This window comes from Klebsiella sp. 141203 (assembly GCF_032601985.1).
In the GTDB taxonomy this organism is placed as follows: Bacteria; Pseudomonadota; Gammaproteobacteria; order Enterobacterales; family Enterobacteriaceae; genus Klebsiella; species Klebsiella aerogenes.
Map to the genome: position 1 here is coordinate 230,004 of NZ_JAQIRL010000004.1, position 57,671 is coordinate 287,674.

Sequence of the window (57,671 nt, forward strand, 5' to 3'; positions counted from 1 at the left end):
AGCGACGGATAACCGCACATCTGCGAAATTTCGTTTATCGATAGCGTGGTGGAGACCAGCAGGCTGCGCGCTTTTTCCAGCTTTTCGCTGTGGATCACCGTGTGGATGGTTTCCCCGACCTCTTCTTTAAAGCGTTTCTCCAGATTCGATCGGGAAATACCGACGGCGTCGAGCACCTGCTCAACCTTAATGCCTTTGCAGGCGTGATTGCGGATGTAATGCATCGCCTGAATCACCGCAGGGTCGGTGAGCGAGCGATAATCGGTGGAGCGCCGCTCAATGACGCGCATCGGCGGCACCAGCAGCCGCTGCAGCGGTAGCGCTTCGTTTTCCAGTAATCGATGCAGGAGTTTCGCCGCCTGGTAGCCCATCTGCCGGGTACCCTGCGCCACGGAAGAGAGCGCGACGCGGGAGAGATAGCGGGTCAATTCTTCGTTATCGATACCGATGACGCACAGTTTTTCCGGCACCGGAATATGCAGCAGCTCGCAGGCCTGCAGGACGTGACGGGCGCGGGCATCGGTCACGGCGATAATGCCGGTTTGCGGCGGCAGCGTTTGCAGCCAATCGGCGAGCCGATTTTGCGCATGCTGCCAGTTTTCCGGCGCGGTCTCCAGCCCCTGATAGACGACGCCACGGTATTTCTCTTTGGCGACTAGCTGGCAGAAGGCATGTTCGCGCTCCCTCGCCCAGCGCTTGCCGCTGGAGGTCGGCAGCCCGTAAAAAGCGAAACGGTTCACCCCTTTTTCTTTCAGATGCAGGAACGCGCTTTCGACCAGCGCGGCATTATCGGTGGCGATATAGTGGACTGGCGGGTAGCACTCTGGTTGATGATAGGAGCCGCCGACGCCGACAATCGGTACTTTGACATCTGCCAGCAGTTTTTCTATCTCCGGGTCGTCGTAATCGGCGATAACGCCATCACCCAGCCACTCTTTGATGTTTTCAATACGCGCGCGAAAATCCTCTTCGATAAAAATATCCCATTCCAGCTGCGATGCCTGCAGATATTCGCCAACGCCTTCAACCACCTGACGGTCATAGGCTTTGTTGGCGTTGAATAACAGCGTAATGCGGTGACGCTTTTCAAACATAGATGATATTCCTGCTCTTACCCCGGTCATACAATACCGGCTAATGCCCGAATTATTTCAAGCGCCTTATGGCGAAGTTTGGCGGTGGCGCAAGTTATTCGGGCATTTTTCATCGTGATACCGTTATGTTCTCCGTTTGGTAGCCGAATCCATCCAGACCGCCAATAGTAAAATGGCGCCCTTAACGATGTATTGCCAGAAGGTGGCGACGTCCATCATGCTCATGCCATTATCCAGCGCCGACATAATAAACGCCCCCATTACCGCCCCTGCCACGCTGCCGATGCCGCCGGCCAGACTGGTGCCGCCGATCACGCAGGCGGCGATGGCGTCGAGTTCGGCGATATTACCGGCAGAAGGCGATCCCGCTCCCAGTCGCGAGCTGAGAATCAACCCGGCGATGGCGACCATCAGGCCGTTAATGGCGAAGACCGCAAGCTTGGTGCGCTCGACGTTAATCCCGGAGAGGCGGGCCGCTTCCAGATTACCGCCAATGGCATAGATGCGGCGGCCAAAAGCGGTACGGGTCGCCATAAACATGCCCGCCAGCAGCAGGGCGGCGAGTATGAGTACCGGCGTCGGCACGCCGCGATAATCATTGAGCAGCCAGATAGCGCCCAGCACGATAACCGCGGTGATGGTCTGACGGCCAACCGCGCCGGTAGAACTGGTGGTCGCCAGCCCTAACGCCTGTCGGCGCATCCGACCGCGCCATTGCCAGATGATAAAAGCCGCCATGCCAATAACGCCGATTCCAAAGCCGATGCCGTCCGGTAAATAACTTTGACCGATTTGCGACATCGCCGGCGTGGTGGGCGAGACGGTGGTACCGTTGGTAATGCCGATTAAAATTCCGCGAAACGCCAGCATGCCGGCAAGGGTCACAATGAAAGAGGGCACCTTGCGATAGGCGACCCACCATCCGTTCCACGCGCCGAGCAGCAGCCCCATGACCAACGTAACGAGGATGGTGAGCGGCAGCGGCCAGCCGAGCCAAACGTCGAAAATCGCCGCCGCCCCGCCGAGCAAACCCATCATTGAGCCGACGGAGAGGTCGATTTCCGCCGAAATGATCACGAACACCATGCCGACGGCGAGGATGCCGGTGATGGCGGTTTGCCGCAGGAGGTTGGAAATATTACGCGCGCTCAAATAGGCGCCGTCGGTAACCCAGGTAAAGAACAGCATAATGGCGATAATCGCGGCGATCATCACGAAAACCTGGAGGTTAAGCCCTTTCAGCGCCGGGAAAGCGGCAGGGGCGGATGGGGTAAGTTTGATTTCAGACGACGTGTTTTTCGACATGGCGTTCGCTCCTCAGCGCGGCTTCCATCACCTGTTCCTGGGTCAGACCTTGATTATGCAAATTGGCCTTAAGCTTGCCTTCGTGCATCACCAGTACCCTATCGCTTAGCCCGAGCACTTCAGGCAATTCGGATGAGATCACGATGACGGCGATGCCTTGCTGCACCAGTTGATTGATAAGCTTGTAGATTTCGTATTTCGCGCCGATATCGATGCCGCGGGTTGGTTCATCGAGGATCAAAATGCGCGGGTTGAGCAGCAGGCAGCGGGCCAGAATCGCCTTTTGTTGATTGCCGCCGCTCAGGCGGCCAATCGCCAGATCCGGCGATGACGTTTTGATTTTCAGCCGCTGAATCGATTGCTGAATGCAGTGCTGCTCCGCGGCGTCGTCGAGGCTGCTCGCCGGGCCGGTGAACTGATTTAACGCCGCGAGAGTGATGTTCTTGCCGACTGCCATCACCGGCACGATGCCGTCTTTTTTGCGGTCTTCCGGCACCATGGCGATACCATGGGCAATCGCCTGTTGGCAGTTTTTAATCGTCACCGGCTGTCCGTCGATAAAGATGCTTCCTTGCCAGCGCCCCGGCCAGACGCCAAACAGACACTGTACCGCCTCGGTGCGCCCGGCGCCGACTAACCCGGCGATGCCGAGGATTTCGCCGCGGCGGAGGGAAAACGACACGTCGTTGACGCGCTTGATATGGCGGTTAACCGGGTGCCAGGCGGTGAGATGCTCGACCCGCAATATCTCATCGCCATGATTATGTGGTTCGTTTGGATACAAGGCCGTGAGCTCGCGTCCGACCATCATGGTGATGATGTCATCTTCGTTCATCCCGCTGGCGTCGCGGGTGCCAATATGCTGGCCGTCACGTATCACGCAGATAGTGTCGGAGATGGCTTTAACTTCATTGAGCTTGTGCGAAATATAAATACAGGCGATGCCGTGGTTTTGCAGATCGCGAATAATCGCCAGCAGCGTCGCGGTTTCTTGTTCGGTTAACGATGCCGTGGGTTCATCGAGGATCAGCAGCCGTACCTGTTTATTCAGCGCCTTGGCGATCTCGACCAACTGCTGCTGGCCGAGGCCTAAATCGCCAACGCGGGTATCGGGCGAGATCGATAAATTCACCTGCGCTAATAGTTTCTGGCAGCGCAGGGTCATGGTTTCGTAATCCAGCAGGCCATGGCGTGAGATCTCGGCACCGAGAAAGATATTTTCCAACACCGTGAGATGTTTCACCAACGCCAGCTCCTGGTGAATAATGGCGATACCTTTGCGCTCGGTATCGCGAATATGATTCGCCTGCAGCGACTCGCCGGCGAAAATGATTTCACCATCGTAACTGCCGTGTGGGTAGATGCCGCACAGCACTTTCATTAGCGTCGATTTTCCCGAACCATTTTCACCGCATAACGACACCACTTCCCCGGCATTCAGCCGCAGGCTGACGTTATCCACGGCCTTAACCGCGCCGAAGGCTTTGGTGATGTTCTTCATTTCGAGTAACCAGGACATAGAGACTCCGCAAAAGCGATATCCGGCAGGACGAAAACGACGCCCCGAGGCGGGGCGTCAGCCATTACAGTTCACTCTTTTTGTGGAAACCGTCTTTAATCACCGTGGCGTCAATATTCTCTTTATTGACTTCAATTGGCGTTAACAGGCGCGAAGGGACATCTTTTAAGCCGTTATTCAATGTGGCGTCGGCCTTGGGTTGCTGGTCATTACCTAATTCAACGGCGATTTCGGCAGCGTTAGTGGCAAGCGTGGTAATCGGTTTATAAACGGTCATCGTCTGGGTGCCGGAAATAATACGTTTCACGCCAGCCAGATCGGCATCCTGCCCGGAAATGGCGACTTTACCCGCCAGCCCCTGGGCGCTAAGCGCCTGGATAGCGCCGCCGGCGGTCGCATCATTGGAAGCCACTACCGCATCAATTTTGTTGTTATTCGCCGTCAGCGCGTTTTCCATGATTTTTAACGCGTTTTCCGGCAGCCAGCCGTCGACCCACTGATCGCCGACGATCTTAATTTTGCCGTCATCAACATAAGGTTTGAGCACCTTCATCTGACCGGCGCGGAACAATTTGGCGTTATTATCCACCGGCGAGCCACCCATCAGGAAATAATTTCCCTGCGGCACTTTGTCGACCAGGCTTTTGGCCTGCATTTCACCGACTTTTTCATTATCGAAAGAAATATAAAAGTCGATGTCAGCATTATTAATCATGCGATCGTAGGCGAGAACTTTAATTCCTTCTTGTTTCGCTTCTTTAATAACGTTACTGAGCACCTGGCCGTTGTAAGGAATAATCACTAAAACATCGACGCCGCGGTTGATCATATTTTCAATTTGCGACATTTGCGTTTCTTCGTTGCCATTGGCGGACTGCACAAATACTTTGGCGCCTAAGGATTCCGCTTTATTAACGAAAATATCGCGATCTTTTTGCCAACGTTCCAGACGAAGATCGTCGATGGCCATCCCAATCTTAACTTCTTTAGCCATACCCGCCATGCTGGCGAGAAGGAGCGATGAGGCGCAGAGCGTAAGGCAAAGGTTCTTTATCTTCATAATAACGATACCTTTTCAAAGGGTAGGTAAGGCGAACAGGAATAAACTTCAGGTTGCAGATACGTTGCAGATTCTTAACGGGGAAGCGAGGGCTGGCAATTACCTGTTCTTATTTTCGCATTATGAAATTTAGTTTGTTTCGTAATTTATGACCGCGATCGTATTTTATTCAAGAGTATGCAGGTTATTTCATTCTTCTTCCATCATAGGGTTCCAGAAATGATGCAAAGAGGAATTGTTTTTGCGAGCTGGCGCACGTTTGTGGATTCTCTCAATGGCGGTGTGAAATAACGTAATTGAGGAAGATGAAAATGGAATTCTATATTGGCGTATCACTTGTTACTCGCCGCACCCCTGAATATGGAGTTCTCTATGCAAACCTATTTCGATCAACTCGATCGCGTTCGTTATGAAGGCCCGAAATCGACTAACCCGCTGGCTTTTCGTCACTACAATCCGGATGAATTAGTACTGGGTAAGCGCATGGAAGACCACCTGCGTTTCGCCGCCTGCTACTGGCACACTTTCTGCTGGAATGGCGCGGATATGTTTGGCGTGGGATCCTTCGATCGTCCATGGCAGCAGCCGGGCGAAGCGCTGGAAATGGCGAAACGTAAAGCCGAAGTGGCATTTGAGTTTTTCCATAAGTTGAATGTGCCGTATTACTGCTTCCATGATGTCGACGTTTCCCCGGAAGGCGCTTCGCTGAAAGAGTACAGCAACAACTTTGCTCAGATGGTGGATGTGCTGGCGGAAAAACAGCAGCAGAGCGGCGTGAAACTGCTGTGGGGGACGGCAAACTGCTTTACCAACCCACGTTATGGCGCAGGCGCGGCGACGAACCCCGATCCGGAAGTCTTTAGTTGGGCGGCGACTCAGGTAGTTACCGCAATGAATGCGACCCACAAGTTGGGCGGTGAAAACTACGTGCTGTGGGGCGGTCGCGAAGGCTACGAAACCCTGCTTAATACCGATCTGCGTCAGGAGCGCGAGCAGATTGGCCGCTTTATGCAACTGGTGGTTGAACACAAACACAAAATTGGTTTCCAGGGCACCCTGCTGATCGAGCCGAAGCCGCAGGAGCCGACCAAGCACCAATATGATTATGATGCCTCCACGGTTTACGGGTTCCTGAAACAGTTTGGTCTGGAAAAAGAGATTAAACTGAATATTGAAGCTAACCACGCCACCCTTGCCGGCCACTCTTTCCACCACGAGATCGCCACGGCTATTGCGCTGGGCCTGTTCGGTTCGGTTGATGCTAACCGCGGCGATGCGCAGCTGGGCTGGGATACCGACCAGTTCCCGAACAGCGTAGAAGAGAACGCCCTGGTGATGTATGAGATCCTCAAAGCGGGCGGCTTCACCACCGGCGGCCTGAACTTTGATGCTAAAGTTCGTCGCCAGAGCACCGACAAATACGACCTGTTCTACGGTCATATCGGCGCGATGGACACTATGGCGCTGTCGCTGAAAGTTGCGGCGCGCATGATTGAAGACGGCGAGCTGGATAAACGCGTGGCGAAACGATACGCCGGCTGGAACGGTGAATTGGGCCAGCAGATCCTCACAGGCCAGATGACCCTGACCGACATCGCGCACTATGCGACTCAGCACAACCTGGCGCCGCAGCACCACAGCGGGCACCAGGAACTGCTGGAAAACCTGGTGAATCATTACCTGTTCGATAAGTAATGCCGACAAAAGCGCCCGGTAAATCCGGGCGCTGGCTATAACCATTTTTGCTGCGCCACGCTTTGCCGTGGCGTTCGTGTTAAGGAGACGCTGCATGTATATCGGGATTGATTTAGGGACCTCGGGCGTAAAAGCCATTCTGCTCAACGAACAGGGCGACGTACTGGCGACGCATACCGAAAAACTGACCGTCTCGCGCCCGCATCCGCTCTGGTCCGAACAAGATCCCGAACAGTGGTGGCAGGCGACGAATACCGCGATGCAAGCGCTGGGCGCGCAACACTCTCTGCGCGAGGTAAAAGCTTTAGGGATTGCCGGACAGATGCATGGCGCCACGCTGCTCGACAAACAGCAGCGGGTCCTGCGTCCGGCGATTTTGTGGAATGATGGCCGCTGCGGCGAAGAGTGCATGCTGCTGGAAGAAAAAGTCGGCGCTTCGCGGCAAATCACCGGCAACCTGATGATGCCGGGTTTTACGGCGCCGAAGCTGCTGTGGGTACAGCGTCACGAAACCGAAATTTTTAAACAGGTCGATAAGGTCCTGTTGCCGAAAGATTACCTGCGGCTACGCATGAGCGGCGAATTCGCCAGCGATATGTCCGACGCCGCCGGCACGATGTGGATGAACGTCGCGCGACGCGACTGGAGCGATGAGATGCTCGCCGCCTGCGGGCTCGGCCGCGACAATATGCCGGCCCTTTTTGAAGGCTGCGAAGTGACCGGCCAACTGCGTGCTGAGGTAGCCCAGGCGTGGAATATGCCGCGGGCGCTGGTGGTAGCGGGCGGCGGTGATAACGCGGCAGGCGCTGTCGGTGTTGGCATGGCCGATGCCGGTCAGGCGATGTTATCGCTGGGGACCTCAGGCGTCTATTTCGCCGTCAGCGATGGTTTTCTGAGTAAACCGGAAAGCGCGGTGCATAGTTTCTGCCACGCCCTGCCGGGCCGCTGGCACCTGATGTCGGTGATGCTCAGCGCCGCGTCTTGTCTGGATTGGGCGGCAAAGCTGACCGGCCTCGGCAGCGTACCGGCGCTGATCGCCGCGGCGCAGTCGGCGGATGACAATGCCGACCCGGTGTGGTTCTTGCCTTATCTTTCCGGCGAGCGTACGCCGCACAACAATCCGCAGGCTAAAGGCGTGTTCTTCGGCCTTACCCATCAACATGGTCCCGCCGAACTGGCGCGGGCGGTGCTTGAGGGGGTGGGCTACGCGCTGGCCGACGGCATGGATGTTGTGCACTCCTGCGGCGTGAAACCAGACAGCGTCACCCTTATCGGCGGCGGCGCGCGTAGCGCATACTGGCGACAAATGCTCGCCGATATTAGCGGCCAGCAGCTGGATTTCCGCACCGGCGGCGATGTCGGCCCGGCGTTAGGCGCGGCAAGATTGGCGCAGTTGGGCGTTCATCACGATGCGGCTTTCTCTGACCTCCTGCCGCAGCTGCCGCTGGAGCAGGCGCACCTGCCTGATGCTCAACGGTTTGCCCGTTATGCGCCGCGTCGTGAAACGTTCCGCCAGATCTATCAGCAGCTTAAGCCACTGATGTCATAAGTTGTTCTCGCCCCATTTATTGGGGCGAATTTCCTTTCTGAATGATTCGCTTTGCATTGATTTAATTCACATATTTATTTATTCCGAATTGTGGGTTTCAATTTGCGGAAACTGCCGCAACCGGCAATTCCCCGGTCATAATGAGCGCTACCATGGCCAGGGAGGCGCAATGAAATTAAAACGTACGACGGCAAGATTAGTCATGCTGCTGGGCTCGCTGGTTTACTTAATCGGTATCTGGCGAACGTGCCCGCTATTCAGCGGCAAAGGTTACTTTCTTGGTGTACTGGTGATGGGAATGTTTGCCGTACTTACGCATCAGCGAACGGAGCTGGAAGCGCAGCGAGACGATGATTTTATCTCTCTGTGCCGGCTGGTGCTGTTGCTATCGGTGGGATTGCTGCTGGTCGGCGCCTGGTTTGTCCCGGCGCCGTGGCGTGAAAAAAGCATCTACGTGGTGGCATGGTTTGTCTGTATGTATGGCGCTTCAGCGATATCTTATCCCGCCAGAGTCGCGGATAAAGCTCGCAATAGCTCAGTGGAATAAGCTGTCAGTCGACAGCGAAGAGAGGTAGTCAGCAATGGAAATGAAAGCGACGACATATTCACCCGCGTTTCACCTGATCTCATGGATTGCGCTGGTGGGCGGTATCCTCGTGTATTTGATTGGCCTGTGGAATGCGCCAATGGAGCTCAATGAAAAGGGCTACTATTTTGCCGTATTGGTGCTGGGTCTTTTTTCCGCCGCTTCTTATCAGAAAACGGTTCGTGATAAATACGACAAAATTCCAACCACCGCTATGTATTACATGTCCTGCTTGATCGCTTTCGTGATTGCGGTGGGTCTGCTGGTGGTGGGATTGTGGAACGCAACGCTGATGCTAAGCGAGAAAGGCTTTTATGGCCTGGCATTCTTTTTGAGCCTGTTCGGCGCGGTAGCAGTACAGAAGAATATTCGCGATGCCTGGGATCGCTCGCCGCTAAGCGAGGGGAGCGCAGTAACAGAAGAGACCGCGGAGTAATCGACGGCGCCCGCGTTAAACGGCGGGCGCTTTTTTTAGCTCACTAACCGGCGACGGTCAATTCGTTGAACCAGTATAGAGAGCGCCAGGCTACCCAACAGCGCGGCGGCGAAAATCCATGCAATATCCAGTAATGGCCAGCGGTTAAGTTCCAGGCCACTTGCGCGTAGCGCGTGTATAAACAGCGCGTGAAAACCATAAATGCCTAATGAATGTCTGGAAATTAACGCAATACCCGGAAGCTCACGGCTATTGAGGACGTTTTTGCCCAGCGTCAGCAACGAGGTCGCGCAGACAAACACTGCCGGCCCGCAGTACAGATACCAGGTATCGCCGAAATCACCGCGCCATTGCAGTTCATGCAGCGTGCCGCGTGAAATGACCCACACCGCGGCGGTAAACAGCAGCGCGCACAGCAGGGTTAACCCTCTTCGGTCGGTATTCATGGCGCCGATCGCCCGGCCCAGTATTCCGTACAGTACGTAGTAAAAGGTATCGCCGTTGATGTAGAGGTTTACCGGTAGCCATTCAATGCCGCCGGCTTTAATGCTTACCGTATTGGGGTTGGCGATGAGGCCAATCACCAGCATCAGCGCCAGCAGCATTTTGCCGCTGACCTGCTTCACCTGAATCAGCGGTGAGAGCAGATAAATCACCACAATGGCAAAGAAAAACCACAGGTGATAAAACACCGGCTTTTGCAGTAAATTTTTTAATGACAGCTCAACGTTGATATGGGTAAACAGGGTGATATAGAGCAGCGCCAGCGCGCTGTAGAACAGAATGCACAGTCCGATGCGCAGATAATGGCGCGGCTGGGCGCTGCGCTCGCCAAAAAACAGATAACCTGAAATCATGAAAAAAAGCGGGACGCTGACGCGCGATGCCGAGTTAAGCAGGTTAGCGATATTCCATTCAAACAAGCTGATGCTATGAGGATGGGTAATGTACCAGGTGGTGCTGTGAATCATCACGACCATCAGACATGCTATGCCGCGCAAGTTGGTAATCCAGCTTATTTTTTCCTGCATCTGTACCTCATTGGCTCCTGCGTAAAAAGAGTCTGACTCCCGTAGTTTGTCGTCATCACAATGGAATATTCTGAGTTTATCGCCACACTCTTGTAGAGCATCCGCGAGATTCGCAAAATGTTTGTCTGGTTTTACATGGTCTGCACGATAACAATTGGCTAACAAGGCGGTTGAGAAAAATGGTGATGAAATATTTCGTATCTGCCCTGGTGGCGCTGCTGCTGGTTGGCTGCAGCCAGACACCTGCTCAACCTGTCCAAAAAGCGCAAAAGGCACGTATCACGCCGCAAACGACGCTGAACATGGAGAAACTATGCAAGGATCAGGCGGCGTTACGTTATAGCACAGACACCCGTCGCGTCGACGTTAATCATTTCGAGCAGTTCCAGGCAAGCTATGAGCTTTCCGGCCTGACTTCGCGGAATGAGCGTTTTATCTGTTCTTTTGATCCGGACGGCCAGTTTTTGCATCTTTCTATGCGCTAAATGCGGCTTAAACGCCGCATGATGGCGCCGCTTTGCTCAAATTTCGCTAAACAAAGGCGTTTCATACTGTATATCTCGCAGCCAGCGGGTATACTGATCCCTTCCTTTAAATCCACACGTATCCAGCACGAAATAATATGCAAAAGTTTGATACCAGGACCTTCCAGGGCCTGATCCTGACCTTACAGGATTACTGGGCTCGTCAGGGCTGCACCATTGTTCAACCACTGGACATGGAAGTCGGCGCCGGCACATCTCACCCGATGACCTGCTTACGCGCGTTGGGGCCAGAGCCGATGGCGACCGCTTACGTGCAGCCATCTCGTCGCCCGACCGACGGTCGCTATGGCGAAAACCCGAACCGCTTACAGCACTATTACCAGTTCCAGGTGGTGATTAAGCCGTCTCCGGACAACATTCAGGAGCTGTACCTCGGATCTCTGAAAGAGCTGGGTATGGACCCGACTATCCACGATATCCGCTTCGTTGAAGATAACTGGGAAAACCCGACGCTGGGCGCCTGGGGGCTGGGTTGGGAAGTGTGGCTGAACGGTATGGAAGTGACGCAGTTCACTTACTTCCAGCAGGTTGGCGGCCTGGAATGTAAACCGGTGACCGGTGAAATCACTTACGGCCTGGAGCGTCTGGCGATGTACATCCAGGGCGTGGACAGCGTCTACGATCTGGTCTGGAGCGATGGTCCGCTGGGCAAAACCACCTACGGCGACGTGTTCCACCAGAACGAAGTGGAACAATCCACCTATAACTTTGAATATGCGGACGTAGACTTCTTGTTCACCTGCTTCGAGCAGTATGAGAAAGAAGCGCAGCAACTGCTGGCGCTGGAAAACCCGCTGCCGCTGCCAGCCTACGAACGTATTCTGAAAGCCGCCCATAGCTTTAACCTGCTGGATGCGCGTAAAGCCATCTCCGTCACCGAGCGTCAGCGCTATATTCTGCGCATTCGCACCCTGACTAAAGCAGTGGCAGAAGCTTACTATGCTTCCCGTGAGGCCCTTGGCTTCCCGATGTGCAACAAAGATAAATAAGAGGCGGCCATGTCTGAGAAAACTTTCCTGGTGGAGATCGGCACCGAAGAGCTGCCACCAAAAGCACTGCGCAGCCTGGCTGAATCCTTCGCTGCCAACTTTACTGCGGAACTGGACAACGCTGGCCTTGCGCACGGCGCCGTCGAATGGTTTGCCGCGCCGCGCCGCCTGGCGCTGAAAGTGGCGAATCTGGCCGCCTCGCAGCCGGATCGTGAAGTCGAAAAACGCGGCCCGGCCATTGCCCAGGCGTTTGACGCGGAAGGTAAACCAAGCAAAGCGGCCGAAGGCTGGGCGCGTGGCTGTGGTATTACCGTCGATCAGGCTGAACGTCTGACCACCGATAAAGGCGAATGGCTGTTGTATCGCGCCCACGTTAAAGGTGAAAGCGCGCAAACGCTGCTGCCGAACATGGTTGCGACCTCGCTGGCGAAGCTGCCAATCCCGAAACTGATGCGTTGGGGCGCTTCCGACGTTCACTTCGTGCGTCCGGTACACACCGTAACCCTGCTGTTGGGCGATCAGGTTATCCCGGCGACCATTCTGGGTATCGCTTCCGACCGTATCATTCGCGGACACCGTTTTATGGGCGAGCCGGAATTCACCATCGACAATGCCGACCAGTATCCGCAGATTCTGCTGGAGCGAGGTAAAGTGATGGCGGACTACGCCGAGCGTAAAGCCAAAATCAAAGCGGATGCTGAAGCGGCGGCGCGTAAGATTGGCGGTAACGCTGATCTGAGCGAAAGCCTGCTGGAAGAAGTGACCTCTCTGGTCGAGTGGCCGGTAGTGCTGACGGCGAAGTTTGAAGAGAAATTCCTCGCGGTGCCATCCGAAGCGCTGGTTTACACCATGAAGGGCGACCAGAAGTACTTCCCGGTCTACGCTAATGACGGCAAACTGCTGCCGAACTTCATCTTCGTGGCGAATATCGAGTCCAAAGATCCGCAGCAGATCATCTCTGGTAATGAGAAGGTCGTTCGTCCGCGTCTGGCCGATGCCGAGTTCTTCTTCAATACCGACCGTAAAAAACGTCTGGAAGATAACCTGCCGCGTCTGGAAACCGTGCTGTTCCAACAGCAGCTGGGAACCCTGCGCGACAAGACCGATCGCATTCAGGCGCTGGCGGGCTGGATTGCCGAACAAATTGGCGCTGACGTTAACCATGCGACCCGCGCGGGTCTGCTCTCCAAGTGTGACCTGATGACCAACATGGTCTTCGAGTTTACTGACACGCAGGGCGTGATGGGTATGCACTACGCGCGTCATGACGGCGAAGCGGAAGATGTCGCAGTGGCGCTGAACGAGCAGTATCAGCCGCGTTTTGCCGGCGATGCGCTGCCGTCTAACCCGGTTGCCTGCGCGGTGGCTATTGCCGACAAGATGGACACTCTGGCGGGTATCTTCGGTATCGGCCAGCATCCGAAAGGCGATAAAGACCCGTTTGCGCTGCGCCGCGCCGCGCTGGGCGTGCTGCGTATCATCGTTGAGAAGAACTTGAATCTCGATCTGCAAACGCTGACCGAAGAAGCCGTGCGTCTGTACGGCGAGAAGCTGACTAACGCCAACGTCGTTGATGACGTTATCGACTTCATGCTGGGCCGCTTCCGTGCCTGGTATCAGGACGAAGGCTACGGTGTTGACACTATCCAGGCGGTACTGGCGCGTCGTCCGACCCGCCCGGCGGATTTCGATGCGCGCATGAAGGCCGTGTCACACTTCCGTACGCTGGAAGAGTCCTCCGCCCTGGCGGCGGCAAACAAACGCGTATCCAACATCCTGGCGAAATCCGACGAGACCCTGAACGATATCGTTCATGCCTCGGTGCTGAAAGAAGCGGCGGAAATCAAGTTGGCCGGTAATCTGGTGGTGCTGCGCGATAAGCTGCAGCCGTACTTCGCCGAAGGCCGTTATCAGGATGCGCTGATTGAGCTGGCTGCGCTGCGCGAGCCGGTTGATGAGTTCTTCGAAAATGTGATGGTTAACGCTGAAGACAAAGATGTTCGCATCAACCGTCTGACGCTGCTGTCCAAACTGCGCGAGCTGTTCCTGCAGGTTGCGGATATTTCACTGCTGCAGTAACTATCTCGTGAGAGGTCAAAAGCCTGCCATCCGGCAGGCTTTTTTTTGCCTTATTGCCATGGTGAAAAAATAATCTTGAAATCCAGGCTCAGGTCTGGCTATCCTATGCCCCGACGAATCCCTCGTCTCACTGGAGCGCACACGACAAATGAACAAACACGACTGATGAATTTCACGCCTTACCTCGCAGAGGCTGCGGGTAGGGGAGTATTGATTTCATTCAGGAGTGCTTATGGCTCATTGCGCCCACACCCCCTCTTTTGTTTTACATCAGGTCACCTGTCAGTTCGCGACGGGACAGACGCTTTTTGGCCCGCTGAATTTATCGCTGGAACCGTTGCTTTGCGGCCTTGTTGGACGCAACGGCGTTGGCAAGACACGCCTGTTGCGTCTGCTGGCGGGCCTAGATTCCCCTTCCGGCGGGCATATCGAACGGTCGGCTACGGTTGCCTGGGTGGCGCAGCAGCCGACCCTCACGGCCGGGACCACCATTGCCTCGCTATTGGGTTATGCACCGCTATTTGACGCCTTGTCCCGTCTTGAACAGGGGAAAGGGCTGGCGGATGACTTCGAACTGTTAGATGGTCGTTGGGATCTGCCCGATCGCCTGAGTTCAGCCTTTCGCGATGCCGATCTCCCGGCATTCTCCGCCGATCGTCCCGCTTTTTCGCTCAGCGGCGGCGAACGGATGAAGGCGCTGCTGTGCGGCGCGTTGGTTTCCGGCGCGGACTATCTGCTGCTGGATGAACCTACTAATCATCTCGATCGTCAGGGCCGGGAGTGGCTGTATCAGCAACTGGAAATCTGGCGGGGCGGGGCATTAATCGCCAGCCACGACCGTGAATTACTGGCTCGAATGTCGAAGATTATTGAGCTGACGCCGGCGGCGCTGCGCAGCTACGGTGGTAATTATGCCGAATATCAGCAGCAGCATGAAGCGGAGCAACAGGCCGCCCGCTCGGCGCTGGAGCATGCCGCAATCGAACGGCGGCGCACCCGGGCGCGGATGCAAAAGGAGCATGATGCGGCCCAGCGGCGATCGGCGCAGACGCTGCGTACCGTCGATGCGCTGAATATCGCTTCTTTCGAACGCGTGAAGTACAAAGGGGCGGCAAAAGAGCGTCCGGGAACGCTGCGCCGTCAGCATCGAGAGCAGAACAGTAGCCTGAATGCCGCCGTGCAGCAGGCGCGGGAGCGGGTAGAAGAAGATAATCCGGTGATGTTTACGCTGCCGGGCAGTGAAGTGGCCGCCGGCAAGCAGGTACTGGTGCTGGAATCACTGCAGTTAGCTCACTCATCCCCCGCCCCGCTCGACTGGCGGGTGGATGGCCCGATGCGCATTGCGCTAAGGGGGCCAAACGGCTGCGGCAAAACAACATTGTTGAAAACCCTGATGGGGCTGGAGCAGGCAACTGCTGGCGACGTTCGGCTGTCGGTGAGCGCGGCGTATCTCGATCAGCATCTGACGCAGCTGGATTTATCACTATCGGTAATGGAGCACTTGAACTTAGGAAACACTCCGCTGGATGAAGGAATGCTGCGTAGCCGTCTGGCGCAGCTCCAGTTGGGGGCTGACAAGGTGAGTCTTCCGCTAGCGGCGCTAAGCGGCGGCGAACGACTGAAAGCGGCGCTTGCCTGCGTGCTCTGGCGGCGGGACTCAACCCAACTGCTGCTACTGGATGAGCCAACCAATCATCTCGATCTGGCTTCAACGCAGGCGATTGAAAGCGCGCTGGCGGCGTTTCCCGGCGCTATGCTGGTGGTATCGCATGACGAGGCATTTTTACAAGGCCTGAAATTGACCCATAGCCTGGAGTGGCGGGATACGGGCTGGCATTTTGCCGCCCTCTGAATGACAACAGGCGCCATCTGCTGATGGCGCCTGTTGATGACAGATAAAAAAAATCCCCGCCATAAGGCAGGGATTTATTATTCTTAGCGGCTTGAACTTACAGAGAAGTTACGTTGCCAGCTGCCGGGCCTTTAGCGCCGCTTTCGATGGTGAAGGAAACTTTCTGACCTTCGTCCAGGGATTTGTAGCCATCGTTCTGGATAGCGGAGAAGTGTACGAACACGTCTTTAGAGCCATCGTCAGGAGTGATGAAGCCGAAGCCTTTGTCAGCGTTGAACCATTTTACGATACCAGTCATTTTACCGGACATAGTGAATTACCTTTAAAAAAATTAGTGAGCCTTGCGGCGTAGTGGTCTGGACTACAGATTTAAAGCGATAAAGGGAAAGTTCACTACGGGGATATCTAATGGATAACCTTTGAAGGACTGCTCTATTCGACTGCTCTGTGGTCTGTAAATCAAACCTGCGAGCATTAACGCATGTTCTCAGTCGGATAGCAAACTTTTTTTCATCAGGATATAAAACGGCCCTGCATCAGGACCGTTACCAAAAGAAGATAGTAAACCAGTTTTTCAATCTATTAGCTGCCTTGAGAGCTGGGGATTGGCCATCATCAGGCGCATCAGTTTGAGCTCAGTGGATGACGGTTTAACCCGTCGCGACTCCCACTCTTCAACCATCGCAACGCTGACGCCCATGGCATTGGCGAAATCATCGGTCTTAAGTCCTGTGCCCTTACGCAGCTGTTCAAATTCATTAAAAACGCTTGGGGTACGGGCAAGCGTGGCCGTTTGCGGCTGATCTTTAAAAACAATTTGTTCCAGGTTACTCAACAAATCAAATACGGGATCTTTATATTCCATTGAGAGCTCCTATTCTGTCTCACTGCGGAGAGGAAAATACATCGAGCCATTTAAGAATAGTCGCAAAAACAAGGAAAATAATAACCGAAGTGATTATTTGTCGGCGTGGTTTCGTTAATCACCTGGAAAAGCGGCGTGCGTAAAAGCTAAGGGGATGATTACTAAGAGTGTCAGCAGCTTTGGAAAATTTATGTAAATGATGGTTAGCGGCAAGAAAAAGCCAGCGCAGAGCGCTGGCTGGATTGATTAGGCTTTCTGTAAATTCTTGCTGTCATTTTCGCTGACGCCTGGCTGGCGCTGACTCATTTTGTATTTCACCAGTAGAGCGATAGCAGATAAAAACGCCGGGATCGCCAGCATGGTGAAGATGGTCTCAAACGACAATTGCGCCTGCATCAGGAAAGCGCCGCTGAAGGCACCGAGGATCCCGCCGAAGCGGCCGATACCGAGCATCCAGGCAACGCCGGTGGCACGGCCCTGGGTTGGATAGAAACCAGCAGCCAGCGCCGGCATTGATGATTGCGCGCCGTTCATAATGCTGCCGGCGATAAACACCATTACTCCCATCAACAGCAGGTTGCTGGTTGAGAATCCGACCAGGCAAACAAAGACGCCGGTGAGCAGCCAGCCGACGGCAACCACCTTGTTAGGGTTGATCTTGTCCATTAGCGCGCCGAGGATCAGCACGCCAATCCCGCCGCCGAGTGGGAACAGGGCGGTGATGATAGAAGCCTGGCTCATCGAGGCTCCGGTTTCACGGATCAGCAGCGGTAGCCAACTGGTCAGCAGATAGAAAATCAGCAATCCCATAAAATAGGTCAGGCACAGCATCACGGTGCCCACGGCGTAGCGCGGGGAGAAAATCACGCCAATGGCTGACTTTTCCTTCACCTGGCCTGCTTCACGTAGCTCAAATTCAACCGCATCCGGCAGCGGCGCGATACGCTTCAGGATAGCGGCGATCCGCTGTGCCGGCTGTCGTTTCACGACCATATAGCGGGCGGATTCCGGCAGCAGGAATATTAACGCTACCGCCAGCAGCAGCGGCATCACGCCGCCAAGCACCAGCACGCTTTGCCAGCCATAATGCGGGATCATCCAGGCTGACAGAAACCCTCCCAGCGACGACCCCATCGGAAAGCCGACGAACATCAGGTTTACCATCAGCGCGCGGCGGCGTTCCGGAGCATATTCGCTCATTAGCGTCGCGGCATTCGGCATTGCCGCGCCTAAGCCCAACCCGGTGAGGAAGCGTAATAATGTCAGCTGGTTAAGGCTGCTGGCAAACGCGGTTAACAAACTAAAGCCGCCGAATACCAGGATCGACATAATCAACACTTTCTTGCGGCCAATACGGTCGGCGAGCGGCCCGGCCGTCAGCGCGCCGACGGCGAGCCCGACCAGAGCGGCGCTCATTACCGGGCCCAGCGCGGATTTCTCAACGCCCCATTCCTGTACCAGGTCTGAGGCGATAAAACCAATAATCGCGGTATCAAATCCGTCCATCGCGACGGTAATAAAACATAAGGCGAGAATCATCCATTGGTACTTCGTGAATGGATGTTCGTTGATAAAAGCCTGAATATCGATGGTTGTTTTCTTCATACGGCATTCCTGGCAGGCTGAGCGGGGGACAGAGGTATTGTTATAGTCTCCCTCGCTGTCATTGATGTTGTTTGTGCGATAATCGAACATAACGCCGTTAATCGCTCATTAATCAAACCATTGAACCTGCCTGTAGACAATGCGCCGCCTTCAGGAAGCGTGCGATTATCGTCCGCTTTGCCCATTTATTTGGCTGGTGATTTCATTAATTTTAATTAAATCAAAAAGATATTTACTATTTTTGCGGGTTACGTTATCGCGTTAAATGTGATGAACTTAACAGCGGGCCTGGCTTACGCGGGGAGGCGAAAAAGGGCGTTTTCCGCGGTAAGATTATCAGGAAAGGGTATCCTGCAAGCCCGTCCTGGACTATCCTTGTCAGCGTCTGGCACGCGTGTGCCTGTTTGCGCTTTTTTTGGCTGAAGGAGTAAAAAAATGGCGACAGGAAAGTCCTGCTCTCGCTGGTTTGCGGCCGTTGCGGCCATATTAATGGTGGTTAGCCTGAGTGGGTGTTTTGATAAAGAAGGCGATCAGCGCAAAGCGTTCATCGACTTCCTGCAGAATACGGCGATGCGTAGCGGCGAACGTCTGCCAACGCTTACCGCCGATCAGAAAAAACAGTTCGGCCCCTTCGTTTCCGATTATGCGGTGATTTACGCTTATTCACAGCAGGTCAGCCAGGCGATGGATGCGGGTTTGCGCCCGGTGGTTGATAGCGTTAACGCCATTCGCGTGGCGCAGGATTATACCACTCAGCGTGAACCGCTGCGTCAGGCTAACGGCGCGCTGGGCGTGCTGAGCCAGCAGCTGGAAAACGCCAAAATGCAGGCCGATGCTGCGCATGGCGCGCTGAAGCAGGCTGAAGACCTTAAGCCGGTTTATGACCAGGTGTTTAATAAAGTCGTGACGGCGCCGGCGAATGCGCTGCAGCCGCTGATCCCGGCCGCGCAGGTCTTTACTCAGCAGCTGGTCCAGGTGGGTGATTTTGTCGCTCAGCAGGGGACGCAGGTGAGCTTCGTGGCTAACGGTATTCAGTTCCCGACGTCTCAACAGGCGAGTCAGTATAATGCGCTGATTGCTCCGCTGGCCGCTCAGCATCAGGCCTTTAATCAGGCCTGGACGGCGGCGGTTAACGCCACGCGTTAATCGGTATATCGCTGTTCTCCCGGCTGACTGCGCAAACGCCGTCAGCCGGGCTTTTCCTTTCCTCGCTTACTTCACCTGCGGGTTCACGCAGTTCTTCTCTACCTTGCCGTTCAACGCGTCAATCAGATTGTCTACCGCGCAGGCCGCCATGTTATAGCGGGTCTCGTGGGTAGCTGAACCAATATGCGGCAGCGCGACCACATTCGGCAGTTTCAGTAATGGCGAATCTTTTGCCAGTGGTTCATGTTCAAAGACATCAAGACCGGCGGCGTGAATCTCACCGGCCTGCAGCGCCGCAATCAGCGCCTGCTCGTCAACTACCGGACCGCGCCCGGCGTTAATGAAGATGGCGGAAGATTTCATTTTGGCAAACTGCGCTTCGCCGAACAGGTGGTGGGTCTCTTCGCTCAGCGGCAGGATCAGGCAGACGAAATCCGCTTCCTGTAACAGGGTATCGAGATCGCAGTAGCGGGCGTTAAAGCGCTCTTCCGCCTGCGGATGCTGACGACGCGCGTTATACAGAATCGGCATGCCGAAACCGAAATGCGCGCGCTGCGCCAGCGCCATGCCAATGCGGCCCATGCCGACGATGCCTAAGGTTTTATGGTGCACATCGCAGCCGAACCAGTCCGGCCCGATGCTTTTGGTCCATTCGCCCGCTTTCACGCGTTCAGCGACCTCAACCACCCGACGCGCGGTGCTCAGCACCAGCGCCATCACCGTATCGGCGACGGTTTCGGTCAGCACGGTCGGCGTATGCATCAGCAAAATCTTGCGCGCGTTCAACGCATCGACATCAAAATTGTCGTAGCCGACGGAAACGGTAGAGGTCGCACGCAGCTTCGGCATTTTCTCCAGTAACGCGGCGTCAACCTTTTCACTCGAACCCAGTAAACCTTCCGCCTGGGCGAAGGCCTCCGCGTGTTGCGAAACGGTTTCCGGACGCAGGTTTTTCACCTGGGTGACGGAAAAATGTTCCTCCAGACGATGTAACAGGTCGTCGGGAAGCGTTTTATAGAGAATGACAGACGGCTTCATGCGAATCTCCGTAGCGTAAGTAGTTCAGGCGTGATGAGCGCCAAGCGGAAGTTTTTGATTCTTAGCAGGCTTAACAATTAAAGTAAGCCATACCGAGGCGAAAAGCGCCACACCCATGAAAATGTACGAGGCGGACGGACTGCCGGTTGCGCCGTTGAGATAGCCGACGAACCACGAGCCAAAGAAGGAACCCAGCGCTCCCATACTGTTGATCAGCGCCATCGCGCCGCCGGCGACGTTGCGCGGCAGCATCTCCGGGATAATCGCAAAGAACGGGCCATACGGGGCGTACATGGCCGCGCCGGCGATCACCAGCAGGGTATAAGAGACCCAGAAATGGTTGGCGCCGACGGCCCACGAGCCGATGAACGCCAGCCCGCCAATGAGCAGCAGCGGCCAGACAAACAGCTTACGGTTCTGCATCTTATCGGAAGCCCAGGAGACGGCGATCATCGCAATCGTTGCCGCCAGATAGGGTACTGAAGAGAGCCAGCCTACCTCGACCATCCCCATGTTTTCGCCGCCGCTGCGGATGATTGACGGCAGCCACAGTACGAAACCGTACACGCCAATGCTCCAGGCGAAATATTGCATACACAGCAGTACCACGTTGCGTGAACGGAAGGCTTCGCCATAGTTACGCACCGCTTTGATACCCTGCTGTTCGCGCTCCAGCTGTTCCTGCAGCGCCGCTTTTTCACTTTCCGCCAGCCAGTTCACCTGCGACGGTTTGTCTTTCACCAGTACCCACCAGCAGAAGGCCCAAATCACCGCAGGGATCCCTTCAAGGATAAACATTTCACGCCAGCCGAAGGCCTGGATCAGATAACCCGATACGACCGACATCCACAGTACGGTGACCGGGTTGCCGAGGATCAGGAAGGTGTTGGCGCGCGAGCGCTCTGATTTTGTGAACCAGTTACTGATGTAAATCAGCATCGCCGGCATGACCGCCGCTTCCACCACGCCAAGGATAAAGCGGATGGCCGCCAGCGCCGGAATGTTATGCACTACGCCGGTCAGCGAGGCGCAGCCGCCCCAAAGGATCAGACAGATAAAGATAAGTTTACGCACGCTGCGGCGTTCGGCGTAAATTGCCCCAGGGATTTGGAAGAAGAAATATCCAAGGAAGAAAAGAGCGCCAAGCAGCGATGAGATGCCTTTAGTGATGCCAAGGTCTTCGGTAATGCCCGCGGCCGATGCAAAGCTGAAGTTGGCGCGGTCAAGGTACGCCAGGCTATACGTGATAAACACGATAGGCATGATGTACCACCAACGTTTTGCTGCATTTGTTGAACTGTTCATAGGCTTGCCTCTGTCAATGAGGTGACATACGCCCGCCGGGACGGGCGCTGCTGTGCCGCGCTGCATGTAGGGTACAGGACGGCTGTTTTAGGTGAAAAGTTTATTCGCCCAGCGTTTCGCGGGTGGGCAGCCCTTCGCTATCGCCCTGTACCTGAATGGCCAGCGAGCCAATTTTGTTACCGCGGTTCACGGCTTGCGTCAGCGTTTTGCCTTCCAGCAGCGCGCTGATCACCCCGACGGCAAAGCCATCGCCCGCGCCGACGGTGTCCACCACGTTATCGACTTTAATCGCGGCGATGGCACCCTGTTCGCCGTCGGCGGTCTTGAACCATGCGCCGTCGCAGCCGGTTTTAATCACCACCGCCTTAACGCCGCGCGACAGATAGAAATCAGCGATACCTTCCGGCGTCTGTTGGCCGGTGAGAATGACGCCCTCTTTTAAGCCTGGCAAAACCCAATCAGCCTGGAAGGCGAGGCGGTTCAGTTTCTCCACCATCTCGGCTTCGCTTTTCCACAGTACCGGGCGCAGGTTTGGATCAAATGAGAGGGTTTTCCCTTCGGCTTTCATCACCCTGGCCGCATGTTCCAGCAATGCATACGAGCTGTCGGACAGCGCGGCGGCGACGCCGCTTAAGTGCAAATGGCGGGCGCTGGTGAAGTAATCAGCGCGGAAATCTTCCGTCGACAGATGGCTGGCAGCCGATCCTTTACGGAAATATTCCACGATGGGATCGGTTCCATTTTCGACTTTAGATTTCATCTGGAAGCCGGTAGCGTAGCGCTCGTCAATGACTACGCCGCGCGCGTCGATGCCTTCTTTGGCCAGCGAATTCAGCACGAAGCGGCCAAAGCTATCGTTGCCGACGCGGCTCACCCAGCCCACCTTCAGCCCCAGGCGCGCCAGGCCGGTCGCCACGTTCAGTTCAGCGCCGGCGACGCGTTTGATAAAGCGTTCAACCTCCGCCAGTTCGCCGGTTTCGGTGGCGACAAACATCGCCATGGCTTCGCCAATGGTAATGACATCTAAGTTTTCCATGGCTTAATCCTCGCGTAACAGATCAACGTAATGGCGGGTGACGGCGGTCAGGTCGTCGCCGACCAGCGGGAATTCAATACCGCGCGGCGCGTCGGCGGGCAGGTTATCGAGCAGCGCCAGCCAGCGAGCGTCCGCCTGGTCCGGTGGGACGGCGCGATACTTCTCATGATGAGGCTCCGCCGCCTTCACATGAATATAGCTGACTGCAGGGGCGAGGTAGCGCGCGGCTTCTTCCGGCGAATCGCCGGCCCACAGCCAGTTCCCCATGTCGAAAGTCAGCGTCACCGGCATCTGATGGACCCGGCAGGCGGCTTTGAAACGCTGCATCGGCGCCAGTTGGCCGCAATCGGTCTGGTCATTTTCCACCACCAGCGCCATGCCGCTGGCGCTCAGAATGTCGCGCAGCGTCTCCAGCTGTTGGTTATGGATGAAATGACCGAGGGAGAGCTTCAGCCACAGAGCGTTGAGGGTTTGCGCTTCCTCAAGTAACGAGGGGAGATGGGGATTGAGCTCGCCGTGGTCGGTGAACAGCGCTTGTGGCGCGGAGTAGCAGGCCAGCAGCCCCTGTTTTTCAATGTCGGCCGCCAGCGTTGGCAACTGCTTCAGTTCCGCCGCGCTGAACAGCTCGCGGCGAATTTCCACGCCATCGGCGCCGGAACCGGCGATAAAGGGTAATACGGCGGACTGCCCGCCAAGCGCTTTAACGTGGTCGTTGCCATAAGCGGCGGTGACGACAATGATTTTTCTGGCCATTGAACAAACTCCTGGCGTGGTGGGGCTTAACTCCCTATTACGCTAGATGGTACCGGTTCCAAAGAAAAGGCCAGGATGTTTAATTTATGATCGTCATCACGATGAATCGTTAACGAGACGTTGATCCCCGGACGATAAGTTCGCCGGAGAAGACCCGCTCGCAGATGGGGTCGCTGCCGCCTTCGATACGTCTGACGACCTGTTCGACCGCGGCATAGCCAATCTGCCAGGTTGGCTGTTTGAGGGTGGTGATACCGACGCCCGCCAGCTCCGCCCATTCCAGCTCATCGAAGCCCAGCAGGCCGATATCGCTGCCCCAGATGAGATCAACGCGCTTCAGTGAACGGGCGACCTGTAACGTCAGGGCGCCATTGGCGGAAATCACCGCTTTGCGCATTCCGCGGTGGCGGGCGTGGAACTGACGCAGGACGTTATCCATCATGGCGCCGTCGTTGAGCGGGACCTCGGCGTTTTCCGCCACTATTCCGGTATGGCGCTGCAGAGTCGCGCGAAAGGCGTCCAGGCGCTCGCGGCGGGTGTTTACGGAGCCTATCGGCTCGCTTAAAAACAACAGCGCTTCAAAACCCTTTTCCACCAGATGCTCGGTGGCGGTGGTGGCGGCCTGAGTGTTATCCAACCCCACGACATCACAGGCGAAATCGGGGATTTTACGGTCGATAAGCACCATCGGCAGCGAGGATTGCTGCAGGCGGTTGAGGCCTTCTTCGCGCATGCCGACCGCATTAACCACAATCCCTTCAACCTGATAGCTGCGTAGGAGGTCGAGATAGTGAAGCTCCTGATCGATTTCGTTGTTGGTATTACACACCAGCAAGGTGAAGCCTTTTTCGCGGCAGGCGGCTTCAATCCCGCTTAACACGTTCACGGAGTAAGGGTTGGTGATATCGGCGATGATCAGGCCAATCAGGCGGGTACGACCATGTTTTAGGCCACGGGCCATCAGGCTGGGACGGTAGTTGAGCTCGGCAATCGCTTTCTCAATCCGCGCCAGCAGATCGTCGGAAAGCAGATGCTTTTCGCCGTTGAGATAGCGTGAAATGCTGGTTTTACCGGTTTTCGCGGCTTTCGCCACGTCGCTGATGGTTGCTCGCGCCGCTTTCGCCATGATGGCTTCCTTTGCTGAAAATCTGCCAACACCTTAGCGCGAAAAATAGCGATATCAAGCATTTTGCCCGGCAGGAAGGCTGCCGGGCCGGAAACAAGAGGATTACTGCAGCGGGCTGAGGGTAATTTCCACGCGACGGTTCTGCGCTTTGCCTTCCGCCGTGCTGTTGCTGGCGATCGGGTTCGCCGGGCCCATGCCGGTGGTGCGAATACGGTTGGCCGCCACGCCCTGAGTGATGAGCGCGCTGGCGACGCTATCGGCACGCTGTTGCGACAGACGCATGTTCAGATCGTTGCTGCCGGTGCTATCGGTGTAGCCGACGACGTTAACGGCGGTTTTCTCGTACTCTTTCAACACCATCGCGACGCCGGTCAGGGTGTTGGCGCCTGCAGGTTTCAGGTTGGCGCTGCTGCTGTCAAAAGTGACGTTATTCGGCATGTTAAGCACGATGTTGTCGCCATTTCGCGTCACGCTGACGCCGGTTCCCTGCATTTTTTCGCGCAGTTTCGCTTCCTGCACGTCCATGTAGTAACCGATGCCGCCGCCGAGCGCCGCGCCTGCTGCTGCGCCAATCAGCGCGCCTTTGCCGCGGTCATGCTTGGAAGAGGAGAGCGCGCCGACGCCTGCGCCCACTAAGGAGCCGATACCCGCGCCGATGCCGGATTTTCCCGCTTCGCGTTCGCCGGTATAAGGGTTGGTAGTACAACCAGAAATAGCCAGTGTGCCGCTAACGATAGCAGCAATCATGAGTACGCGTTTTTTCATCTTATTTCCTTAATCCTTTTTATTCTTTGCCACCGCAAGCGTGACGGTTGATTATGACGTCCGAATACGGAGAAAATTCCCCGCAGGGTATCTCTTTTTGTAAGTAACATTGAACGGTTGACTAACAAACCGTCACAACACCTGCATTCGCTGACCCAGGAGCCTGCTTTGCCAACCTCATCTGCAACTAAAACCATCTTAACCGCGGCCCACTGGGGGCCAATGCTGGTGGAGACGGATGGTGAAAATGTGATTTCGTCCCGCGGCGCGCTGGACACCCCCTTCGCCAACTCGCTGCAAACGGCGGTGCGCGAACAGGTGCACAGTAAAACTCGCGTTCGCTATCCGATGGTGCGAAAGGGCTTTCTTGCTTCGCCACAACAGCCGCAGGGCGTACGCGGCCAGGATGAATTCGTGCGGGTAAGCTGGGAGCAGGCGCTTGACCTGATTGATGCTCAGCATCGACGGATCCGCGAAAGCTTCGGCCCGCAGTCGATTTTCGCCGGTTCCTATGGCTGGCGTTCTAACGGCGTGTTGCATAAGGCGGCAACCCTGCTGCAGCGCTATATGAGTCTTGCCGGGGGCTATACCGGACACCTCGGCGATTATTCAACCGGCGCGGCGCAGGCGATCATGCCTTATGTGGTAGGCGGTAATGAAGTTTATCAACAGCAAACCAGCTGGCCGCTTATTCTGGAGCACAGCGAGGTGGTGGTACTGTGGAGCGCCAATCCGCTGAATACGCTGAAAATTGCCTGGAACGCCTCGGATGAACAAGGGGTCCCCTGGTTTGACCGCCTGCGCCAGAGCGGCAAACGGCTGATCTGCATCGATCCTATGCGATCGGAAAGCGTTGATTTCTTTGGCGAATCAATGGAGTGGATCGCGCCGCATATGGGCACTGACGTCGCGTTGATGCTGGGGATCGCCCATACCCTGGTAGAGCATGGCTGGCAGGACGATGAATTCCTCGCCCGCTGTACCAGCGGTTATGACATTTTCGCCCGCTATTTGAGTGGTGAAAGCGATGGCATCGCCAAAACCGCCGAATGGGCGGCGGCAATCTGCGGCGTACCGGCGGATAAAATCCGTGAACTGGCGAAACTTTTCCACGAAAACACCACCATGCTGATGTCCGGCTGGGGCATGCAGCGCCAGCAATTCGGCGAGCAAAAACACTGGATGCTGGTGACGCTGGCGGCGATGCTGGGGCAGATTGGCACGCCAGGCGGCGGTTTTGGGCTTTCTTACCACTTTGCCAACGGCGGCAACCCGACGCGCCGCGCCGCGGTGCTGGCTTCCATGCAGGGCAGCGTAGCGGGCGGCGTAGACGCGGTGGAAAAAATCCCGGTCGCCCGTATCGTTGAGGCGCTGGAAAACCCAGGGGCAAGCTATCAGCACAACGGGATGACGCGGCGCTTTCCCGACATCCGCTTTATCTGGTGGGCGGGCGGCGCCAACTTTACCCATCATCAAGATACCAACCGCCTGATTCAGGCCTGGCAGAAGCCGGAGCTGATTGTGATTTCCGAATGTTTCTGGACCGCCGCCGCGCGCCATGCCGATATCGTCTTACCGGCGACCACTTCGTTTGAGCGCAACGATCTGACCATGACCGGGGACTACAGCAATCAGCATCTGGTGCCGATGAAGCGGGTGGTCGCGCCACGCGATGAAGCGCGCGACGATTTTGATGTCTTTGCGGATCTGAGCGAACGCTGGGAGGCGGGCGGCCGCGAACGCTTCACCGAAGGAAAAAACGATTTGCAATGGCTGGAGAGCTTCTACCAGATTGCCGCCCAGCGCGGGGCGCAGCAGCAGGTGACGCTGCCGCCGTTTGCCGAATTCTGGCAGGCTAACCAGCTAATTGAAATGCCGGAAAACCCGGATAACGCCCGTTTCTCTCGTTTCGCGGCATTCCGCGCAGACCCGCAGGCTAACCCGTTAAAAACCGCGAGCGGGAAAATTGAAATTCACTCGCCGACCATTGCCGGCTTTGGCTATGCCGATTGTCCGCCGCACCCGATGTGGCTCGAACCTGATGAGTGGCACGGCAACGCCGAGGAAGGTCAGCTACAGGTGCTTTCCGCCCATCCGGCGCACCGCCTGCATAGCCAGTTGAACCAGACCTCGCTGCGCGAAAGGTATGCGGTGGCCGGGCGTGAGCCGCTGACTATCCATCCGCTGGACGCGCAGGCGCGCAATATCACCGACGGCGATCTGGTGCGGGTGTGGAATTCACGTGGTCAGGTACTGGCCGGCGCGGTGGTCACGGAAGGTATTCGTCCGGGGGTGATTTGCCTGCATGAAGGCGCATGGCCGGATATCGACCCCGATGCCGGAATATGCAAAAACGGTGCGGTGAACGTGCTGACGAAAGATATTCCGACCTCGCGTCTGGGCAACGGTTGCGCCGGGAATACGGCGCTGGCATGGCTGGAAAAATATGATGGGCCCGCGCTGGCGCTCAGCGCATTTGATCCGCCGGCCAATGCATAATCCAGGTTGGGTGCTGGGTGTCGTCCTGCCATGCGCAGTCTTCTATTCGGAAGCCCTGCGCGTGGTAGAAATTCACCGCCCGCACGTTTTTCTGATAAACCTCCAGGCTTAGCCAGTCGTAGTGCTGCTTGACCTCATCAAGCAGCGCGCGGCCGATACCGTGGCGGATCGCTTGCGGGGCGACGAAAAGCGCCCCGACGAAGCGCGAATCCATCACGCTGACAAACCCTTTCAGCGCGTCATTCTCCTGCCACACCCAAGTGGCGGCGGCGGGGAGATAGACATCACGCACGACTTCCAGACTCTCCCGCCAGTAGCTTTCGGCAATAAACGGATGCGCATAAATGGTGCTTTCCAGCCACAACTCGAGCAGCGGGCCGGTCTCTGTGGCATCCCATTTTTGGATCATGCTGGTCTCCCTGGGTGGCAAAAGCAGCCTGTCACGTGATCGTTGACTAACCCGCAGGCCTGCATAAACGAATAACAGATGGTGGAGCCGACAAACTTAAAGCCGCGCTTTTTCAGCGCCTTAGATAGGGCATCAGAGGCTGGTGTGGTGGTGGGGATTTCGGCGAGCGTCGCGGCATGGGTAATTTGCGGCTGGTTCTCGACAAATGACCAGACGAAATCGCTGAATGCTTCGCCGTTGGCTTCCATGGCGAGAAACGCCCGCGCATTGCCGATGATGGCCTGGATCTTTCCCCGATGGCGGATGATGCCCGCATCCTGTAGCAGGCGCTCGACGTCTGCTTCATCCATGGCCGCTACGCGAACTGGGTCGAACTGGTGAAAGGCCTGACGATAGTTTTCCCGTTTTTTCAGTACGGTTATCCACGAAAGCCCCGCCTGCTGGCCTTCGAGGCAGATCATTTCAAACAGCTTTTGCGGCGTTCTCTCGGCGACTCCCCATTCGTTATCGTGATACTGGATATAAAGAGGATCCTGGCTTACCCATCCGCAACGTTGCATGTTTCTCTCCCTTTCGTCAGAAAACTTTTTCATCCGCCTTGACGGCTGAAAGATAAAGATAATAGTTAATACAGGGAAACCACTTCCCATCAACTCCTTATACTTCAAGTTGCGTAGAAGTGGGCGGCAGCTCGAATTATTTTGAGTATAAAAACACAGCAACATTGCCGATTCGGCTCTTTTGGAGTCGCATTAATGATAATAAAGAAATGCAATGGCCTCCGGGGTGGGTTGATCCCGGCGTGCATCACTATCTGGGTGTCGTGTGTTTCAGGCGCTAATGCCTGGCAACAGGAATATATCGCTAACGATACAAAAAGTAATACGTCCGAACGCTATACATGGGATAGCGATCACCAACCGCGTTATGAAGACATTCTTGCCGAGCGTATGAGAGCGTCAGAAGCGCCCGCCGGACTGGCATTGAATCAGGCGCTGGCGCCGCCGGATTTGGGGCACGGCATGAGCGTGGGATGGAACTATTCACTGGCCAGCGGCGTGACCTCCGGGCCGGTCGCCAGCTTGCGTAGCGATCTCAACCCGCCGCCAGCGACGCGTCGCGCGGGCGAAAGTATTTACGTCAACACGCTCGGCTGGCGTATGGATTATCAGCAGCTGTGGGGCGTGCATCCATGGGCGCAGGTGAGCTATAACCAGTCTATCTCTATCGATAACAATGCGTCGATTAGCCGCGGCAAAGACGGTAGCTGGGGCGATGTGACGCTGGGCGCCGATATGCCGCTTGGTTCTCATCTGGCGGCATGGGCCACACTTTCGCAGGCGGATAATGTGCCGTCGGGTGAAAATACGCTATATCTGATGGGCGTCAGCGCCAATTTCTAACCTGTTTTGTTACGCATTTGAAACGCAGTCGTTACTGTTAAATCTCAGTAACGGCGCGTTTCTGTGAGATAGCGCACACTAACTTTTTAGGTAAAATTTAGGGAATGAATGTTTTGCAATGTCATTCATTCCGCCATAAATGCATTTCATTCCTCGTTGATGGCAGTTCATGCCGTTTTCCCCCACCGGATTTGGGGATTTGGTTATTGTGGCGGCAGTTAATCCTTCAGGACATCTGCTATGAACGCTGCAAACACTCAATATACCCGTTGGCTCACGCTGATTGGCACGATCATTACGCAATTCGCACTGGGATCGGTTTATACATGGAGTTTGTTTAATAGTTCTCTGGCCAGCAAACTGGACGAGCCAGTAAGCCAGGTGGCATTTTCCTTCGGCCTGTTAAGTCTTGGGCTGGCGTTATCCTCTTCCGTTGCCGGTAAATTGCAGGAACGCTTTGGCGTGAAGCGCGTCACCATGGCATCCGGTATCCTGCTTGGCGTCGGTTTTTTCCTCACGGCCCATGCCAACAGCCTGATGATGCTGTGGCTGAGCGCCGGCCTGCTGGTCGGTCTGGCGGACGGCGCGGGCTATCTGCTGACGTTGTCGAACTGCGTGAAGTGGTTCCCGGAGCGTAAAGGTCTGATTTCCGCCTTCTCGATTGGCGCTTATGGCCTTGGCAGCCTCGGTTTTAAATTTATCGATAGCCACCTGTTGGCGACGGTCGGGCTGGAAAAAACCTTTGTTATCTGGGGCGCTATCGTACTGGTGATGATCGTCTTTGGCGCCACCCTGATGAAAGATGCGCCGAATCATCCCGCGACGACCACCGCTAACGGCGTCGTCGAAAATGATTTCACCCTCGCTGAATCCATGCGTAAACCGCAGTACTGGATGCTGGCGGTGATGTTCCTGACGGCCTGCATGAGCGGACTGTATGTGATTGGCGTAGCAAAAGATATCGCCCAGGGTATGGTGCACCTCGATGTGGCGACGGCGGCGAATGCGGTTACCGTGATTTCTATCGCCAACCTGAGCGGCCGCCTGGTGCTGGGCATCCTGTCTGATAAGATCTCCCGTATCCGCGTGATTACCATCGGTCAGGTGGTCTCCCTGGTCGGTATGGCGGCCCTGCTGTTCGCGCCGCTAAATGCGATGACCTTCTTTGCGGCGATTGCCTGTGTGGCCTTTAACTTCGGCGGCACCATTACCGTCTTCCCTTCGCTGGTAAGCGAGTTCTTTGGCCTCAATAACCTGGCGAAAAACTACGGTGTGATTTATCTCGGCTTCGGTATCGGTAGTATTTGCGGTTCGCTGATTGCCTCCGTGTTCGGCGGCTTCTATGTCACCTTCTGTGTCATCTTCGCTCTGCTGATTTTGTCACTGGCGCTTTCCACCACAATTCGCCAGCCGAAAAGCGAAATTTACCACCAGGCGCACGCCTGATAGCGTCACCTTTCCTAAGCTAATAATGCCTTGCCAGCCAGATATTTTGTAAATATCTGGCTGAATCACATTCCTCGCGGATACTTTTGCCATTTGCTGTGGTCTACTTAGCGCGCTTTGTAGAGGTTTCCGATAACCAACCCAGACGCACTTAATTAATCTTCCTGTTTATATCGTTTTAATCAGGGCGGTTTTATCTCTTCGTTTCCCAGGTTTGCTTGCATGAAATACATTAAAACGATGTCACAGCAGAAGCTGAGTTTTTGGCTTGCGCTGTACATCGGCTGGTTTATGAACGCCGCGGTGTTTTTCCGTCGTTTCGATGGTTACGCTCAAGAGTTTACCGTCTGGAAAGGGTTGTCCGGAGTGGTGGAACTGGTGGCGACGGTGCTGGTCACCTTCTTCCTGCTGCGTCTGCTCTCGTTATTTGGTCGCCGGGTCTGGCGCATCTTAGCTACGCTGGTGGTGTTGTTTTCCGCTGGGGCAAGTTATTACATGACTTTCCTTAATGTGGTCATTGGCTACGGCATAATCGCTTCGGTGATGACCACCGATATTGACCTGTCGAAAGAGGTTATCGGCTGGCATCTGATCCTGTGGCTGGCCGCGGTTAGCGTTTTGCCGCTCCTTCTTATCTGGAGCAACCGCTGCCGTAAGACGCTGCTGCAACAGGTCAAAACGCCGGGTCAGCGGGTGAAAAATATCCTGATAGTCGTGCTGGCCGGGCTGATGGTCTGGGGGCCGATTCGCCTGCTTGAGCTACGTCAGCATGATATCGAGCGTAACTCTGAAGTCGATATGCCAAGCTACGGCGGCGTCATTGCCAACTCGTATCTGCCTTCGAACTGGCTGTCGGCGCTTGGGCTGTACGCCTGGGCGCAGGTGGATGAATCGTCTGATAATAAGTCGCTGATTAACCCAGCGAAAAAATTTACCTATGTGGCGCCGCAGGATCTTGATGATACTTACGTGGTGTTTATTATCGGCGAGACCACCCGCTGGGATCATATGGGTATTCTGGGCTATAACCGTAATACCACGCCGAAGCTGGCGCAGGAGAAGAATCTTGTCGCCTTCCGCGGCACCTCTTGCGATACCGCCACCAAGTTATCGTTGCGCTGTATGTTCGTACGCGAGGGCGGGGCGGATGATAATCCGCAACGGACGCTGAAAGAGCAGAATGTGTTTGCCGTACTGCATCAGCTGGGCTTTGCAGGCGACCTGTACGCCATGCAGAGTGAGATGTGGTTCTACAGCAATACGATGGCCAACAATATCGCCTATCGCGAGCAGATCGGCGCCGAGCCGCGCAATCGCGGCAAGAACGTGGATGATATGCTGCTGGTCGATGAAATGAAGCGCGGCATGGAGCAAAATCCTGATGGCAAGCGCTTGATTATCCTGCATACCAAGGGATCGCACTTTAACTACACCCAGCGTTATCCGCGCAGCTTCGCGCAATGGAAACCGGAGTGTATCGGCGTGGACAGCAAATGCTCGAAGGCCGAGTTGATTAACTCCTACGATAACAGCGTCACCTACGTGGATCACTTTATCGTCAGCGTGCTGGACCAACTGCGGGATAAAAAGGCTATCGTGTTCTACGCCGCCGATCACGGCGAGTCGATTAATGAACACGAACATCTGCACGGTACGCCGCGCATGATGGCGCCGCCGGAGCAGTTCCGCGTGCCGATGATGGTCTGGATGTCGGATAAATATCTGGCGAACCCGGACCATGCCGCCTCCTTTGCGCGTCTCAAGCAGCAGGCGGCGACGAAGGCTCCGCACCGTCACGTTGAGCTGTATGACACCATTATGGGTTGTCTTGGTTATACCTCGCCGGATGGCGGGATTAATGAAAACAACAATTGGTGTCGCGTACCGGCTTCGAAGAAAGCGGCGAAGGAATAGCAGTAGTGGCGAGATTCTCGCCGCTTGATTGATTTTTTGCTAATAAGGCATTGACGGGGGTGCATCCCAGCAGTAAGATGCGCCCCGCATTCGGTGATTGGCGCAGCCTGGTAGCGCACTTCGTTCGGGACGAAGGGGTCGGAGGTTCGAATCCTCTATCACCGACCAAATTCGAAAAGCCTGCTCAATGAGCAGGCTTTTTTGCATCTGCGGCCCGAAGAGGATGAGAACCTCCGGGGGCAGAGGTTCGACTCGAGCGTAGCGAGAGAACGTTGCGTCAGCAACGGCCCGTAGGGCGAGCCACGAAGTGGCGAGTCATCCTCTATCACCGACCAAATTCGAAAAGCCTGCTCAACGAGCAGGCTTTTTTGCATCTGCGGCCCGAAGAGGATGAGAACCTCCGGGGGCAAAGGTTCGACTCGATCGCAGCCCGGTAGCCCGGCTCAGCGCAGCGCAAGCCGGGGCGAAAACCCCGCCAGAGTCACAAAAATCGCATCTCCCCAGGTATCTCGCCAGCTATTCGCTATTTTGTGACATCTTCCATTGCATTTTTTTATCGATGAACAGATCTTTTTTCGCGAAGCTTATGGCTAACTACAGCATTTTCCGCTGTGCGTTTTAACGTTCGCGCTATTAATCGCTCACATAATGGTCACACGGGAAGAAATTTTCACCATTTTTAAGAATTGTTTATCACCAGATGTTGCAAACTATTAAGGGCTTTATTCTGGTTTATTGCCGGTAGCATAAATTTCTCTGCTGAAAATAGCGCCATCAAGTTTTTTTAATCTTTGCCCACCGATTCTCACCCCTGACGCAAAACCCGGTTAGCTGTATTGACGTTTCTCCATTCTGTTGACAGATTGTACGGCATGAGGGGCATTTCATGGAGAATCCGTACTGCAACTCAGTCGTTTTAGCGAACGGAATCCCCATCTCTCTCAACGCCTTCGGGCACCACCGACCAGACCGGGTAAAAAATAAATAAAGGTCTGGCGGCTATATGCAAACAACATCACAGTTTTGGAGCAGAATAATGAGTATTTCCTTGAAAAAGTCAGGGATGCTGAAGCTTGGTCTGAGCCTGGTCGCCATGACCGTCGCCGCAAGCGTACAAGCTAAAACCCTGGTTTATTGTTCTGAAGGTTCGCCGGAAGGCTTTAACCCACAGCTATTCACCTCTGGTACCACCTATGACGCCAGCTCGGTGCCTATTTACAACCGCCTGGTTGAATTCAAAACCGGTACGACAGAAGTTATTCCTGGCCTGGCTGAGAAGTGGGATGTCAGCGAGGACGGTAAAACCTATACCTTCCACCTGCGTAAAGGCGTGAAGTGGCAGGATAATAAAGACTTTAAACCAACGCGCGAGCTGAATGCCGACGACGTGGTGTTCTCCTTCGACCGCCAGAAAAATGACAAAAACCCGTACCATAAAGTCTCAGGCGGCAGCTATGAGTACTTCGAAGGGATGGGCCTGCAGGACCTGATTAGCGAAGTGAAGAAAGTGGACGATAATACCGTCCAGTTCGTGCTGACTCGCCCGGAAGCGCCGTTCCTTGCTGACCTGGCGATGGACTTTGCTTCTATCCTGTCGAAAGAGTATGCCGACAATATGCTGAAAGCCGGCACGCCGGAAAAAGTAGACCTTAACCCAATCGGTACCGGTCCATTCCAACTGCTGCAGTACCAAAAAGACTCGCGCATTCTGTATAAAGCCTTCCCGGGCTACTGGGGCACCAAGCCGCAGATCGATCGCCTGGTCTTCTCCATCACTCCCGACGCTTCCGTACGCTACGCCAAGCTGCAGAAAAACGAATGCCAGGTGATGCCGTATCCGAACCCGGCTGACATCGCGCGCATGAAGGAAGATAAAAACATCAACCTGCTGGAACAGCCGGGTCTGAACGTGGGTTATCTCTCCTTCAACACGGAGAAAAAACCGCTGGATAACGTCAAAGTTCGCCAGGCGCTGACCTATGCGGTGAACAAAGAAGCGATCATCAAAGCCGTTTACCAGGGCGCAGGCCAGTCGGCGAAGAACCTGATCCCGCCGACCATGTGGGGCTATAACGATGACGTTAAAGACTATACCTACGATCCTGAGAAGGCGAAGCAACTGCTGAAAGAAGCAGGCATGGAAAAAGGCTTCACCATTGACCTGTGGGCAATGCCGGTACAGCGTCCGTATAACCCGAACGCGCGCCGTATGGCTGAAATGATCCAGGCCGACTGGGCGAAAGTCGGCGTACAGGCCAAGATCGTCACCTACGAGTGGGGCGAGTACCTGAAACGCGCGAAAGCGGGCGAGCATCAGACCGTGATGATGGGCTGGACCGGCGACAACGGGGATCCGGATAACTTCTTCGCGACCCTGTTCAGCTGCGCCGCGGCGAAAGACGGCTCTAACTACTCTCGCTGGTGCTATAAGCCGTTTGAAGACCTCATTCAACCGGCGCGCGCCACCGACGACCACAACAAGCGTATTGAACTGTACAAACAGGCTCAGGTAGTGATGCATGACCAGGCTCCGGCGCTGATCATCGCCCACTCCACCGTTTACGAGCCAGTGCGTAAAGAAGTCAAAGGCTATGTGGTTGATCCGCTTGGCAAACACCACTTCGATAACGTCTCTGTCGAATAATAAGCACGATGCCTGACCCCCTCTCCCCGCGCGGGAGAGGCGGGGGGCGTATTCCCGCTATTCGGGGAATACTTTTGTGAGCAATACAGACGCCTTGTCACCAGGCCTGGCGTCACTATAGAGAAACCGGGTTATGTTGCAGTTTATTCTCCGACGTTTGGGACTCGTCATCCCGACATTTATCGGTATTACCCTTCTCACCTTTGCTTTCGTTCATATGATCCCCGGCGATCCGGTGATGATTATGGCGGGCGAACGTGGTATTTCCCCCGAACGTCACGCGCAGCTGCTGGCCGAAATGGGCCTTGATAAGCCGCTGTGGCAGCAATATGCCCATTATATTTGGGGCGTACTGCACGGTGATTTAGGGATCTCGCTGAAAAGCCGAATTCCCGTGTGGCAAGAGTTTGTGCCGCGCTTCAAGGCCACCCTCGAACTGGGCGTCTGCGCGATGATTTTCGCCGTCGCGGTCGGTATTCCGGTGGGCGTGCTGGCTGCGGTAAAACGCGGCTCCATCTTTGACCACACCGCCGTGGGCCTGGCGCTGACTGGCTACTCGATGCCTATCTTCTGGTGGGGCATGATGCTGATTATGCTGGTTTCGGTACAGCTGAACCTGACGCCGGTCTCCGGGCGTATCAGTGATACGGTATTCCTTGACGATACCCTGCCGCTGACCGGTTTTATGCTGATTGACACCGCTATCTGGGGCGAGCAGGGCGACTTTATCGATGCCTTAATGCATATGATCCTACCCGCCATCGTGCTGGGCACGATTCCGCTGGCGGTGATCGTGCGTATGACCCGATCGTCGATGCTGGAAGTGCTGGGCGAGGATTACATCCGTACCGCTCGCGCCAAGGGGCTGACCCGCATGCGGGTGATTGTCATCCATGCGCTACGCAACGCGATGTTGCCGGTAGTGACGGTGATTGGTCTGCAGGTGGGCACGCTGCTGGCGGGCGCCATTCTGACCGAAACCATTTTTTCGTGGCCAGGTTTAGGCCGCTGGCTCATCGATGCGCTACAGCGCCGCGATTATCCCGTTGTGCAGGGCGGGGTTCTGCTGGTGGCGACGATGATTATTCTCGTCAACCTGCTGGTCGACCTGCTGTATGGCGTGGTGAACCCGCGTATCCGGCATAAGAAGTAAGGGGCCATCATGTCACAAATTACAGAAAATAAAGTTGTCGCCGCACCGGTGCCAATGACCCCGCTGCAGGAGTTCTGGCACTATTTCAAACGCAATAAGGGTGCCGTCGTCGGGTTGGTGTATGTGGCGGTGATGATTATCATCGCGGTATTCGCCAACTTTCTCGCCCCTTATAACCCGGCGGATCAGTTCCGTGATTCGCTGCTGGCGCCGCCGTTCTGGCAGGATGGCGGCAGCCTGGCGCATCTGCTAGGCACCGATGATGTGGGTCGCGATATTCTCTCGCGCCTGATGTACGGCGCGCGCCTGTCGCTGCTGGTGGGCTGTCTGGTGGTGGTGCTGTCGCTGATCCTCGGCGTGGTGCTGGGGCTGGTTGCTGGCTATTTCGGCGGGGTGGTGGACTCCATCATCATGCGTGTGGTCGATATCATGCTGGCGCTGCCGAGCTTGCTGCTGGCGTTGGTGCTGGTGGCTATCTTCGGACCATCAATCGTCAATGCTTCGCTGGCGCTCACCTTCGTCGCCCTACCGCACTATGTGCGTCTGACGCGTGCGGCGGTGCTGGTGGAAGTGCACCGCGATTACGTTACCGCTTCACGCGTGGCGGGCGCCGGCGCAATGCGCCAGATGTTCGTTAATATTCTCCCTAACTGTCTTGCGCCGCTGATTGTTCAGGCGTCGCTGGGCTTTTCTAACGCCATTCTCGACATGGCAGCGCTGGGGTTCCTCGGCATGGGCGCGCAGCCGCCGACGCCTGAGTGGGGCACCATGCTCTCCGACGTGTTGCAGTTCGCGCAAAGCGCCTGGTGGGTGGTGACCTTCCCGGGTGTGGCGATCCTGCTGACGGTGCTGGCATTTAACCTGATGGGTGACGGTCTGCGTGACGCGCTCGATCCCAAACTGAAGCAGTAAGAGGTTCGAGATGGCGTTATTAAATGTAGATAAGTTATCGGTGCATTTCGGCGATGAGAATGCGCCGTTCCGCGCCGTAGACCGCATCAGCTATAGCGTGAAGCAGGGTGAAGTAGTTGGCATCGTGGGTGAATCGGGTTCCGGTAAGTCGGTGAGCTCGCTGGCGATTATGGGGCTGATTGATTACCCCGGCCGGGTGATGGCGGACAAACTGGAATTTAACGGCCGCGATTTGCAGCGTATTTCGGAAAAAGAGCGGCGCCAGCTGGTGGGGGCGGAAGTGGCGATGATCTTCCAGGATCCGATGACCAGCCTCAACCCGTGCTTTACCGTCGGCTACCAGATTATGGAAGCGATTAAGGTCCATCAGGGCGGCAATAAGCAAACCCGCCGCCAGCGGGCGATCGATCTGCTGAACCTGGTGGGTATTCCTGACCCGGCGTCGCGGCTGGACGTTTATCCGCACCAGCTTTCGGGTGGGATGAGCCAGCGCGTGATGATCGCGATGGCGATCGCCTGCCGGCCAAAGCTACTGATTGCCGATGAACCGACCACCGCGCTGGATGTGACCATCCAGGCGCAGATTATCGAACTGCTGCTGGAGTTGCAGCAGCAAGAGAATATGGCGTTGGTGCTGATTACCCACGATCTGGCGCTCGTAGCGGAAGCCGCGCATAAAATTATCGTCATGTACGCGGGTCAGGTGGTGGAGACCGGCGATGCGAAAGATATCTTCCGCGCGCCGCGTCATCCTTACACCCAAGCGCTGCTGCGCGCGCTGCCGGAGTTTGCCCAGGATAAAGCGCGTCTGGCGTCGTTACCGGGCGTGGTGCCGGGGAAATACGATCGTCCGAATGGTTGCCTGCTGAACCCGCGCTGCCCCTATGCAACGGATAAATGCCGGAGCGAAGAGCCCGCGCTCGCGGATCTCGACGGCGGCCGTCAGTCTAAATGCCACTACCCACTCGATGATGCCGGGAGGCCTGGATTATGAGTACGCAAAAGGTCGCCACGCAACAACCGCTGTTGCAGGCCATTGATCTGAAAAAACACTATCCGGTAAAGAAGGGGCTGTTTGCTCCGGAACGGCTGGTGAAAGCGCTGGACGGCGTCTCCTTTACTCTTGAGCGCGGTAAAACGCTGGCAGTGGTGGGGGAATCAGGCTGCGGCAAATCGACGCTGGGTCGTTTGCTGACGATGATTGAAATTCCGACCGGCGGCGAGCTGTATTATCAAGGGCAGGATCTGCTTAAGCACGACCCGCAGGCGCAAAAGCTGCGGCGGCAAAAAATCCAGATTGTGTTCCAGAACCCGTATGGCTCGCTGAACCCACGTAAAAAAGTGGGGCAGATTCTGGAAGAGCCGCTGTTGATTAACAGCAGTCTGAGCAAAGAGCAGCGACGTGAAAAGGCGCTGGCGATGATGGCGAAGGTGGGCCTCAAAACGGAGCATTACGATCGCTACCCGCATATGTTCTCCGGCGGTCAGCGTCAGCGTATCGCTATTGCCCGCGGGCTGATGCTGGATCCGGATGTGGTGATTGCCGATGAGCCGGTTTCCGCGCTGGATGTTTCGGTACGTGCGCAGGTGCTGAACCTGATGATGGACCTGCAGCAGGATTTAGGTTTGTCCTACGTGTTTATCTCCCACGACTTATCGGTCGTTGAGCACATCGCTGATGAAGTTATGGTGATGTATCTTGGCCGCTGCGTGGAGAAGGGGACCAAAGACCAGATCTTTAATAACCCACGTCATCCGTATACCCAGGCACTATTGTCGGCGACGCCGCGTCTGAACCCGGACGATCGTCGCGAGCGTATCAAGCTGACCGGCGAACTGCCGAGCCCGCTGAATCCGCCGCCGGGCTGCGCCTTCAATGCGCGCTGCCGCCGACGCTTTGGCCCATGCACCCAGCTTCAGCCGCAGCTAAAGGATTACGGCGGCCAACTGGTGGCCTGCTTTGCCGTTGATCAGGATGAGAATCCGGAGAAAGCGCGAGCGTGATGGTAGGCGGGTTGTCGCGTGATGAATTCTGCGGGGGTGGGCTGGAATGCGCCTCGCAGATTGCCGAAGGGCGTGGTGAAGGCGATGACACGGAGCAGTAGAATCGACGCCAAGCCGGGTTCACCCGGTGAGGCGCAATGTTGCGGGGGCTTGAACCCCGGCGGCATAGATAAGTTGCTGGAAAGAGAAAACCCTCGCACGTTGCTGGTGTTAACCAGGCAACTGAACGAGGGCTATCGACAACTCCAGACAAGTTAAAGATAGCCGCGAACGGTTGCCATTGCAATACAGGCGGCTCTATGACGCTCACACAGTTAGGTCTTATCTTATGGGACGATCTGGCGGCGCCGATAATCGCTGGCATTGTGGTCAGCATTATCGTCAGCTGGATGCATAACCAGAAGTGACGGACCGGCGGGCGTGAGTCTGCTGCGTTGGCAATTTGCGCCCGAACAGGCCGCAGGAATTCTCCTGCGGCCTTTTTCGTTTTGCCAGGCTGCACGCAGAATGTGGTTGGTTGCTGGAATGCGCCTCGCAGATTGCCGAAGGGCGTGGTGAAGGCGATGACACGGAGCAGTAGAATCGACGCCAAGCCGGGTTCGCCCGGTGAGGCGCAATGTTGCGGGGGCTTGAACCCCGGCGGCATAGATAAGTTGCTGGAAAGAGAAAACCCTCGCACGTTGCTGGTGTTAACCAGGCAACTGAACGAGGGCTATCACTAACTCCAAGCAAGTTAAAGATAGCCGCGAACGATTGCCATTGCAATACAGGCGGCTCTATGACGCTCACACAGTTAGGTCTGATCTTATGGGACGATCTGGCGGCGCCGATAATCGCTGGCATCGTGGTCAGCATTATCGTCAGCTGGATGCATAACCAGAAGTGACGGACCGGCGGGCGTGAGTCTGCTGCGTTGGCAATTTGCGCCCGAACAGGCCGCAGGAATTCTCCTGCGGCCTTTTTCGTATTTACTGCGGATACGGTACCCAACTGCCGCCGTTGAGCTGCACGTAAGGTTTGCCTTGATACTGAATGACAATAGCGTTGGAGTTTTCCGATACCGCAGCGGTCTGCGGCAGGTTAGCGGTGTATTGCTGCCAGTTGACGTTATCCTCGGTAAACATCTTACCGTCGAGGGCGCGTACCACCAGTTCAGAAACTGCGAGGTAGCTGGAAGGCTGAGTGATTTCCACCGCGGCGCCCTGATGCGGCGCCTTCATGCCGAAGAATTTCACCGCCGCCGGCACGTTAGTGATCGACGGGCTTGGAATATCGCGCAGCCCGGAGACCTGCATTTTATCACCCTTCAGCGCGCCGCCGTGTTCTGGTACCACCACCACCATCACTTTACGCCCGGATTTTTCCAGCGCGGTGAAGAAGGCATCCAGCTCATCAAAGAATTTCTGCGCGCGGGCCTTATAGTCGGCCGTTTTGCTTTGGCCGGGATAATGGTTGCCATCGTGCAGCGGCAGCGTGTTGTAGAAGGTCGCGGTACGTGGCGTGTTGAGCTTTTCTGTGGTTTGTAGCCAGCGATCGAGCGTTGCCCGATCGTCATAAACCGGCGATCCGTCGAAGCCCTGGAGAATAACCGGTAAACCACTCTGATCCATTAATGGACTCTGCATACCGCCGAGCGAGCGAACCTCTTTCAGGAAGTCGCCGAATACGCCGTTATGTCCCAGCATCAGCTGTTGGGTAAAGCCGAGTTTAGCCAGATTTTCGAACAGATAGCACTCGTTGCCCGACGGCTGATACAGGTTGTTATGTGATAGCTGGCCGCAGCTGGCGCGCAGCAGGCGAACCGCTGCCGGGCCGCTGTAGGAGGTGGCGGAGTTGAAGTTTTTGAAGACGATATCGAAATGTTTCCACAGTGGATGGTCCATCAACCCGGCAGCCTCAATGTCTGACCATGACAGGGAACAGATATTGATTACCAGCAGATCGAACGGCTGCGCATCACCAGGAAGCTGATCCGGGAACGGCGTTTTTCTTTTCTGTTCAGAAGCATAGAAAGTTTTCAGCCAGTTGCTAAGGTTAGCCGAGGTGGGCGGTTCGGTCTGCGGCGGGATATCGCCGCTGGCGTCAGCGCTGGCGGATGCCGCGGCTGTTGTCGTTCCACCAGTCGTTGCCGCCGGCGTGGCCGCAGCGGTGGTCGGCTGGCCGGCGGGCCATAAAGTAAAGGAGGGCAGCAGCGGGCTGATAACCAGCCAGACCATGATCGCCGAAACAAATACGGTAACGCGCAGCCACTGGCTGATGAATAGCCACAGCACCAGCAGCACAAAGAAGGCGCCGACCATATTCCAGTTAATAAAGCGGGTGATCAGGTCCCAGATGTAATCGGCGCTGAAACCGGCGATTTGCGAGCCCTGGCTCATAATGCTTTCCGGACCGGGTAACCAGGTATCATGCCAGAACAGGGCAAAGCCGAGCGGAATCGCTATCCAGTGGCGTATCCGGTGCAGTTTTTCGCTGGGGATCGGCACCAGCAGAAAGGCGAGGAACACCAGGTTAAGCATTGGATGGAAGTTCAGGTATCCCGCCCACAGCAGGGCAAACTTCACGAGAAAATAGAAGTTCCAGCCAGACAGGCCGCGCCAGTACTGCCATAGCGGAAGCGGCGTAGCGGTAGTTTTTGTTTTGGTCATTTTTTCAGTTTGCCCTGCCTGGTCGCGTTATCCCGGCGCAGCACGCCGGCCGGTTTCACGTAACGGGGTTTAAAGAACATCAAACGTAAAGTCGTGCGAATACGGCGCTGATAATGGCGCGTTAGATACCCCAGCGGAAAAAACAGCAGGGCGCACAGTACAATCAGCTGAATGATATCGGCGATAGACATCATGACCGCGGTTCTCCGTCGGTGGAGAGGCGCCAGGGTTCCGGGATTCGCCGCCACTGGCGACCATCGTGCTTAACGTTAAGGGCTTCGTTTTTGCCCACCGTAATTGGCAGCGGCGTGTTCCAGTTGTCCGGGGAGAGGCCCCGCATCAACAGTATTTCCGCAGAAATTTGCTTGTCTTCGAACCAAATCATACGGTTAGAGAAAATGTCTCCAGTCGGTAATGGGAAGATATGGTTTAACGCCGTGTCCAGATCGTTTACCCGGCAAAACGATAAAAACAGCACTAATCGATTATTACCGATCGTCACGATATCGCCCATGCGGTTGGGTTTACACAGGGTTAACGCCTGTTCGACACGTAGTCCCGGCGCGGGGCGCAGCGCCACCATCACCCCTTTACTATCCGGCGGCAGCAGCGTGTTGCCCATGATATTGCTGACCGCTTCGCAGAAGGCGTCCCACTTTTGATAGCCGCGAAGTTTAAGCGGCCGGCTCCAGGTTAGCAGCGTGTTGAAGTCTTCCGGAACGTGGCGAGTAAACTTCTGTTTTTGCACGCTTTCAATCAGCGTCAGGCAGCGCGAAAGCCCGGCGCTGCAGGGGATCACCATGTTGGCGCCGCTGCTTAGCAGCAAACGTTCATCCGTGGCGCGCAGGCTTGGCGTTTGTTCGCGTACCACGATTTTTAAGGCGCTGCCGCGCTGGCGGCGCAGGATATGGATATAGCGGCCGAGCTGCTCTATTTGTTCGTTCTGGGTGATGGAAAATAGCAGGGTGGCCGCTTGCGCGGTACGACCGGCTTCAAAGACCGCATCGTTGGTTTCGAACAGCGTCCAATACTCGGAAAGCGCAGGCGCCCCTTCCAGCACGCGCAAATTACTGAGGACGATTTTTTCGTCGCTGCGTGGCTGTACCACAGCTTCTTCGTTCTGCGCCAGCCGCCAACCCTCATCATCGTGTAAAATAACCAGTTGCTGCTGTGCGCTAATACCTTTCTCGCTTCCCCACCACGCGATATCAAATAGATGGCTGTCGCCCTGATAACGAATGCTTGCCAGCCCGGAAAGGGCGCGGTACTGGCGTAATAATGGAGAAAGTTGTTTATCGGTATCGTTAGCCGAATTAAGTACCATAAGAGAGCAGTTATGGTATTTGGTCCATCGATTAGATTTTTCTACCCAATGGAGTAATTCATCTATTTTTATATTTTGCCAGGAATTTTCTGTACATAGCAGAATAAATAAATAGTTGCCAGGTTCCATAGAACAAAGTATGTCGCGGTGCAACTCCTGCAGGCCTTCCGGGCGATCGGGCATAGTGAATAATGCGATTTTGTTGGGACCGCGATCTTTTTTTAATGATATGACTTCATTAGGTTTTTTACCCATCACTATGGCCGCGACCTTGCTGTCCTGCGCCTGGCTTTCCAGCGTTTGATTCAGCAGGCTGACGGCGTCGGCATAGCGGTCGACATTAAGCCACCATACCCCGCCAACGGGCATATGGCATACTTCGTCCCATAACGATGAAATACCCAACGTATATACAATATCCACGATGTCCCTCGCGCGCCCTATTTACAATGATTAGTTTACTAGCGAAAGCGTGAGAGTAAACCTAACATTGAAATTAAAGGACATCAGTTTTAGCATGTACACGTAATTTTAGGGATGAGCGGTTTACACTTCCTGGTTTTATAATGTGTTTTTCGAATGGACAGAGAAATGCCGGAAAAAGACCCTGCGGTACCTGGCGATGCGACGCTGGGATATACCTTCCAAAATGATTTCCTGGCATTAAGCCGGGCATTTTCCCTGCCGGATATTGATTACCACGACATTTCCCGACGCGAACAGCTCGCTGCGGCGTTGCAACGCTGGCCGCTGTTGGCCGAATTAGCTGAGAAAAAGTAAGGAAGCCGTCGATGGCGATTCTGGGATTACAAGGCATACGCGGCGGCGTAGGCACCACATCTATTACCGCCGCACTGGCCTGGGCACTACAGCTGCTCGGTGAAACTGTGCTGGTGGTCGATGCCAGCCCGGACAATATGCTGCGCTTTTTCTTCAACGTTGATTTCGACCATCGCAACGGCTGGGCACGCTCGTTGATTGACGGTGGTGACTGGCGCGACGCCGGACTGCGCTACACCGCGCATATCGATCTCCTGCCGTTTGGCCGACTGACGCCTGGCGAACGTGAGCACGTTGATAAACTCAGTTCAGCGCTTGAACCCATCGCGGAACAAATCAAATTGCTCGACCAGCAGGGAAGCCACCGCTGGCTGCTGATTGATATACCAGAGGGTTATTCTCCGCTTACCCGCGAGTTGCTGAGCGTGTGCGATCGTGTGCTACAGGTTGTGCACCCGGACGGCAACAGCCATATTCGCCTGCATCAGCAGGCGCTGCCTGCGAACGCGGAGATTTTGATTAACGACCTACGCGTAGGCAGCCAACTGCAGGAAGATCTCTATCAACTATGGCTGGAAAGCCAGCGGCGGATCCTGCCGGTCACGATTCACCGCGATGAAGCGATGGCGGAGTGTCTGGCGGCGAAACAGCCGCTTGGCGAATATCGTCAGGATGCCCTGGCGGCGGAAGAGGTGCTGACGCTGGCCAACTGGTGCCTGCTGCACTATGCCAGGGAGGGGGCGGCATGATCCGCCTGAGTACGTTGCTGCTGGCGCCGCCGGTGGGCGAGCGCTTGAGCGAACGTTATGATGACTATCGTCAGCATGGCGCGTCGGTGCTTTCGGCTTTTCTCGGTTGCCTGTGGGTGTCGTTGGCGTGGGCGTTAATGCCGCTTGAGACGCCGCGCTGGCAAGCTATTCGCGAACACCATGCCGACTATTTTCCGCATATTAATCCGCATCGCCCACGCCCGTTAGATCCGCTGCGCTATTTGCTGCAGTCGCTCTGGCTACTGGCGACCAGGGTGCCGGAACCGGATAAAAAAATTAACTGGCGCTCGCTGGCGGCGTTGGAAGGGGTTCACGGGCGCTACGCGCAGTGGATGGAAAAATTACCGGAAAAGGTCAACACCCGTACCGGCCACCTCGATAAGCAGAAAGAGCTTGAGCACCTGCATCCGCAATTGCGGCGGCTAGTGCTTGGCACCGTCACCTTCTTCTCACTGATTCTGGCGTTGTTGTGCATTACCCAGCCGTTTAACCCGCTGTCACAGTTTATTTTCCTGCTGCTGCTGTGGGGCGTCGCGCTGCTGGTGCGGCGTATTCCGGGGCGTTTCTCCGCCCTGATGCTGATCGTGTTGTCGCTGACCGTTTCCTGTCGCTATATCTGGTGGCGCTATACCTCCACGCTTAACTGGAACGATCCGGTCAGCCTGGTATGTGGGCTGATCTTGCTGTTTGCCGAAACCTACGCCTGGATTGTGCTGGTGCTGGGCTATTTCCAGGTGGTGTGGCCGCTTAATCGCCAGCCGGTGCCGCTACCGGAAGACATGAACGAATGGCCGACGGTGGATATCTTCGTCCCGACCTACAACGAAGACCTTAGCGTGGTGAAAAATACCATCTATGCTTCGCAGGGTATCGACTGGCCGAAGGATAAGCTCAATATCTGGATCCTTGATGACGGCGGGCGCGAAGAGTTTCGCCAGTTCGCGAAAGACGTCGGCGTCCATTACATCGCGCGTACCAGCCACGAACATGCCAAGGCCGGTAATATCAACAATGCGCTGAAGTATGCGAAAGGCGAGTTCGTCTCTATTTTCGATTGCGACCACGTGCCGACCCGTTCCTTCTTGCAGATGACCATGGGCTGGTTCCTGAAGGATAAAAAGCTGGCGATGATGCAGACGCCGCACCACTTCTTCTCGCCGGATCCGTTCGAACGCAACCTGGGCCGTTTTCGTAAGACGCCGAACGAGGGGACGCTGTTTTACGGCCTGGTGCAGGACGGCAACGACATGTGGGATGCGACCTTTTTCTGCGGATCCTGCGCCGTAATTCGCCGCGGCCCGCTGGATGAAATCGGTGGTATCGCCGTTGAAACGGTCACCGAGGATGCCCATACCTCACTGCGTCTGCATCGTCGTGGCCATACCTCCGCCTATATGCGCATCCCGCAGGCGGCGGGTCTGGCGACGGAAAGCTTATCGGCGCATATCGGCCAGCGTATTCGCTGGGCGCGCGGGATGGTGCAGATTTTCCGTCTCGATAACCCCTTATTTGGTAAAGGGTTGAAGCTGGCGCAGCGTATCTGCTACGTCAACGCGATGCTGCACTTCTTGTCCGGTATCCCACGGCTTATCTTCCTCACCGCGCCGCTGGCATTCTTGTTGTTACACGCCTATATCATCTATGCGCCCGCGTTGATGATCGCGCTGTTCGTGCTGCCGCATATGATTCACGCCAGCCTGACGAACTCGAAGATTCAGGGTAAGTACCGCCACTCCTTCTGGAGTGAAATCTACGAAACGGTGCTGGCATGGTATATCGCGCCGCCGACCTTCGTCGCGCTGATTAACCCGCACAAAGGCAAGTTCAACGTCACCGCCAAAGGCGGACTGGTGAAAGACGAGTATGTCGATTGGGTTATCTCCCGCCCCTACATTTATCTGGTATTGCTTAATCTGGTGGGCGTGGCGGTCGGCATCTGGCGCTTTATGTACGGACCCGAGAACGAAATTTTGACCGTCTGGGTCAGTATCATCTGGGTGTTTTATAACTTAATCATCCTCGGCGGCGCCGTGGCGGTGTCGGTGGAGAGCAAGCAGGTGCGGCGTTCGCACCGCGTAGAGATGTCGATGCCGGCGGCGATTGCTCGCCCGGATGGTCACCTGTTCTCCTGTACCGTTCATGACTACTCCGACGGCGGGCTGGGGATAAAAATTCACGGCGAAGCGCGGGTACTGGAAGGGCAACACGTGAATTTGCTGCTCAAACGCGGACAGCAAGAATACGTTTTCCCGGTTCGCGTCGCGCGGGTGAACGGCGGTGAAGTCGGCCTGCAATTGCTGCCGCTGACTAACCAGCAACATATTGATTTTGTGCAGTGTACGTTTGCCCGCGCTGATACGTGGGCGCTTTGGCAGGACAGCTTCCCGGAAGATAAACCGATGGAAAGCCTGCTGGATATCCTCAAGCTGGGGTTCCGTGGATATCGTCACCTGGCGGAGTTCTCACCGCCGTCGGTGAAGGTTATTTTCCGCTCGCTCACCTCGCTGGTGGCCTGGGTTGTATCATTTTTACCGCGCCGTCCCGAACGTGCCGCGGCGGTGCTCTCGGCAGAACCGGCAATGGCTCAACAATGATGATAATGCGATGAAAAGAAAACTTTCCTTGATTTGTGCAGTGGCGGTGGGAATGAGCAGCTGGTACCCCTTCGCAACATTTTCGGCTCCGGCGGTGACGCCTAATGCCGCGGTGGTCGACGCTCCCGCCACAACGGTTACGGCTCAGCCAGCGCCGGTGATTAACGATAGCCAGCCGACGGCGGCGGTTATCGATCCTGCCGCGCCGGTGGTGGTGGCGGACAATATCCCGACTCGCGACGTGAAGCTGACTTTCGCGCAAATCGCGCCGCCGCCGGGTAGCATGGTGCTGCGCGGTTCGCATCCAGAGGGCGCCGTGGAATTCGGCATGCGCAGTGATGAAGTAGTCGCTAAAGCGCTGCTCAATCTTGATTACACGCCTTCGCCATCGCTGCTGCCGGTGCAATCACAGCTGAAGGTTTATCTCAACGACGAATTAATGGGCGTGTTGCCGGTCACCAAAGAGCAGCTGGGTAAAAAAGTGAGCGCCCAGATCCCGGTCGATCCGCTGTATATCACCGATTTTAACCGCGTGCGGCTGGAGTTTGTCGGCCACTATCGCGACGTTTGCGAAAACCCGGCCAGCAGTACGCTGTGGCTTGATATCGGCCGTGAGAGCTCGCTGGATTTAACCTATCAGTCGCTGCAGGTACGTAACGACCTGTCTCACTTTCCGGTTCCGTTTTACGACTCGCGCGACAACCGTCCGCTGACGTTGCCGATGGTTTTTGCTTCTGCGCCTGACGTCAAACAGCAGCAGGCGGCGGCGATTGTCGCCTCCTGGTTTGGCAGCAAGGCCGGCTGGCGTGGTCAGCAGTTCCCGGTCCGCTTCAATGAGATACCGGAACGTAACGCTATCATCTTCGCGACCAACGATAAGCGTCCGGACTTCCTGCGCGACCATCCGCCGGTAAAAGCGCCGACCATCGAAATGGTCAACCACCCGAGCAACCCCTACGTCAAGCTGCTGGTGATCTTCGGCCGTGATGATCAAGATCTGCTGGTGGCGGCGAAGGGTATTGCCCAGGGCAATATTCTATTCCGCGGCGATAGCGTGGTAGTGGATGGCGTGAAAGAGTTGAAGGCCCGCCAGCCGTATGACGCGCCAAACTGGGTTCGTACCGACAGGCCGGTGACTTTCGGCGAGCTGAAAACTTATGAACAGCAGCTGCAATCAAGCGGGCTGGTGCCAGATTCGATTAACCTGGCGCTGAATCTGCCGCCGGATCTGTACCTGCTTCGCGCCAACGGCATCGATATGGACCTGAAATATCGCTATACCATGCCGCCTATCAAAGATAGCTCGCGGATGGATATCAGCCTTAACGATCAGTTCCTGCAGTCGTTTAGCCTCAATAGCTCGCAGGATGTGAATAAGCTGATTTTACGCCTGCCGGTGCTGCAGGGGCTGTTGGATGGCCAGAACCAGGTGACCATACCCGCGCTGCGCCTCGGCGCGATGAACCAGCTGCGCTTCGATTTTCAGTATATGAACCCGATGCCGGGCGGCAACATCGATAACTGTATTACCTTCCAGCCGGTGCAGAACCACGTGGTGATCGGCGATGACTCCACCATCGATTTTTCGAAATATTACCACTTCCTGGCGATGCCGGACCTGCGCGTCTTCGCTAATGCCGGTTTTCCGTATACCCGCATGGCCGATCTCTCTCAGACGCTAATCGTGGTGCCGAAAACGCCTGATGCGGGTCAGGTGGAGACATTGCTGCAGGCGGTAGGCGGCATTGGCGCGCAGACCGGGCTGGCGGCTATCAGCATGCAGATGACCGACGACGGCAACCAAATTAAGGGCAAAGATGCCGATCTGATGCTGATTGGCGCTATCCCGCCATCGCTGAAAGACGATACTAAAATCAATCTGCTGGTCGAGGCGACCAAAAGCTGGGTGAAAACGCCGATGCGTCATTATGACCTGGCTAGCATCTATCCGGACGATGATGCCCGCACGCCGCATACGCGGACCGATATCACCTCTTCCGGGCCGATGGCGGCCATTATTGGCTTCCAGTCGCCGTATAACGACCAGCGCAGTGTGATCGCCCTGATGGCCGATAGCCCGCGCGGCAATGAACTACTCACAAACGCCTTAAATGACAGCGGTAAACGGGCGGCGATGTTCGGTTCGGTGGCGGTGATTCGCGAATCTGGCGTCAATAGCCTGCGGGTTGGCGATATCTATTATGTCGGCCACCTGCCGTGGTTCGAGCGCATCTGGTTTGCGCTCTCCAGCCATCCGATACTGTTGGCGATTCTGGCGGCCGTCAGCATTGTGCTGCTGGCGTGGGTGCTGTGGCGCATGCTGCGTATTCTCAGCCGTCGCCGTCTTGATCCTGATGATGAGTAATTGCTGATGAACGCATTTCGTGGGGTACTTCTCTCGGTATTCATACTGGCGGCGGGGCAGGTTAGCGCCGCCTGCCAGTGGCCCGCCTGGGAGCAGTTTAAAAAAGCGTATGTCAGCGCCGAAGGGCGAGTCATCGACCCCAGCGATGCGCGCAAAATCACCACCTCCGAAGGACAAAGCTACGCGTTGTTCTTCGCCCTGGCGGCCAACGATCGCCAGGGCTTCGATAAGCTATTCCAGTGGACGCAGAACAACCTGGCGCAGGGCGATCTGCGCGCCCATCTGCCGGGATGGCTATGGGGGAAAAAAAGCGAGGACGAATGGACGGTGCTGGACAGCAATTCGGCATCGGATTCTGATTTGTGGATTGCCTGGTCACTGCTGGAAGCCGGACGCCTGTGGAAGGTCGCTAACTATACTGAGGTAGGAAAAGCGCTGCTGGCGCGGATTGCCGATGAAGAAGTCGCCGATGTTCCTGGACTGGGGCCGTCGGTGCTCCCTGGGAAAGTCGGTTTCGCGGACGACAAGGGCTGGCGCTTTAACCCAAGCTACCTGCCGCCGCAGCTCGCAACCTATTTTACCCGCTTTGGCGCGCCGTGGCTGAAGATCCGCGACGGCAATCTGCGGCTGCTGCTGGAAACGGCGCCAAAAGGCTTCTCGCCGGATTGGGTGCGCTATGAGAAAGGCAGCGGCTGGCAGCTGAAAACCGATAAGCCGATTATTGGCAGCTATGACGCTATTCGCGTCTATCTGTGGGTCGGGATGCTCAATAACGCCGATAAACAAAAAGCGCCGCTATTGGCGCGTTTCAAACCGATGGCGACCCAGACTATCAAACTGGGATTGCCGCCGGAAAAAACCAATATCGCCAGCGGGAAAACCACCGGTGAGGGGCCGGTTGGTTTCTCGGCTTCCATGTTGCCGTTTTTGCAAGATGACGACGCCCGCGCGGTACAGCGTCAACGGGTCGCCGATCATTACCCCGACGCGGACGCCTACTACAGTGCGGTGCTGACGCTGTTCGGCCAGGGGTGGGATCAACATCGTTTTCGTTTCGCCGCGGGTGGCGAATTACAACCTGACTGGAACCAGGAATGCGCAAGTTCTCACTAAGCTTCATCACGCTGTCTGTTAGTCTCGCGCTGCTGCCGCTGGCGCAGGCGGCGAATACCCCTGCGCAGCAGCATCTGCTGGAACAAGTGCGTCTCGGCGAGGCGAGCAACCGTGAAGATCTGGTGCGTCAGTCGCTTTATCGACTGGAGCTAATCGACCCGAATAATCCCGATTATCTCGCCGCCCGGGCTCGCTACCTGCTGCGCCAGGGCGACACCGCCGGCGCGCAAAAGCAGCTCGATCTGCTGGCGAAACTGGCTCCTGAATCATCGGCGCTAAAAGCGACGCGCAGCGAGATCGATCTCAGCGGAGGCAAAGGTCAGCAAGAACTGCAGCAGGCGCGCCTGCTAGGCGTTTCCGGGCATGTCGACGAGGCCATCGTCGCCTATGAAAAACTATTCGACGGCGTTCCGGCGGATGTTAATTTTGCTATTGAATACTGGACACTGGTCTCGCGTTTGCCGGCGCGGCATAACGAAGGCATTAGCCAACTGAAAAAACTGAATGCCAGCTCGCCGGGTAACGTGGCATTGCAAACGACATTGGCAAAACAGATGTTTGCCGATAATAAACCGGATGAAGGTTTCGCTTATCTCGAACAGATGTCTCGATCGGCCGCCGGGCGAGATGCGGCTTCGGCGATGTGGTTTGATGAAATTAAAAATTTGCCGGTTAGCCGCGCCAGCGTGCAAGCGCTGCAGCGTTTTCTGGTCGTATTCACCACCGGAGAAACGGTTGCTAATGCCCGGGTGCTACTCGATAAGCAGCAAACTCAACTGAAAGATCCGACTTTCCGCGCTAAAAGCGAAGGACTGGCGGCGGTGAAATCCGGTAATGCGGCGCAGGCGGTGGCCGATCTGCAGCAGGCGGTACGCGCCGATGCCCGCGATAGCGATGCCGTCGGCGCGCTGGGCGCTGCCTACTCACAGCGCGGCGACCGGGCGCGGGCGGTGGCGCAGCTCAATAAAGCGATCGCGATGGATCCGAAAAGCCCGAATCGCGATAAGTGGGACAGTCTGCTGAAGACCAACCGCTATTGGCTGTTGATTAAACAGGGCGATAACGCGTTGAAAGCAGGCCAACTGGCGCAGGCGCAAAACGCCTATGCCCAGGCGCAGCGGGTGGATAACACCGACAGCTACGCGGTGCTGGGGTTAGGCGATGTCGCCGTGGCGCGCAAAGATGACTCCACCGCCGAACGCTACTATCGCCAGGCGTTACGCATGGATCGCGACAATAATCTCGCCGTACGCGGTCTGGCGAATGTTTATCGTCGTGAATCGCCGGAAAAAGCCAGCGCCTATATTGCCAGTCTCCCCGCTAGCCAGCGGCGTAGTATTGATGATATTGAACGCAGCCTCACTAACGACCGACTGGAAAAACAGGCCGAAGCGCTGGAAAACCAGGGCAACTGGGCGCAGGCCGCGGAGGTGCAGCGGCGGCGTCTGGCGTTGGATCCCGAAAGCGTGTGGATAACCTATCGGTTGGCGAAAGATCTGGTCAGCGCCGGCCAGCGGCCGGAAGCGGACGCGCTGATGCGTAACATGGCCAACCGCAAGCCGGGCGATGCCGAACGGGTTTACGCCTACGGCCTCTATCTGTCCGGTAATAATCAGGATGATGCCGCGCTGGCGCAAATTAACGCGCTGCCGCGCGGACAGTGGACCGACAATATTCGTGAACTGGAAGGGCGTCTGCAAAGCGACAAAGTGATGCGCGAGGCCAACCAACTTCGCGATAGCGGACAGGAAAGTCAGGCTATCGCCTTGATTAAACAGCAGCCGGAATCGGTACGCTACGATCTGACGTTGGCGGATTGGGCGCAGCAGCGCGGCGATAGCGAGGCGGCGATAGCCCAGTACCATCGGGTGCTGAGCCAGCAGGCTGATAATGGCGATGCGCGCCTGGGACTGGCGGAAGTCTATCTTGCTGAGGGCGATAAAAATGCCGCCCGCGCGCAGGTCGCGCAGTTGAAGGATGCGGATACGGAATCGATCAACATGCAGCGCCGGGTAGCGCTGGCCCGCGCCGGATTTGACGATACCGCGGGCGCGCAACAAATATTCGACCGCATCGTGCCGCAGGCGAAAAGCCAGCCGCCATCGATGGAAAGCGCGCTGGTGCTGCGTGATGCCGCGCGCTTCCAGACGCAAACCGATCAACCACAGCAGGCCCTGGAAAGCTATAAAGACGCGATGGTGGCCTCGGGCGTGACCCGCGTTCGCCCGCAGGATAATGACGCCTTTACCCGCCTGACCCGCAACGATAGCCAGGATGACTGGCTGAAGCGCGGGATCCGCAGCGACGCCGCCGATCTCTATCGCCAGCAGGATCTTAACGTTACCCTTGAGCACGACTATTGGGGATCGAGCGGCACCGGCGGTTATTCAGACCTCAAAGCGCACACCACCATGCTGCAGGTGGACGCGCCGCTGTATGACGGACGGATGTTCTTCCGTACCGATGTGGTGAATATGAACGCCGGGACGTTTTCCACCAATAGCGACGGCGGCTACTCGCCGAGCTGGGGGACCTGCGGCGAAATTAGCTGCTATGGCGGTAGCAAAAACCAGAGCGACGGCGGCGCCAGCGTGGCGGTCGGCTGGAAGAACGACACCTGGAGCGGTGATATCGGCACCACGCCGATGGGCTTTAACGTGGTCGATGTCGTGGGGGGGCTGAGTTACAGCGGCGATGCCGGCCCGGTCGGCTATACCGTCAACGTCCACCGGCGGCCCATTTCCAGCTCGCTGCTCTCCTTCGGCGGGCAAAAAGATAACCCTAACGACGGCCACACCGGTACCACCTGGGGCGGGGTACGCGCCGCCGGCGGCGGTATCAGCCTGAGCTACGATAAAGGCGAGGCTAACGGCATCTGGTCATCGCTGGGTGCTGACCAACTCACCGGCAAAAACGTCGAGGACAACTGGCGCGTGCGCTGGATGACCGGTTACTACTATAAAGCGATCAATGAAAATAATCGCCGGGTGACCGTCGGCCTGACCAATATGATCTGGCACTACGACAAAGACCTCAGCGGCTACACCCTGGGTCAGGGCGGTTACTACAGCCCGCAGGAGTATCTCTCTTTCTCGGTGCCGGTCATCTGGCGTCAGCGTACCGAAAACTGGTCATGGGAACTCGGCGGGTCGGTGTCGTGGTCCCATTCGCGCACGCAAACTCAGGCGCGCTATCCGTTGCTGAATTTGATTCCGTCGCAGTATCGCTACGAGGCCAGCCAGCTAAAAGAACAGGGCAGCAGCAGCCAGGGCTTCGGTTATACCGCGCGGGCGCTGGTGGAACGGCGGGTTACCGGCAACTGGTTTGTCGGCGCGGCGGTGGATATTCAGCAGGCCAAAGATTACACGCCGAGCCACGCGCTGCTGTACGTGCGCTATTCCGCTTCCGGTTGGCAGGGCGACATGGATATGCCGCCGCAGCCGTTGGTGCCTTATGCGGATTGGTAGCAGATTAGCCTGATTTCTACGGCTAATCGCCAATCCACCGCGCTGTTCGCGTATACTCGCCGTACCTCGCCCGCCGCTTTCGGGAAGAACCCGCCTTGCGGGCGAGAGCGAACCATTTGCGTATATAATCAGCCTGAAAACGACCGGTAGCGATGGATCTTGCCGGATAGTCGTTCAGTTTCAGTGGAGAACACAGTTGCGCGTCAGCCGCTCACTTACAATTAAACAGATGGCGATGGTCGCGAGCGTGTCCATGGCGTTTGTCCTGGTCTTTTGTTCTATTTTGCTGTTTCACTTTGTGCAACAGAGTCGCTATACCACGGCCACGCAATTAGAAAGTATCGCCCGTTCCGTTCGCGAGCCGCTGTCGGCGGCTATTTTGAAAGCCGACATTCCCGAAGCGGAAGCCATTTTGGGCCGCATTCAGCCTGCTGGCATCGTCAGCCGGGCGGATGTGGTGCTACCGAATCAATTCCAGGCGCTGCGGATGCGCTTTATTCCCGAGCGTCCGGTGCCGGTGATGATCACTCGCTTGTTTGAACTGCCGGTGCAGATATCTCTGCCAATCTACTCGCTGGAACGCCCAGCTAACCCGCAGCCGCTGGCTTATCTGGTACTGCAGGCGGATTCCTATCGCATGTACAAATTCGTCATGAGCGCGCTTGCAACATTGGTGACCACTTACTTACTTTTGGTGCTGGTTTTAACGGTAGCGCTCACCTGGTGCATCAACCGACTGATTGTTCGCCCGCTGCGCGCCATCGCCCGCGAACTCAACGATATTCCGCCTCAGGATCGTCTTGGACATCAACTGAGCCTACCGCGACTGCACCAGGACGATGAAATTGGCATGCTGGTGCGCTGCTACAACCGCAATCAGCAGTCTTTGCTGCGCCAGCATGATGAGCTATCGCTGCAATCGACCCGTTTTCCGGTGTCTGAGCTCCCCAACAAAGCCTTTTTGATGGCGATGCTGGAGCAGACCGCGACCCGTCCGCAGCCTTCGGCGCTGCTGGTGGTGGCGTGTGAAACCCTGCAAGATGCCGCGGGCGTCCTGAAAGAGAGCCAGCGCGAGATGCTGCTCTTAACGCTGGTCGAGAAACTAAAAGCAGTTATCCCGGCCAATATGGTACTGGCGCAGGTGAGCGGTTACGATTTCGCCATTTACGCGCCCGGACTTAGCGAGCCTTGGGAAGCGGTTTTGCTAAGTAAGCGAGTGCTCACTTCTATTAGCGAGCGATTGCCGCTGCACGGTGTCCAGCTGCGTCCCTGTGCCAGTGTCGGCATCGCGATGTTTAATAGCGAGCTGAACGCCGAACAGTTCTATCGCCGTGCGGTTTCCGCCGCGGTGACGGCACGGCGTAAGGGTAAAAATCAAATCGAGTTCTTTGACCCTGAGCAGATGGAAAAAGCCCAGCGCCGGTTAATGGAAGAGCACGACATCCTCACCGCGCTCGATAATCAGCAGTTCGCCATCTGGTTCCAGCCGCAGGTGGATATTGCCAGCGGCGATATTTGCGGTGCGGAAGTTCTGCTGCGTCAGCGACAGGCCGATGGCAGCTGGTCGCTGCCGTGCGATCTGATTGAGCGAATTGAAAACTGCGGGTTGATGGTGCCGGTAGGCTATTGGGTAATGGAAGAAGCCTGCCGTCAACTGGCAGCCTGGCAGCAGCAGGGCATCATGCTGCCGCTGTCGGTGAATGTCTCGCTACTGCAGTTGTTGCATCCCGAGCGCGGCGTTGAGCTGTTGGCACTTATTGAACGCTACCGTATCGCCCCCGGCACGTTGGTGCTGGAGGTGACGGAAAGCCGCCGCCTTGACGATCCACAGGCGGTGATTGCCCTGCTGCGCCCGCTGCGCGACGCCGGTACGCGTATTGCGCTGGATGATTTCGGCATGGGTTATGCCGGGTTGCGCCAGCTGCAACATATGAAATCGCTGCCGGTGGATATTCTGAAAATCGACAAGGCGTTTATTGATATGGTGCCGGATGATACCAGCATGGTCCCGGCGATAATTCAGCTCGCGCGCGGGCTCAAGCTGCGAATCGTCGCTGAGGGCGTCGAAAAAGAAGAACAGCTGAAATGGTTGCAAGCGGCTGGGGTGGACATCGCCCAGGGTTACCTGTTTGGTTGCGCCTTACCGCTGGAAAGCTTTATGCAGCGCTTCCTGCACGCTGAAAAGGATGATGCAAGTTTGTAACATTTTTAGTTGTTTGTGCGAGTCAGCTCAAATATTTTAACAATTCCGTTGCAACTTCGCGGTTACTTATTTCTGAAATGTTTCCAGGGTGTTATTTTTAAGCCACAGACACAGATAACCTTTCATTGTCTGTGGTTATTCCCAAAGGACACCCTATGAAACTCTCTCTCTTCAAAAGCCTCTATGTCCAGGTTTTATCGGCCATAGCCATCGGTATTTTGCTGGGCCATTTCTACCCGGAGCTTGGCGCGCAGATGAAACCGTTCGGCGACGCCTTCGTAAAACTGATTAAAATGGTCATTGCCCCGGTTATCTTCTGTACCGTTGTGACAGGGATTGCCGGGATGGAAAGCATGAAGGCCGTTGGTCGTACCGGTGCGGTGGCGTTACTCTACTTTGAAGTGGTGAGTACCATTGCGTTGATTATCGGTCTTATCATTGTCAACGTGGTGCAACCCGGCGCGGGCATGAACGTCGATCCGGCGACGCTGGACGCGCACGCGGTGGCGGTCTATGCCGAGCAGGCTAAAGATCAGGGTGTTGTCGCCTTCTTACTCGATATTATCCCGGGAAGCGTAATTGGCGCTTTCGCCAGCGGTAATATTTTGCAGGTGCTGATGTTTGCCGTCCTGTTTGGCTTTGCG

General features: G+C 56.0%; 46 protein-coding genes, 1 tRNA gene, 1 other RNA gene and 1 pseudogene (2 of these 49 cut by a window edge). 30 read left to right on the top strand and 19 right to left on the bottom strand.

What is annotated here, in order from left to right:
* The 4 genes from xylR to xylF form a co-directional block, all read right to left on the bottom strand.
* Positions 1-1,094 carry the 5' portion of a D-xylose utilization transcriptional activator XylR gene (gene xylR / locus PGR29_RS17580; RefSeq protein ID WP_087858964.1) on the bottom strand. 85 nt of this gene lie to the left of the window's left edge, so only the first 1,094 of its 1,179 coding nucleotides appear in the window; it begins with the start codon at positions 1,092-1,094; its stop codon lies off the left edge, out of view.
* Positions 1,095-1,217: 123 nt separating this feature from the next.
* Positions 1,218-2,399 carry a xylose ABC transporter permease XylH gene (xylH, locus tag PGR29_RS17585; RefSeq protein ID WP_213317590.1) on the bottom strand — a complete coding sequence of 394 codons (1,182 nt, stop codon included), beginning with the start codon at positions 2,397-2,399 and terminating at the stop codon, positions 1,218-1,220.
* Positions 2,377-3,918 (bottom strand): xylose ABC transporter ATP-binding protein, encoded by a 1,542-nt coding sequence (locus PGR29_RS17590; RefSeq protein WP_308957659.1) that lies wholly within the window; start codon positions 3,916-3,918, stop codon positions 2,377-2,379. Before PGR29_RS17590 ends, xylH begins: the two co-directional genes overlap by 23 nt.
* Positions 3,919-3,982: 64 nt before the next feature.
* Positions 3,983-4,978 carry a D-xylose ABC transporter substrate-binding protein gene (gene xylF / locus PGR29_RS17595; protein ID WP_087858966.1) on the bottom strand — a complete coding sequence of 332 codons (996 nt, stop codon included), beginning with the start codon at positions 4,976-4,978 and terminating at the stop codon, positions 3,983-3,985.
* 372 nt (positions 4,979-5,350) lie between these two features.
* Here xylF and xylA point away from each other — a divergent pair, with 372 nt between their 5' ends.
* From xylA to yiaA, 4 genes are all read left to right on the top strand, one after another.
* Positions 5,351-6,673, top strand: a complete 1,323-nt coding sequence (gene xylA, locus PGR29_RS17600; RefSeq protein ID WP_015703780.1) for a xylose isomerase — start codon at positions 5,351-5,353, stop codon at positions 6,671-6,673.
* A gap of 94 nt (positions 6,674-6,767) precedes the next feature.
* Complete coding sequence (xylB, locus tag PGR29_RS17605; protein WP_316425029.1) at positions 6,768-8,222, top strand: xylulokinase; 1,455 nt, start codon at positions 6,768-6,770, stop codon at positions 8,220-8,222.
* A 169-nt stretch (positions 8,223-8,391) separates the two neighbouring features.
* On the top strand, positions 8,392-8,769 hold the full coding sequence (gene yiaB, locus PGR29_RS17610; protein WP_087858969.1) for an inner membrane protein YiaB: 378 nt from the start codon (positions 8,392-8,394) through the stop codon (positions 8,767-8,769).
* 34 nt (positions 8,770-8,803) lie between these two features.
* Positions 8,804-9,244 (top strand): inner membrane protein YiaA, encoded by a 441-nt coding sequence (gene yiaA, locus PGR29_RS17615; protein WP_087858970.1) that lies wholly within the window; start codon positions 8,804-8,806, stop codon positions 9,242-9,244.
* Between the two features lie 35 nt (positions 9,245-9,279).
* Here the strand turns inward: yiaA and PGR29_RS17620 are convergent, their stop codons facing one another.
* On the bottom strand, positions 9,280-10,275 hold the full coding sequence (locus PGR29_RS17620; protein WP_316425030.1) for an acyltransferase: 996 nt from the start codon (positions 10,273-10,275) through the stop codon (positions 9,280-9,282).
* A gap of 185 nt (positions 10,276-10,460) precedes the next feature.
* On the opposite strand from PGR29_RS17620, the gene PGR29_RS17625 reads away from it, so the two are divergent.
* The 4 genes from PGR29_RS17625 (at position 10,461) to PGR29_RS17640 (ending at position 15,740) form a co-directional block, all read left to right on the top strand.
* The gene (locus tag PGR29_RS17625) at positions 10,461-10,760 is read left to right on the top strand and encodes a YsaB family lipoprotein (RefSeq protein ID WP_162750193.1); all 300 of its coding nucleotides are present in this window, start codon (positions 10,461-10,463) and stop codon (positions 10,758-10,760) included.
* Between the two features lie 137 nt (positions 10,761-10,897).
* Positions 10,898-11,809 (top strand): glycine--tRNA ligase subunit alpha, encoded by a 912-nt coding sequence (gene glyQ, locus PGR29_RS17630; RefSeq protein WP_001168551.1) that lies wholly within the window; start codon positions 10,898-10,900, stop codon positions 11,807-11,809.
* Positions 11,810-11,818: 9 nt separating this feature from the next.
* Complete coding sequence (gene glyS / locus PGR29_RS17635) at positions 11,819-13,888, top strand: glycine--tRNA ligase subunit beta (RefSeq protein WP_020077709.1); 2,070 nt, start codon at positions 11,819-11,821, stop codon at positions 13,886-13,888.
* Positions 13,889-14,120: 232 nt separating this feature from the next.
* Positions 14,121-15,740, top strand: a complete 1,620-nt coding sequence (locus tag PGR29_RS17640) for an ABC-F family ATP-binding cassette domain-containing protein (RefSeq protein WP_316425031.1) — start codon at positions 14,121-14,123, stop codon at positions 15,738-15,740.
* 97 nt (positions 15,741-15,837) lie between these two features.
* Here the strand turns inward: PGR29_RS17640 and cspE are convergent, their stop codons facing one another.
* From cspE to PGR29_RS17655, 3 genes are all read right to left on the bottom strand, one after another.
* The gene (gene cspE / locus PGR29_RS17645) at positions 15,838-16,050 is read right to left on the bottom strand and encodes a transcription antiterminator/RNA stability regulator CspE (protein WP_000014594.1); all 213 of its coding nucleotides are present in this window, start codon (positions 16,048-16,050) and stop codon (positions 15,838-15,840) included.
* 264 nt (positions 16,051-16,314) lie between these two features.
* Positions 16,315-16,605, bottom strand: coding sequence for an HTH-type transcriptional regulator (locus tag PGR29_RS17650; protein ID WP_087858974.1), 291 nt, complete (start codon positions 16,603-16,605; stop codon positions 16,315-16,317).
* A gap of 246 nt (positions 16,606-16,851) precedes the next feature.
* Positions 16,852-18,210, bottom strand: coding sequence for an MFS transporter (locus PGR29_RS17655; RefSeq protein WP_113374012.1), 1,359 nt, complete (start codon positions 18,208-18,210; stop codon positions 16,852-16,854).
* Between the two features lie 435 nt (positions 18,211-18,645).
* Between PGR29_RS17655 and PGR29_RS17660 the strand changes: the two genes are divergently transcribed.
* On the top strand, positions 18,646-19,356 hold the full coding sequence (locus PGR29_RS17660; protein WP_316425032.1) for a DUF3053 domain-containing protein: 711 nt from the start codon (positions 18,646-18,648) through the stop codon (positions 19,354-19,356).
* 66 nt (positions 19,357-19,422) lie between these two features.
* Here the strand turns inward: PGR29_RS17660 and ghrB are convergent, their stop codons facing one another.
* From ghrB to PGR29_RS17690, 6 genes are all read right to left on the bottom strand, one after another.
* Complete coding sequence (ghrB, locus tag PGR29_RS17665; RefSeq protein WP_087858976.1) at positions 19,423-20,394, bottom strand: glyoxylate/hydroxypyruvate reductase GhrB; 972 nt, start codon at positions 20,392-20,394, stop codon at positions 19,423-19,425.
* A 24-nt stretch (positions 20,395-20,418) separates the two neighbouring features.
* Positions 20,419-21,699 carry an MFS transporter gene (locus PGR29_RS17670; RefSeq protein WP_087858977.1) on the bottom strand — a complete coding sequence of 427 codons (1,281 nt, stop codon included), beginning with the start codon at positions 21,697-21,699 and terminating at the stop codon, positions 20,419-20,421.
* Between the two features lie 100 nt (positions 21,700-21,799).
* Complete coding sequence (locus PGR29_RS17675) at positions 21,800-22,735, bottom strand: sugar kinase (RefSeq protein ID WP_113374011.1); 936 nt, start codon at positions 22,733-22,735, stop codon at positions 21,800-21,802.
* Between the two features lie 3 nt (positions 22,736-22,738).
* A complete protein-coding gene (locus tag PGR29_RS17680) occupies positions 22,739-23,488 on the bottom strand; it encodes a sugar phosphate isomerase/epimerase family protein (RefSeq protein ID WP_316425033.1) in 750 nt (249 codons plus the stop codon).
* Between the two features lie 109 nt (positions 23,489-23,597).
* Positions 23,598-24,614, bottom strand: a complete 1,017-nt coding sequence (locus tag PGR29_RS17685; RefSeq protein ID WP_087858980.1) for a LacI family DNA-binding transcriptional regulator — start codon at positions 24,612-24,614, stop codon at positions 23,598-23,600.
* Positions 24,615-24,716: 102 nt separating this feature from the next.
* Complete coding sequence (locus PGR29_RS17690; RefSeq protein WP_015369222.1) at positions 24,717-25,379, bottom strand: OmpA family lipoprotein; 663 nt, start codon at positions 25,377-25,379, stop codon at positions 24,717-24,719.
* 168 nt (positions 25,380-25,547) lie between these two features.
* On the opposite strand from PGR29_RS17690, the gene PGR29_RS17695 reads away from it, so the two are divergent.
* Positions 25,548-27,878, top strand: coding sequence for a molybdopterin guanine dinucleotide-containing S/N-oxide reductase (locus tag PGR29_RS17695; protein WP_113374009.1), 2,331 nt, complete (start codon positions 25,548-25,550; stop codon positions 27,876-27,878).
* Here PGR29_RS17695 and PGR29_RS17700 read toward each other — a convergent pair.
* Together PGR29_RS17700 and tag are read right to left on the bottom strand one after the other, a co-directional pair.
* The gene (locus tag PGR29_RS17700) at positions 27,847-28,287 is read right to left on the bottom strand and encodes an N-acetyltransferase (RefSeq protein ID WP_042893599.1); all 441 of its coding nucleotides are present in this window, start codon (positions 28,285-28,287) and stop codon (positions 27,847-27,849) included. The two genes, PGR29_RS17695 and PGR29_RS17700, sit on opposite strands and share 32 nt — an antisense overlap.
* Positions 28,271-28,847: pseudogene (gene tag / locus PGR29_RS17705) on the bottom strand (DNA-3-methyladenine glycosylase I); the annotation flags it as partial. The pseudogene tag and the gene PGR29_RS17700, both read right to left, overlap by 17 nt.
* 258 nt (positions 28,848-29,105) lie before the next feature.
* On the opposite strand from tag, the gene PGR29_RS17710 reads away from it, so the two are divergent.
* From PGR29_RS17710 to PGR29_RS17765, 12 genes are all read left to right on the top strand, one after another.
* Positions 29,106-29,690 (top strand): autotransporter outer membrane beta-barrel domain-containing protein, encoded by a 585-nt coding sequence (locus tag PGR29_RS17710; protein WP_162750192.1) that lies wholly within the window; start codon positions 29,106-29,108, stop codon positions 29,688-29,690.
* Positions 29,691-29,930: 240 nt separating this feature from the next.
* Entirely contained in the window at positions 29,931-31,136 is a 1,206-nt protein-coding gene (locus PGR29_RS17715; RefSeq protein ID WP_020077719.1) for an L-lactate MFS transporter, read from the top strand.
* A 222-nt stretch (positions 31,137-31,358) separates the two neighbouring features.
* Positions 31,359-33,050, top strand: coding sequence for a kdo(2)-lipid A phosphoethanolamine 7''-transferase (gene eptB, locus PGR29_RS17720; protein ID WP_087858983.1), 1,692 nt, complete (start codon positions 31,359-31,361; stop codon positions 33,048-33,050).
* A 91-nt stretch (positions 33,051-33,141) separates the two neighbouring features.
* Positions 33,142-33,218: transfer RNA gene (locus tag PGR29_RS17725), tRNA-Pro, on the top strand.
* Positions 33,219-33,252: 34 nt separating this feature from the next.
* A non-coding RNA gene (locus PGR29_RS17730) (RtT sRNA) lies at positions 33,253-33,385 on the top strand.
* A gap of 701 nt (positions 33,386-34,086) precedes the next feature.
* The gene (gene dppA, locus PGR29_RS17735) at positions 34,087-35,694 is read left to right on the top strand and encodes a dipeptide ABC transporter periplasmic-binding protein DppA (RefSeq protein WP_015369230.1); all 1,608 of its coding nucleotides are present in this window, start codon (positions 34,087-34,089) and stop codon (positions 35,692-35,694) included.
* Between the two features lie 133 nt (positions 35,695-35,827).
* Positions 35,828-36,847, top strand: a complete 1,020-nt coding sequence (gene dppB / locus PGR29_RS17740) for a dipeptide ABC transporter permease DppB (RefSeq protein WP_002921786.1) — start codon at positions 35,828-35,830, stop codon at positions 36,845-36,847.
* 9 nt (positions 36,848-36,856) lie between these two features.
* Entirely contained in the window at positions 36,857-37,759 is a 903-nt protein-coding gene (dppC, locus tag PGR29_RS17745; RefSeq protein WP_020077721.1) for a dipeptide ABC transporter permease DppC, read from the top strand.
* A gap of 10 nt (positions 37,760-37,769) precedes the next feature.
* On the top strand, positions 37,770-38,753 hold the full coding sequence (gene dppD, locus PGR29_RS17750; protein WP_015703765.1) for a dipeptide ABC transporter ATP-binding protein: 984 nt from the start codon (positions 37,770-37,772) through the stop codon (positions 38,751-38,753).
* A complete protein-coding gene (gene dppF / locus PGR29_RS17755) occupies positions 38,750-39,763 on the top strand; it encodes a dipeptide ABC transporter ATP-binding subunit DppF (RefSeq protein WP_045386512.1) in 1,014 nt (337 codons plus the stop codon). The genes dppD and dppF overlap by 4 nt, the downstream gene beginning before the upstream one ends.
* A 299-nt stretch (positions 39,764-40,062) precedes the next feature.
* Entirely contained in the window at positions 40,063-40,170 is a 108-nt protein-coding gene (locus tag PGR29_RS17760) for a type I toxin-antitoxin system toxin Ldr family protein (RefSeq protein WP_015703763.1), read from the top strand.
* Between the two features lie 371 nt (positions 40,171-40,541).
* On the top strand, positions 40,542-40,649 hold the full coding sequence (locus PGR29_RS17765) for a type I toxin-antitoxin system toxin Ldr family protein (RefSeq protein ID WP_015703763.1): 108 nt from the start codon (positions 40,542-40,544) through the stop codon (positions 40,647-40,649).
* Between the two features lie 82 nt (positions 40,650-40,731).
* Here PGR29_RS17765 and bcsG read toward each other — a convergent pair whose 3' ends face one another.
* The 3 genes from bcsG to bcsE are packed head-to-tail and all read right to left on the bottom strand — an operon-like array spanning position 40,732 to position 44,158.
* Positions 40,732-42,411, bottom strand: coding sequence for a cellulose biosynthesis protein BcsG (gene bcsG, locus PGR29_RS17770; RefSeq protein WP_271032802.1), 1,680 nt, complete (start codon positions 42,409-42,411; stop codon positions 40,732-40,734).
* Entirely contained in the window at positions 42,408-42,605 is a 198-nt protein-coding gene (gene bcsF / locus PGR29_RS17775) for a cellulose biosynthesis protein BcsF (RefSeq protein WP_015369235.1), read from the bottom strand. Before bcsF ends, bcsG begins: the two co-directional genes overlap by 4 nt.
* Positions 42,602-44,158: a cellulose biosynthesis protein BcsE gene (gene bcsE / locus PGR29_RS17780; RefSeq protein WP_113374007.1), complete on the bottom strand. Its 1,557-nt coding sequence runs from the start codon at positions 44,156-44,158 to the stop codon at positions 42,602-42,604. Before bcsE ends, bcsF begins: the two co-directional genes overlap by 4 nt.
* 168 nt (positions 44,159-44,326) lie before the next feature.
* Between bcsE and bcsR the strand changes: the two genes are divergently transcribed.
* From bcsR to PGR29_RS17820, 8 genes are all read left to right on the top strand, one after another.
* Positions 44,327-44,515, top strand: a complete 189-nt coding sequence (gene bcsR, locus PGR29_RS17785; RefSeq protein ID WP_015369237.1) for a cellulose biosynthesis protein BcsR — start codon at positions 44,327-44,329, stop codon at positions 44,513-44,515.
* Positions 44,516-44,526: 11 nt separating this feature from the next.
* Positions 44,527-45,264 carry a cellulose biosynthesis protein BcsQ gene (gene bcsQ / locus PGR29_RS17790; protein ID WP_316425034.1) on the top strand — a complete coding sequence of 246 codons (738 nt, stop codon included), beginning with the start codon at positions 44,527-44,529 and terminating at the stop codon, positions 45,262-45,264.
* A complete protein-coding gene (gene bcsA, locus PGR29_RS17795; protein WP_087858989.1) occupies positions 45,261-47,879 on the top strand; it encodes a UDP-forming cellulose synthase catalytic subunit in 2,619 nt (872 codons plus the stop codon). The genes bcsQ and bcsA overlap by 4 nt, the downstream gene beginning before the upstream one ends.
* Before the next feature lie 10 nt (positions 47,880-47,889).
* A complete protein-coding gene (bcsB, locus tag PGR29_RS17800) occupies positions 47,890-50,244 on the top strand; it encodes a cellulose biosynthesis cyclic di-GMP-binding regulatory protein BcsB (protein WP_087858990.1) in 2,355 nt (784 codons plus the stop codon).
* Between the two features lie 6 nt (positions 50,245-50,250).
* Positions 50,251-51,357, top strand: a complete 1,107-nt coding sequence (gene bcsZ, locus PGR29_RS17805; protein WP_316425035.1) for a cellulose synthase complex periplasmic endoglucanase BcsZ — start codon at positions 50,251-50,253, stop codon at positions 51,355-51,357.
* Positions 51,339-54,824: a cellulose synthase complex outer membrane protein BcsC gene (bcsC, locus tag PGR29_RS17810; protein WP_316425036.1), complete on the top strand. Its 3,486-nt coding sequence runs from the start codon at positions 51,339-51,341 to the stop codon at positions 54,822-54,824. The genes bcsZ and bcsC overlap by 19 nt, the downstream gene beginning before the upstream one ends.
* Before the next feature lie 196 nt (positions 54,825-55,020).
* Positions 55,021-57,027 (top strand): biofilm formation regulator HmsP, encoded by a 2,007-nt coding sequence (hmsP, locus tag PGR29_RS17815; RefSeq protein ID WP_316425037.1) that lies wholly within the window; start codon positions 55,021-55,023, stop codon positions 57,025-57,027.
* Between the two features lie 155 nt (positions 57,028-57,182).
* Positions 57,183-57,671: the beginning of a dicarboxylate/amino acid:cation symporter gene (locus tag PGR29_RS17820; protein ID WP_015369244.1), read on the top strand. 798 nt of this gene lie beyond the right edge of the window; the window shows 489 of its 1,287 coding nt (coding positions 1-489); it begins with the start codon at positions 57,183-57,185; its stop codon lies beyond the right edge, outside the window.

Bases quoted from the DNA above. Each gene is read 5' to 3' on its own strand.
- ghrB (WP_087858976.1), bottom strand. From the start codon at position 20,394: ATGAAGCCGTCTGTCATTCTCTATAAAACGCTTCCCGACGACCTGTTA.
- PGR29_RS17640 (WP_316425031.1), top strand. From the start codon at position 14,121: ATGGCTCATTGCGCCCACACCCCCTCTTTTGTTTTACATCAGGTCACC.
- dppB (WP_002921786.1), top strand. From the start codon at position 35,828: ATGTTGCAGTTTATTCTCCGACGTTTGGGACTCGTCATCCCGACATTT.
- xylF (WP_087858966.1), bottom strand. From the start codon at position 4,978: ATGAAGATAAAGAACCTTTGCCTTACGCTCTGCGCCTCATCGCTCCTT.
- PGR29_RS17590 (WP_308957659.1), bottom strand. From the start codon at position 3,918: ATGTCCTGGTTACTCGAAATGAAGAACATCACCAAAGCCTTCGGCGCG.
- bcsQ (WP_316425034.1), top strand. From the start codon at position 44,527: ATGGCGATTCTGGGATTACAAGGCATACGCGGCGGCGTAGGCACCACA.
- PGR29_RS17655 (WP_113374012.1), bottom strand. From the start codon at position 18,210: ATGAAGAAAACAACCATCGATATTCAGGCTTTTATCAACGAACATCCA.
- xylB (WP_316425029.1), top strand. From the start codon at position 6,768: ATGTATATCGGGATTGATTTAGGGACCTCGGGCGTAAAAGCCATTCTG.
- PGR29_RS17660 (WP_316425032.1), top strand. From the start codon at position 18,646: ATGGCGACAGGAAAGTCCTGCTCTCGCTGGTTTGCGGCCGTTGCGGCC.
- bcsA (WP_087858989.1), top strand. From the start codon at position 45,261: ATGATCCGCCTGAGTACGTTGCTGCTGGCGCCGCCGGTGGGCGAGCGC.
- PGR29_RS17680 (WP_316425033.1), bottom strand. From the start codon at position 23,488: ATGGCCAGAAAAATCATTGTCGTCACCGCCGCTTATGGCAACGACCAC.
- eptB (WP_087858983.1), top strand. From the start codon at position 31,359: ATGAAATACATTAAAACGATGTCACAGCAGAAGCTGAGTTTTTGGCTT.
- PGR29_RS17715 (WP_020077719.1), top strand. From the start codon at position 29,931: ATGAACGCTGCAAACACTCAATATACCCGTTGGCTCACGCTGATTGGC.
- glyS (WP_020077709.1), top strand. From the start codon at position 11,819: ATGTCTGAGAAAACTTTCCTGGTGGAGATCGGCACCGAAGAGCTGCCA.
- PGR29_RS17625 (WP_162750193.1), top strand. From the start codon at position 10,461: ATGAAATATTTCGTATCTGCCCTGGTGGCGCTGCTGCTGGTTGGCTGC.
- bcsR (WP_015369237.1), top strand. From the start codon at position 44,327: ATGCCGGAAAAAGACCCTGCGGTACCTGGCGATGCGACGCTGGGATAT.
- xylH (WP_213317590.1), bottom strand. From the start codon at position 2,399: ATGTCGAAAAACACGTCGTCTGAAATCAAACTTACCCCATCCGCCCCT.
- cspE (WP_000014594.1), bottom strand. From the start codon at position 16,050: ATGTCCGGTAAAATGACTGGTATCGTAAAATGGTTCAACGCTGACAAA.
- yiaA (WP_087858970.1), top strand. From the start codon at position 8,804: ATGGAAATGAAAGCGACGACATATTCACCCGCGTTTCACCTGATCTCA.
- bcsF (WP_015369235.1), bottom strand. From the start codon at position 42,605: ATGATGTCTATCGCCGATATCATTCAGCTGATTGTACTGTGCGCCCTG.
- bcsZ (WP_316425035.1), top strand. From the start codon at position 50,251: ATGAACGCATTTCGTGGGGTACTTCTCTCGGTATTCATACTGGCGGCG.
- PGR29_RS17700 (WP_042893599.1), bottom strand. From the start codon at position 28,287: ATGATCCAAAAATGGGATGCCACAGAGACCGGCCCGCTGCTCGAGTTG.
- bcsB (WP_087858990.1), top strand. From the start codon at position 47,890: ATGAAAAGAAAACTTTCCTTGATTTGTGCAGTGGCGGTGGGAATGAGC.
- PGR29_RS17760 (WP_015703763.1), top strand. From the start codon at position 40,063: ATGACGCTCACACAGTTAGGTCTTATCTTATGGGACGATCTGGCGGCG.
- glyQ (WP_001168551.1), top strand. From the start codon at position 10,898: ATGCAAAAGTTTGATACCAGGACCTTCCAGGGCCTGATCCTGACCTTA.
- PGR29_RS17670 (WP_087858977.1), bottom strand. From the start codon at position 21,699: ATGAACAGTTCAACAAATGCAGCAAAACGTTGGTGGTACATCATGCCT.
- dppC (WP_020077721.1), top strand. From the start codon at position 36,857: ATGTCACAAATTACAGAAAATAAAGTTGTCGCCGCACCGGTGCCAATG.
- PGR29_RS17650 (WP_087858974.1), bottom strand. From the start codon at position 16,605: ATGGAATATAAAGATCCCGTATTTGATTTGTTGAGTAACCTGGAACAA.
- PGR29_RS17690 (WP_015369222.1), bottom strand. From the start codon at position 25,379: ATGAAAAAACGCGTACTCATGATTGCTGCTATCGTTAGCGGCACACTG.
- dppF (WP_045386512.1), top strand. From the start codon at position 38,750: ATGAGTACGCAAAAGGTCGCCACGCAACAACCGCTGTTGCAGGCCATT.
- PGR29_RS17620 (WP_316425030.1), bottom strand. From the start codon at position 10,275: ATGCAGGAAAAAATAAGCTGGATTACCAACTTGCGCGGCATAGCATGT.
- bcsG (WP_271032802.1), bottom strand. From the start codon at position 42,411: ATGACCAAAACAAAAACTACCGCTACGCCGCTTCCGCTATGGCAGTAC.
- PGR29_RS17765 (WP_015703763.1), top strand. From the start codon at position 40,542: ATGACGCTCACACAGTTAGGTCTGATCTTATGGGACGATCTGGCGGCG.
- PGR29_RS17675 (WP_113374011.1), bottom strand. From the start codon at position 22,735: ATGGAAAACTTAGATGTCATTACCATTGGCGAAGCCATGGCGATGTTT.
- dppA (WP_015369230.1), top strand. From the start codon at position 34,087: ATGAGTATTTCCTTGAAAAAGTCAGGGATGCTGAAGCTTGGTCTGAGC.
- xylA (WP_015703780.1), top strand. From the start codon at position 5,351: ATGCAAACCTATTTCGATCAACTCGATCGCGTTCGTTATGAAGGCCCG.
- PGR29_RS17685 (WP_087858980.1), bottom strand. From the start codon at position 24,614: ATGGCGAAAGCGGCGCGAGCAACCATCAGCGACGTGGCGAAAGCCGCG.
- dppD (WP_015703765.1), top strand. From the start codon at position 37,770: ATGGCGTTATTAAATGTAGATAAGTTATCGGTGCATTTCGGCGATGAG.
- bcsC (WP_316425036.1), top strand. From the start codon at position 51,339: ATGCGCAAGTTCTCACTAAGCTTCATCACGCTGTCTGTTAGTCTCGCG.
- yiaB (WP_087858969.1), top strand. From the start codon at position 8,392: ATGAAATTAAAACGTACGACGGCAAGATTAGTCATGCTGCTGGGCTCG.